Annotated in this window: 54 protein-coding genes and 1 tRNA gene (2 of these 55 cut by a window edge); 35 read left to right on the top strand and 20 right to left on the bottom strand. The window is 67.1% G+C overall.

From position 1 onward, the window contains the following. The 14 genes from MLG87_RS02595 to MLG87_RS02530 form a co-directional block, all read left to right on the top strand. Positions 1-334, top strand: the 3' portion of a protein-coding gene (locus tag MLG87_RS02595) for an LSm family protein (RefSeq protein ID WP_243293658.1). Its footprint begins 149 nt before the window's first position; 334 of the gene's 483 nt are visible here — the last part of the coding sequence; the start codon falls outside the window, past its left edge; its stop codon occupies positions 332-334. A 27-nt stretch (positions 335-361) separates the two neighbouring features. Continuing rightward, a complete protein-coding gene (locus MLG87_RS02590) occupies positions 362-1,510 on the top strand; it encodes a PdxA family dehydrogenase (RefSeq protein ID WP_243293657.1) in 1,149 nt (382 codons plus the stop codon). Then, complete coding sequence (locus MLG87_RS02585; RefSeq protein WP_243293656.1) at positions 1,507-2,211, top strand: aminotransferase class IV; 705 nt, start codon at positions 1,507-1,509, stop codon at positions 2,209-2,211. The genes MLG87_RS02590 and MLG87_RS02585 overlap by 4 nt, the downstream gene beginning before the upstream one ends. A gap of 8 nt (positions 2,212-2,219) precedes the next feature. Next, positions 2,220-4,196: a PAS domain-containing protein gene (locus MLG87_RS02580; protein WP_243293655.1), complete on the top strand. Its 1,977-nt coding sequence runs from the start codon at positions 2,220-2,222 to the stop codon at positions 4,194-4,196. Between the two features lie 37 nt (positions 4,197-4,233). After that, on the top strand, positions 4,234-5,619 hold the full coding sequence (glmU, locus tag MLG87_RS02575; protein WP_243293654.1) for a bifunctional UDP-N-acetylglucosamine diphosphorylase/glucosamine-1-phosphate N-acetyltransferase GlmU: 1,386 nt from the start codon (positions 4,234-4,236) through the stop codon (positions 5,617-5,619). A gap of 34 nt (positions 5,620-5,653) precedes the next feature. Further along, the gene (locus MLG87_RS02570; protein WP_243286216.1) at positions 5,654-6,430 is read left to right on the top strand and encodes an MlaE family ABC transporter permease; all 777 of its coding nucleotides are present in this window, start codon (positions 5,654-5,656) and stop codon (positions 6,428-6,430) included. Between the two features lie 4 nt (positions 6,431-6,434). Continuing rightward, the gene (locus MLG87_RS02565) at positions 6,435-7,226 is read left to right on the top strand and encodes an ABC transporter ATP-binding protein (protein ID WP_243293653.1); all 792 of its coding nucleotides are present in this window, start codon (positions 6,435-6,437) and stop codon (positions 7,224-7,226) included. Beyond that, positions 7,223-8,689 (top strand): MlaD family protein, encoded by a 1,467-nt coding sequence (locus MLG87_RS02560; protein ID WP_243293652.1) that lies wholly within the window; start codon positions 7,223-7,225, stop codon positions 8,687-8,689. Before MLG87_RS02565 ends, MLG87_RS02560 begins: the two co-directional genes overlap by 4 nt. Beyond that, a complete protein-coding gene (locus MLG87_RS02555) occupies positions 8,686-9,474 on the top strand; it encodes a DUF116 domain-containing protein (protein WP_243293651.1) in 789 nt (262 codons plus the stop codon). The genes MLG87_RS02560 and MLG87_RS02555 overlap by 4 nt, the downstream gene beginning before the upstream one ends. Further along, positions 9,471-10,373, top strand: a complete 903-nt coding sequence (locus MLG87_RS02550) for a UbiA family prenyltransferase (protein WP_243293650.1) — start codon at positions 9,471-9,473, stop codon at positions 10,371-10,373. Before MLG87_RS02555 ends, MLG87_RS02550 begins: the two co-directional genes overlap by 4 nt. Positions 10,374-10,454: 81 nt before the next feature. Beyond that, on the top strand, positions 10,455-11,291 hold the full coding sequence (locus MLG87_RS02545; protein WP_243293649.1) for a serine hydrolase: 837 nt from the start codon (positions 10,455-10,457) through the stop codon (positions 11,289-11,291). 4 nt (positions 11,292-11,295) lie between these two features. Beyond that, positions 11,296-11,961 carry a purine nucleoside phosphorylase YfiH/LACC1 family protein gene (locus tag MLG87_RS02540; protein ID WP_243293648.1) on the top strand — a complete coding sequence of 222 codons (666 nt, stop codon included), beginning with the start codon at positions 11,296-11,298 and terminating at the stop codon, positions 11,959-11,961. A gap of 53 nt (positions 11,962-12,014) precedes the next feature. After that, a complete protein-coding gene (locus tag MLG87_RS02535; protein WP_243293647.1) occupies positions 12,015-12,374 on the top strand; it encodes a SpoVG family protein in 360 nt (119 codons plus the stop codon). Between the two features lie 64 nt (positions 12,375-12,438). After that, positions 12,439-12,513 (top strand) — tRNA-Gln (locus MLG87_RS02530). Positions 12,514-12,669: 156 nt separating this feature from the next. Here the strand turns inward: MLG87_RS02530 and MLG87_RS02525 are convergent. The 3 genes from MLG87_RS02525 to MLG87_RS02515 form a co-directional block, all read right to left on the bottom strand. Next, positions 12,670-13,191 carry a hypothetical protein gene (locus tag MLG87_RS02525; RefSeq protein WP_243293646.1) on the bottom strand — a complete coding sequence of 174 codons (522 nt, stop codon included), beginning with the start codon at positions 13,189-13,191 and terminating at the stop codon, positions 12,670-12,672. Positions 13,192-13,453: 262 nt separating this feature from the next. Further along, the gene (locus MLG87_RS02520) at positions 13,454-14,497 is read right to left on the bottom strand and encodes a RelA/SpoT domain-containing protein (RefSeq protein WP_243293645.1); all 1,044 of its coding nucleotides are present in this window, start codon (positions 14,495-14,497) and stop codon (positions 13,454-13,456) included. A gap of 239 nt (positions 14,498-14,736) precedes the next feature. Continuing rightward, complete coding sequence (locus tag MLG87_RS02515; RefSeq protein WP_243293644.1) at positions 14,737-16,638, bottom strand: serine/threonine-protein kinase; 1,902 nt, start codon at positions 16,636-16,638, stop codon at positions 14,737-14,739. A gap of 125 nt (positions 16,639-16,763) precedes the next feature. Here MLG87_RS02515 and MLG87_RS02510 point away from each other — a divergent pair, with 125 nt between their 5' ends. The 5 genes from MLG87_RS02510 to MLG87_RS02480 all read left to right on the top strand — a co-directional run bounded on the left by MLG87_RS02510 (position 16,764) and on the right by MLG87_RS02480 (position 21,067). Further along, entirely contained in the window at positions 16,764-18,290 is a 1,527-nt protein-coding gene (locus MLG87_RS02510) for a cellulose synthase family protein (RefSeq protein ID WP_243293643.1), read from the top strand. A 96-nt stretch (positions 18,291-18,386) separates the two neighbouring features. Continuing rightward, positions 18,387-19,238 (top strand): PHP domain-containing protein, encoded by an 852-nt coding sequence (locus tag MLG87_RS02505; RefSeq protein WP_243293642.1) that lies wholly within the window; start codon positions 18,387-18,389, stop codon positions 19,236-19,238. Between the two features lie 31 nt (positions 19,239-19,269). Next, on the top strand, positions 19,270-19,668 hold the full coding sequence (locus tag MLG87_RS02500) for a response regulator (protein WP_243286229.1): 399 nt from the start codon (positions 19,270-19,272) through the stop codon (positions 19,666-19,668). Next, positions 19,668-20,501, top strand: coding sequence for a tRNA pseudouridine synthase A (locus MLG87_RS16010; protein ID WP_279341045.1), 834 nt, complete (start codon positions 19,668-19,670; stop codon positions 20,499-20,501). Before MLG87_RS02500 ends, MLG87_RS16010 begins: the two co-directional genes overlap by 1 nt. Before the next feature lie 8 nt (positions 20,502-20,509). Continuing rightward, complete coding sequence (locus MLG87_RS02480) at positions 20,510-21,067, top strand: HD domain-containing protein (protein WP_243293641.1); 558 nt, start codon at positions 20,510-20,512, stop codon at positions 21,065-21,067. A 3-nt stretch (positions 21,068-21,070) separates the two neighbouring features. Here the strand turns inward: MLG87_RS02480 and MLG87_RS02475 are convergent, their stop codons facing one another. The 6 genes from MLG87_RS02475 to sucC all read right to left on the bottom strand — a co-directional run bounded on the left by MLG87_RS02475 (position 21,071) and on the right by sucC (position 26,449). Continuing rightward, on the bottom strand, positions 21,071-22,297 hold the full coding sequence (locus MLG87_RS02475) for a CapA family protein (protein ID WP_243293640.1): 1,227 nt from the start codon (positions 22,295-22,297) through the stop codon (positions 21,071-21,073). Beyond that, positions 22,297-23,175: a radical SAM protein gene (locus MLG87_RS02470; protein ID WP_243293639.1), complete on the bottom strand. Its 879-nt coding sequence runs from the start codon at positions 23,173-23,175 to the stop codon at positions 22,297-22,299. The genes MLG87_RS02475 and MLG87_RS02470 overlap by 1 nt, the downstream gene beginning before the upstream one ends. A gap of 18 nt (positions 23,176-23,193) precedes the next feature. Then, positions 23,194-23,610: an acyl-CoA thioesterase gene (locus MLG87_RS02465; protein WP_243286234.1), complete on the bottom strand. Its 417-nt coding sequence runs from the start codon at positions 23,608-23,610 to the stop codon at positions 23,194-23,196. Positions 23,611-23,637: 27 nt separating this feature from the next. Continuing rightward, a complete protein-coding gene (locus tag MLG87_RS02460) occupies positions 23,638-24,294 on the bottom strand; it encodes a PepSY-associated TM helix domain-containing protein (protein WP_243293638.1) in 657 nt (218 codons plus the stop codon). 81 nt (positions 24,295-24,375) lie between these two features. Beyond that, positions 24,376-25,248 carry a succinate--CoA ligase subunit alpha gene (gene sucD, locus MLG87_RS02455; protein ID WP_243286236.1) on the bottom strand — a complete coding sequence of 291 codons (873 nt, stop codon included), beginning with the start codon at positions 25,246-25,248 and terminating at the stop codon, positions 24,376-24,378. Positions 25,249-25,291: 43 nt separating this feature from the next. Further along, on the bottom strand, positions 25,292-26,449 hold the full coding sequence (sucC, locus tag MLG87_RS02450) for an ADP-forming succinate--CoA ligase subunit beta (protein WP_243293637.1): 1,158 nt from the start codon (positions 26,447-26,449) through the stop codon (positions 25,292-25,294). A gap of 100 nt (positions 26,450-26,549) precedes the next feature. Between sucC and MLG87_RS02445 the strand changes: the two genes are divergently transcribed. Both MLG87_RS02445 and MLG87_RS02440 read left to right on the top strand, forming a co-directional pair. Continuing rightward, a complete protein-coding gene (locus tag MLG87_RS02445; RefSeq protein ID WP_243293636.1) occupies positions 26,550-28,031 on the top strand; it encodes a type IV pilus twitching motility protein PilT in 1,482 nt (493 codons plus the stop codon). Positions 28,032-28,226: 195 nt separating this feature from the next. Continuing rightward, positions 28,227-29,582, top strand: a complete 1,356-nt coding sequence (locus MLG87_RS02440) for a TPR end-of-group domain-containing protein (protein ID WP_243293635.1) — start codon at positions 28,227-28,229, stop codon at positions 29,580-29,582. A 10-nt stretch (positions 29,583-29,592) separates the two neighbouring features. Here MLG87_RS02440 and MLG87_RS02435 read toward each other — a convergent pair whose 3' ends face one another. The 5 genes from MLG87_RS02435 to udk all read right to left on the bottom strand — a co-directional run bounded on the left by MLG87_RS02435 (position 29,593) and on the right by udk (position 32,822). Further along, a complete protein-coding gene (locus MLG87_RS02435; protein ID WP_243293634.1) occupies positions 29,593-30,588 on the bottom strand; it encodes a polyprenyl synthetase family protein in 996 nt (331 codons plus the stop codon). 10 nt (positions 30,589-30,598) lie between these two features. After that, complete coding sequence (locus MLG87_RS02430) at positions 30,599-31,096, bottom strand: YajQ family cyclic di-GMP-binding protein (protein WP_243293633.1); 498 nt, start codon at positions 31,094-31,096, stop codon at positions 30,599-30,601. Between the two features lie 133 nt (positions 31,097-31,229). Next, the gene (locus MLG87_RS02425) at positions 31,230-31,859 is read right to left on the bottom strand and encodes an NUDIX hydrolase (RefSeq protein WP_243293632.1); all 630 of its coding nucleotides are present in this window, start codon (positions 31,857-31,859) and stop codon (positions 31,230-31,232) included. Beyond that, positions 31,859-32,176: a rhodanese-like domain-containing protein gene (locus tag MLG87_RS02420; protein WP_243293631.1), complete on the bottom strand. Its 318-nt coding sequence runs from the start codon at positions 32,174-32,176 to the stop codon at positions 31,859-31,861. Before MLG87_RS02420 ends, MLG87_RS02425 begins: the two co-directional genes overlap by 1 nt. After that, positions 32,169-32,822 (bottom strand): uridine kinase, encoded by a 654-nt coding sequence (gene udk, locus MLG87_RS02415; RefSeq protein ID WP_243293630.1) that lies wholly within the window; start codon positions 32,820-32,822, stop codon positions 32,169-32,171. The genes MLG87_RS02420 and udk overlap by 8 nt, the downstream gene beginning before the upstream one ends. A gap of 55 nt (positions 32,823-32,877) precedes the next feature. Between udk and MLG87_RS02410 the strand changes: the two genes are divergently transcribed. After that, positions 32,878-33,501: a type II secretion system protein GspG gene (locus tag MLG87_RS02410; RefSeq protein WP_243293629.1), complete on the top strand. Its 624-nt coding sequence runs from the start codon at positions 32,878-32,880 to the stop codon at positions 33,499-33,501. Positions 33,502-33,598: 97 nt separating this feature from the next. Here MLG87_RS02410 and tdh read toward each other — a convergent pair whose 3' ends face one another. Beyond that, a complete protein-coding gene (gene tdh / locus MLG87_RS02405; RefSeq protein WP_243293628.1) occupies positions 33,599-34,630 on the bottom strand; it encodes an L-threonine 3-dehydrogenase in 1,032 nt (343 codons plus the stop codon). Between the two features lie 273 nt (positions 34,631-34,903). On the opposite strand from tdh, the gene asnB reads away from it, so the two are divergent. Genes asnB through MLG87_RS02390 form a run of 3 tightly spaced genes read left to right on the top strand, consistent with a single transcriptional unit; the run spans position 34,904 to position 37,310 of the window. Beyond that, entirely contained in the window at positions 34,904-36,643 is a 1,740-nt protein-coding gene (gene asnB, locus MLG87_RS02400; protein ID WP_243293627.1) for an asparagine synthase B, read from the top strand. Next, complete coding sequence (locus MLG87_RS02395; protein WP_243293626.1) at positions 36,643-37,014, top strand: PilZ domain-containing protein; 372 nt, start codon at positions 36,643-36,645, stop codon at positions 37,012-37,014. The genes asnB and MLG87_RS02395 overlap by 1 nt, the downstream gene beginning before the upstream one ends. 50 nt (positions 37,015-37,064) lie before the next feature. Next, on the top strand, positions 37,065-37,310 hold the full coding sequence (locus MLG87_RS02390; protein ID WP_243293625.1) for a hypothetical protein: 246 nt from the start codon (positions 37,065-37,067) through the stop codon (positions 37,308-37,310). Position 37,311: 1 nt separating this feature from the next. Here the strand turns inward: MLG87_RS02390 and MLG87_RS02385 are convergent, their stop codons facing one another. Next, positions 37,312-38,505: a glycine C-acetyltransferase gene (locus MLG87_RS02385; protein ID WP_243293624.1), complete on the bottom strand. Its 1,194-nt coding sequence runs from the start codon at positions 38,503-38,505 to the stop codon at positions 37,312-37,314. A 100-nt stretch (positions 38,506-38,605) separates the two neighbouring features. Here MLG87_RS02385 and MLG87_RS02380 point away from each other — a divergent pair, with 100 nt between their 5' ends. Then, positions 38,606-39,151, top strand: coding sequence for a DEAD/DEAH box helicase family protein (locus MLG87_RS02380; protein ID WP_243293623.1), 546 nt, complete (start codon positions 38,606-38,608; stop codon positions 39,149-39,151). Positions 39,152-39,220: 69 nt separating this feature from the next. Then, complete coding sequence (locus MLG87_RS02375) at positions 39,221-40,561, top strand: MFS transporter (protein ID WP_243293622.1); 1,341 nt, start codon at positions 39,221-39,223, stop codon at positions 40,559-40,561. 93 nt (positions 40,562-40,654) lie between these two features. Here the strand turns inward: MLG87_RS02375 and MLG87_RS02370 are convergent, their stop codons facing one another. Then, the gene (locus tag MLG87_RS02370; RefSeq protein WP_243293621.1) at positions 40,655-41,647 is read right to left on the bottom strand and encodes a hypothetical protein; all 993 of its coding nucleotides are present in this window, start codon (positions 41,645-41,647) and stop codon (positions 40,655-40,657) included. A 68-nt stretch (positions 41,648-41,715) separates the two neighbouring features. On the opposite strand from MLG87_RS02370, the gene dnaG reads away from it, so the two are divergent. Both dnaG and rpoD read left to right on the top strand, forming a co-directional pair. After that, on the top strand, positions 41,716-43,455 hold the full coding sequence (gene dnaG, locus MLG87_RS02365; RefSeq protein ID WP_279341043.1) for a DNA primase: 1,740 nt from the start codon (positions 41,716-41,718) through the stop codon (positions 43,453-43,455). A 147-nt stretch (positions 43,456-43,602) separates the two neighbouring features. Next, positions 43,603-45,324, top strand: a complete 1,722-nt coding sequence (rpoD, locus tag MLG87_RS16260) for an RNA polymerase sigma factor RpoD (RefSeq protein WP_341848567.1) — start codon at positions 43,603-43,605, stop codon at positions 45,322-45,324. Positions 45,325-45,401: 77 nt separating this feature from the next. Here rpoD and MLG87_RS02350 read toward each other — a convergent pair whose 3' ends face one another. Next, complete coding sequence (locus MLG87_RS02350) at positions 45,402-45,875, bottom strand: hypothetical protein (protein WP_243293620.1); 474 nt, start codon at positions 45,873-45,875, stop codon at positions 45,402-45,404. Between the two features lie 67 nt (positions 45,876-45,942). After that, positions 45,943-46,641, bottom strand: coding sequence for a peroxiredoxin-like family protein (locus MLG87_RS02345; protein WP_243293619.1), 699 nt, complete (start codon positions 46,639-46,641; stop codon positions 45,943-45,945). A gap of 44 nt (positions 46,642-46,685) precedes the next feature. Here MLG87_RS02345 and MLG87_RS02340 point away from each other — a divergent pair, with 44 nt between their 5' ends. The 5 genes from MLG87_RS02340 to MLG87_RS02320 are packed head-to-tail and all read left to right on the top strand — an operon-like array spanning position 46,686 to position 54,359. Next, entirely contained in the window at positions 46,686-47,291 is a 606-nt protein-coding gene (locus tag MLG87_RS02340) for a TetR/AcrR family transcriptional regulator (protein WP_243293618.1), read from the top strand. A 56-nt stretch (positions 47,292-47,347) separates the two neighbouring features. Next, complete coding sequence (locus MLG87_RS02335; RefSeq protein WP_243293617.1) at positions 47,348-48,967, top strand: MFS transporter; 1,620 nt, start codon at positions 47,348-47,350, stop codon at positions 48,965-48,967. A 53-nt stretch (positions 48,968-49,020) separates the two neighbouring features. Next, positions 49,021-49,995, top strand: a complete 975-nt coding sequence (locus MLG87_RS02330) for a serine/threonine protein kinase (RefSeq protein WP_243293616.1) — start codon at positions 49,021-49,023, stop codon at positions 49,993-49,995. Continuing rightward, positions 49,995-54,092 carry a translocation/assembly module TamB domain-containing protein gene (locus tag MLG87_RS02325; protein ID WP_243293615.1) on the top strand — a complete coding sequence of 1,366 codons (4,098 nt, stop codon included), beginning with the start codon at positions 49,995-49,997 and terminating at the stop codon, positions 54,090-54,092. The genes MLG87_RS02330 and MLG87_RS02325 overlap by 1 nt, the downstream gene beginning before the upstream one ends. A 45-nt stretch (positions 54,093-54,137) precedes the next feature. Continuing rightward, a complete protein-coding gene (locus MLG87_RS02320) occupies positions 54,138-54,359 on the top strand; it encodes a MoaD/ThiS family protein (RefSeq protein ID WP_243293614.1) in 222 nt (73 codons plus the stop codon). Here MLG87_RS02320 and dnaX read toward each other — a convergent pair whose 3' ends face one another. Continuing rightward, positions 54,360-55,970, bottom strand: a complete 1,611-nt coding sequence (dnaX, locus tag MLG87_RS02315) for a DNA polymerase III subunit gamma/tau (RefSeq protein ID WP_243293613.1) — start codon at positions 55,968-55,970, stop codon at positions 54,360-54,362. A 134-nt stretch (positions 55,971-56,104) separates the two neighbouring features. On the opposite strand from dnaX, the gene gltB reads away from it, so the two are divergent. Continuing rightward, a protein-coding gene (gene gltB / locus MLG87_RS02310) for a glutamate synthase large subunit (protein ID WP_243293612.1) crosses the window boundary here: on the top strand, positions 56,105-56,702 show its 5' portion. Its footprint extends 3,800 nt past the window's final position; only the first 598 of its 4,398 coding nucleotides appear in the window; it begins with the start codon at positions 56,105-56,107; its stop codon lies beyond the right edge, outside the window.

Below are 56,702 nucleotides of genomic sequence, written 5' to 3'. Positions count from 1 at the left end.
GGCCACCGCACCCCAGGGGCTGGGGAGTCCCCGGCGCAGGATCGCGCCACCCGAACAGACCAACGCCGAGAGCTTCTACTACCTCAAGCAGATGCAGTCCAAGACGCCGATGGTGATCGTGCTCCAGGACGACGAGAAGGTGCGTGGCGTCATCGAGTGGTACGACAAGCACTGCCTGAAGATCAATCGGGTGAAAGAACCCAATGTCCTGGTGCCCAAGCACAACATCAAGTACATCTACAAGCAGGAGGAGGAACCCCGGATCCGCCGCAGCCGCCCTGCCAAGAAGGAGGAGTCGCTGAACGCGGAGGTGGAGATCCCCGCCTACGACTGAGGATGGGAGCGCCCGACCGGGACCACCATGAGCCGCCCACCGCACATCGCCATCACCTTGGGGGATCCCTGCGGCATCGGACCCGAGCTGCTGTTGAGATCGCTGCCGACCCTGCGCTCCTGGGGGGACGTGACGGTGGTGGGCTCCCGTGCCGGCGTGGACCTGCTCCAGGGCACCGAGGGCAGGCGCGCCTTCTGGCAGTGGACGGACGCCCCCGCCCCCGCTCCGGAAGGTTTTCTGGGAACGGCCTGCGGCCTCGAGGTGGGCGATCCGAGCGGGTCGGCCACCGCCCTCTGGCTGGATCCCACCCCTGAGATCCGCGCGGATCGCCTGAAGCTGGGCCGCGGCTCTGCCGCCTCAGGCCGGGCCACCGTGGAAGCCATCCGGTGGGCTGCGGGCATGGCCCTGTCCGGCCGTGTGGATGCCCTGACAACCCTGCCCATGGCCAAGTCCGCGGCGCACCTCGCCGGATACCCCATCCCCGGCCACACGGAGTTCCTGCAGACGTTGGCTGGCGCGCCCATCGTCCGCATGGCCTTCGTCAGCCCCCGCCTGTCCGTCGTGCTGCACACGGTTCACCAGAGTCTGCGCTCCGTGGTGGAGGATCTGGACGCGGAAACCGTGGCCGAGACCCTGGCCTTCTCGGCAAGCCAGTTCATCCGCCTCACGGGGAATCCGGACCTCCGTGTGGCCCTCTGCGCTCTCAACCCGCATGCAGGAGAGGCTGGCGCTTTCGGAGATGAGGAAGGCCTGCTGGCTGAAGCCCGCGACCGGGCCGAGGCCGCCTTCCGCAAGGCGGGTCCCGCGGGGCCCTTCGCCGACCTGCCGTCCCCGTTCCCGAGGGATCCGAAAGCCGCCTCGACGCCTCGGTTCTCGGGCCCCCTGCCCTCGGACAGCCTGTTCCACCGCGCCGTGTCGGGCGAGTTCGACCTCGTGGTGGCGCTGTACCACGATCAGGGGCTCATCCCCATCAAGCTGCTGGAGCCCGCCCGGGCCGTGAATCTCACCTTGGGATTGCCCTACATCCGGACGAGCCCCGACCACGGCACCGCCTTCGACAAGGCGGGCAAGTGGATGGCGGATCCCAGGAATTTCCTCGAGGCCGCCGCGCTGGGCGTACGGCTCGCCGGGCGGGCCCGCCAGGAACCCTGGGCCGCCCAGGTGGTCGCTTCTTGAGCCCGGCCCTGCGAGCCGAATTCGGGCCGGGCGCCACGCTGTCCGGCGTGGATGTCCATGCCGGCGCGGTCCCCCGCACCGCCCTACCCGTGCGCCACGGATCACCCCAGCACCTGGACGCCCATATGGACCGCCTGCAGGCCGGGGCTGGCGCCCTGGGCCGATCCCCCGTGTGGCTGGACGATGCCGCCGGGGAGCTCCGCCGGTGGCTGGAGCGCCATGCCGCTCCGGAGGCGGCCCTGCGGCTGGAACTCCACCTGGACCTCAACCTCCTGGATGCACGGCTGGAGCCTCTTCCCCAGGCCACCGCGCCGTACCGACTCGCGCCCATGCCGCATCCCATGGGGGATCTGCGGCCTGATCCGCTGGCGCTCCACAAGGGGCTCTCCGGCCCCTGGCGGCCCCAGGTGCTTTCCGAAGCCTGGCGACGGGGCGCGGAGGATGCGCTGCTGCTGTGGCCGGACGGCACCCTGGCTGAAAGCGCCATCGCCACCGTCGCCTTGGAGCGTGAGGAATTCCTGATCCTGCCGCCGATCGAAGGTCGCGTGGCCAGCGTGGCGGAGCGCATGGACCTCCCCCGCTGGACGGAGGAGCGGGGCTGGCGCGTGCAGCGCGCTCCCATCACCCTCGATGATTGCGCTGGAGGGCAGCTCTGGTGCCTGAACGCCCTCCGCGGTCTCTGGCCCGCCACGCTCCTCTGATGCACACCATGGATTTCGCGGACCTGATTTCCGCCCTCCTGCTGCCCCTTCCGCCCTGGCTCGGGTTCTGGATCTTCCGCCGCAGGGGACGCGTGGGGCTCAGCTACGGCTACTTCCTGGGCGGGATCCTCGCGGTGCTGGCCCAGCCTTGGGCCTACCTCACCGGCCTACCCCTGCCGGCGGCCCAGCTCGGCGCCGCCCTGTTCGGATTCACCCTTTTCCTTCAGGCCCAACGGGAGGGTGTCCAAGGGGTGAGGCGCCTGGCCGTGGGGGTCGGCGGAGCGAGCCTCTTCCTCGCCCTGTTCCTCGCCAGGCTCCACCTGCCTTGGCAGGAGGTCGTGAGGTTCTGGATCGGCGCGGCCTTCGAAGCCCTGCTCTGGCTGGTCCTTTCGGACCTGGCCTACCGGTGGACACACGGTCGCCAACTGGAGCTGCGGATGCCCCTGGTGGGGGCCGCCACCCTGGGCGCAGGCGCGCTGGCCCAGCTCCTGCTGCCGCCGGGCGCGCCGCGGTTCTCCTGGCCATCGGCCCTCCTCGCGGGGCTGCTTCTTGGCCTGGTCGCCCTCCAGCAGCTGCAGTGGCTGCGGGAGCAGGGAGCCTGGGTGGAGGGACGGGGCCAGGGACTCCGCATGGCCCTGGCCCTGATCGAGAAATCGGGCCCTGCGGAACTCCCCGGGTTGGCCCTGGGGCTCGATCCCCGCCAGCCCATGTGGCTGGTGGACGACCAGGGCCGCGTCCTCGAATCCAATGGCCCGTTCAGCCAGTTGGTGGGGCTGCCCCGCGATCAGCTGCGCGGCTACGTCATGGACGCGCTCTTCCAGGGAGGCGACCAGCCCGTCTGGCAGGCCATCCGGGACCAGCTCCTCCAATTCGGGAGCGCCTCCGTGGTGGCCACCCAGGTCAGCGAGGACGGGACCTTCAGTGAAGTCCTGCTGGAAGCCACAGCCTTCGATCGCGGCATGGGCCTCGTGTGGATCGCCCATTCCGCCGCCGGGGCATTGACCCTGCAGTCTGGCGGGGCGCTCCGCGCCAGCGGCGACGAGGATCGCCGCAGGCTTGGCGCCAATGCCCTCCTGGCCCTCTCCGCAGCCTCGGACCGCCTGCTGGCCGACGCTCCCGACGGGGTTCTCCGCGAAGCCGCCGGGCGGGTGAAGGAGGCCTCCTGCCGCCTGTACCCGCCCCCAGCCGCACGCGGCCAGGTGGAAGGCCGGCCCGCGCTGGAGAACCTGCTTCCCGGCCTGCGGAAGGTCCTGCCACCGGGCCGGAGCCTGGACCTGCGCGCCGCGCCCCTCTCCCTGGCCGTGGCGCCGGAGTCCCTGAAGCGCATCGCGACCCAGCTGCTGCTCCATGCCCGCGACCGCACGGGACGGGAGGACCTGGTCCTGATGCTGGAGGCCGCGGACCTGGGAGGCCACGCCTTCGGCCTGCTCCATGCGGAAACCGCGGGAGAAGCCGGGGGCTGGTCCCGCGAGCTGTTCGGTCTGGGCTGGCTGCGGGAATCCGTGCTGGAGGCCGGGGGGATGCTGGAGCTGGAGCGGGACCATCAGGCGGGAGTCCGCCCGAGGGTGTACCTTCCCGCCGTCACGTCGGTACGCCCGCTGAACGGCCCCATGCTGGCCGGGCGAATGCTCTGGATCGTGGACGGCGACCCACTGGCCCGGAGCGCGCTGGCCGACCTCGTGCACCTTCTGGGAGGGCGATCGGAGAGCTTCGAGGATCTGCCGCACCTCCTGAGGGGAAGCCGAGGGCAGCCGCAGCCCGACGCCCTGATCCTGGAGCGCACCCCGAAGCTTGAGCGCTTCCACCGGGCCCTCCGCGCCTTCCAGAAACAGCCCATCCCCAGTCTGGTGATCGGCATGGGCCAGCCGCTGCCCATGGATCCCGGCTCCCTGGGCCTGCGCCGGATCGCATTCCTGGAGAAGCCATTCGAGTCCGCAGCCTTCGCCAAGTCCGTGCTGGCGCTGCTGAGGGCCCCGACCGAGTGAACCTTGTGGCTGTTGTAGGCTGGAGACTGGAGGCGGTATGTCGACGGTGGCGGTGATCCTGGCAGCGGGGCTTGGAACCCGCATGAAATCACGGTTTCCCAAGGTACTGCATCCGATCCTGGGTGACCCTTCCCTCCTCTGGGCCCTGCGGACGCTGCCGCCCGACCTGGGCGGGGCGATCGTGGTGGTCCACCACGGCAAGGAGCTGGTGCTGGGCGCGCTCGAAGCCTGGCGGAAGGCCGGCCTGCTGCCCTGTCCCGTCACGGCCGTGGACCAGGGTGAACCCCTGGGCACCGGTCACGCCCTGCAGGTCTGCATCCCCGATCTCGACCGGCTCGGCGCCTCCAAGGCGGTCATCCTCTGCGGCGATGTCCCCCTCACGTCTCCTGCCACCGTGACTCGGCTCTGCTCCGCGGAGGCCCTACTGCTGGCCATGGACATGCAGACCCCGGGCTCGTACGGCCGGGTGATCCAGCATCCGGACGGCCGCCTGGCGGCCATGGTGGAAGCCAAGGACGCCACACCCGAGCAGCTGGCGGTGCAACGCGTGAACGGGGGCGCCTATGCCCTCCCCTGGCCCGCCCTGAGGAAGGCCCTCCAGGGTCTGACCAACCACAACGCCCAGAAGGAGTACTACCTCACGGATGCCGTGGCGGCCGTGGCCCGGGAGCTCCCCGTGGCCGTGGAGGTCTGCGATCCCGAGGAGCTGGCGGGCATGAACTCGCGGCAGGATCAGGCCACCCTTCAGGCCGCGGCCCAGCGGCGCATCCAGCGGCACTGGATGGCCGAGGGGGTGACCTTCCTCCATCCCGACAGCACACTGGTCGGCCCGCGGGTGGTCCTTTCGCGCGACGTCCTGTTGGAACCCGGCGTCCGCATGGAGGGAGCGGTGCGCGTCGGCGAGGGCTGCCGCATCGGCCAGGGGACCGTGATCTCGGACTCCGTGCTGGGCGAAGGCGTGGAGGTCCGGCCCTACTGCGTCATCGAGCAAGCCATCGTGGGGGCCGGCGCCAAGGTGGGGCCCTTCGCCCGGCTGCGCGAGGGGACCGACCTGGCTGAGAACGTCCACGTCGGGAATTTCGTGGAGACCAAGAAGGCGAAGCTGCATCGCGGCGCCAAGGCCAACCACCTCGCCTACCTCGGCGATGCGGAGATCGGCGAGGGCACCAACATCGGCGCGGGCGTCATCACCTGCAACTACGATGGCGTGAACAAGCACCGGACCGTCATCGGCGACCGCGTGTTCGTGGGATCAGACACCCAGCTGGTGGCTCCCGTGACCATCGGCGATGGCGCCCTCATCGGAGCGGGCAGCACCATCACCCGCGACGTGCCGGCGGATGCCCTGGCCCTGAGCCGGACGGCCCAGACGGAAAAAGAAGGCGGCGCGTCAAAACTCCGCGCCCGGCAGAAGAAGGGCTGACTCGGGTAAGCTGGTTCTTTGCCCCCGGAGCCCCATGGTTCTGACCTTCATCGACAAGACCGGTGCCAGCGTCCTCAGCGCGCTCGATACCGCCGGGGACTTCGCCACGCTGGCGGGACGGACCTTCGTGGCCATCTTCAAGCGGCCTTTCGACGGCAAGAACCTGCTGAACCAGTTCCAGGCCGTGGGTGTCCACTCCCTGCCGGTCGTGATCCTCACGAGTGTCGCGGTGAGCATGGTGTTCGCGGTGCAGCTGGCCTTCGGCTTCCGCCAGTTCCAGGCCGAGGGCTTGGCCGCGCAGGTGGAGGGCCTGGCCATCGTCCGCGAGCTCGGCCCGGTGATCACGGGCCTCATGCTCTCGGGCCGCATCGGCTCGGCCATGGCCGCGGAGCTGGGCACCATGCAGGTGACCGAGCAGATCGACGCGCTGGAGTGCCTGGCGACGGATCCCATCCACTACCTCTTCGTCCCGCGGTTCCTGGCCTCCATCGTGGTGGTCCCCCTCCTGACGGTGATCTCCATCTACGTCGGCTTCTGGGGCGGCTACATGATCCTGGTCGGCGTGGAAGGCCAGAGCGCCTTCGTCTACAGCCATGAGTTCTACAAGCTGCTGGCCTTCCGGGACCTTCGCATCGCGCTCTACAAGGCCCTGGTGTTCGGCATGATCATCGCCCTCGTGGGCTGCTGGAAGGGCTACCGCACGCAAGGCGGCGCCGAAGGGGTGGGCAACGCTCCCACCAGCAGCGTGGTGACCAGCTCGCTGTGGATCCTGATCTCCGACTTTTTCCTTACCAAGCTCCTGCTGGTGTGACGGCATGGCCCTGATCGATGTCGTCAACCTGTCCAAGGCTTTCGGTCCGAAGGTCGTGCTGTCCAATGTGAACCTGCAGGTGCAGGAGGGCGAAAGCCTGGTGGTGCTGGGCGGTTCGGGCACCGGCAAGACGGTACTGCTGCGCAACATCATGGGCCTGCTCACGCCGGATTCGGGCCATGTGGCCATCGAGGGCAAGATCATCGCCCAGCTCAAGCGGGAAGAGCTCTTCAAGGTCCGCCAGAGCATCGGCATGTGCTTCCAGATGGCCGCGCTCTTCGATTCCATGACCGTCTTCGAGAACGTGGCCTTCGGCCTCCGCCGGCACCTCAGCATCAGCGAGGAGGAGGTCCGGTCCCGCGTGGATGAATGCCTCTCCATGGTGGGCATGAAGGGCACCGACAAGCTGAAGCCCGCGGAGCTCTCCGGCGGCATGAAGCGGCGCGTGGGCTTCGCCAGGGCCATCGCCCTCAAGCCCAAGATCCTCCTCTTCGACGAGCCGACCACGGGGCTGGATCCCGTGATGACCGACGTCATCGGCCGCGTGATCCTCGACCTCAAGCACGAGCTGGGCGTCACCACCATCACCATCACCCACGACCTCAAGTCCGCCTTCGAGATCGCCGACCGCATCGCCCTGCTCTTCCGGGGCGAATGCATCGCCTGCGAGCCGCCGGAAGCCTTCAAGGCGAACCCGCATCCCGTCATCCAGCAGTTCCTGCGGGGGGACGCGGACGGCCCGTTCCTTCAAGACCCGCCCCCGCCCAAGCGCAAATCCCAGGAGGCCCATCCATGAAGCCCGAAACCAAGGTCGGCCTCTTCTTCACGGGCGCCATCGTTCTTCTGGCGGTGCTGGTCTTCCGCTCCGAGAAGCTGGAGATCGGCGGCAAGAAGAACCAGTCCGAGCGGTTCACCTACTTCGACTCGGTGGCGGGCCTGAATGTCCAGAGCGCCGTGCGCATCGCCGGCGTGAAGGTGGGCGATGTCCGCACCATCGCCCTCGAGAACGGCAAGGCGCGCGTGGTGGTGGGCCTGGACCCTTCCGTGCCGGTCTATGCGGACGCCTTCGTGTCGCTGGGCTCCATCGGCATCCTGGGCGAGAAGTTCATCGATCTGGACGCGGGCCACAGCGCCAAGGGCCCCTTTCCCCAGGACCAGCCCCTGCCCAGCAAGGCGGGCGTCAGCCTCGACAACCTCATGGAGACCCTCTCCGAGATCGGCAAGAACGTGAAGGGCGTCACCCAGGCCCTGAACGAATCCATCGGCGGCGAGCAGGGCCGGGAGAAGATCGACGAGATCGTGGACAACATCCGCGTGCTGACCGCCGAGTTCCGGTCCATGGCGCAGGAGAACCACAGCGCCATCAACAACACCATGGGCAATGTCGAAGCCATCACCGCCGACCTGCGGGACAAGCTGCCCAAGCTGGCCCAGCAGTTCGAGACCGTGGGCAAGAACCTCAACGCCATCCTCGAGGAGAACCGGCCGGAACTGAAGGGCGTGATGACGGATGTCCGCAAGCTGGCCCAGAGCTTCCAGGGCACGGCGGACAACCTGAAGGTCCTCACCGACCGCATCAACAACGGCCAGGGCACCATCGGCAAGCTTCTGAACGACGACACCACCATCAAGAAGATCAACGAGGCCGTCGACAACGTGAACGGCCTGCTGGGCGGATTCAACAAGATGGAGTTCCGCCTCGACATGGACGCGGCCCAGTGGGACAAGCGCAACGACAGCCGCGTGGCCCTCGGCCTCGAGATCGCGCCCAAGCCGGACTACTGGTACGCGCTGGGCTTCGCCTCCACGCCTGACGGGAAGCTGAGTGAAAGCACCCGCACCGTGACTCAGCTCGACCCCGTCACGGGTCTGCCCGTCACCGTCCTCGAGAAGACCAGGTCCGTCACGACGGACCAGAGCTTCACCGTGTCCGCCCAGTTCGCCAAGCGCCTGGGCGCGGCCGTCTTCTCCGCCGGCATCGTGGAGGGCAAGGGTGGCGGCGGCATCGAGCTCCGCACCCTGGACAACGATCGCCTGCGGCTCGGCGTCCTGGCCTACGACTTCACCAAGCGCCCAGAGAAGCCGAATCCACGCTACCGCTTCACCACCAGCTACCAGTTCTGGAAGGGCGCCTACGTCCAGGCCGGCGTCCAGGACATCGGCAACAAGGATCTCCGCACGGTCTTCTTCGGCGGCGGCCTCCGCTGGAAGGATGACGATCTCAAGAAGATCATCGGCCTGGCCGGAGCCTCCAAGTGAAGGAAGCCCGCGCCCTGCCCCAGCCCGGCACCCTGCCGGACGAACGGGGCGCGCTCTTCCTCTGGATCCGGCGGGGCCTGCCCACGGCCGTCTCGGTCGTGGCGTTCGCGGTGGCGGCCCTCCATTCGGCCGGCCGCGGATGGTGGCTGCTGGCGGGTGTGGCCGCCCTCGCCGCGGCCTGGCCCAGTTTCCTCCGGGGCGAAGCCCTCCTCCGGAACGGGGCGGCGATCCGCCGGCAGGACAGCATCTGGGCCCACGCCTTCAGGCCCATCGCCCGCTGGTTCGGGCAGGAGGATGCCTGGATCCTCTCCTACTGCGGCTACAACAACCAGCAGGTCCGCGAGGCCTTCAGCGCGCACCGGGCCAGGCGGGCCCTCATCCTCCTTCCCCACTGCATCCAGATGGCCCGCTGCAAGGCCGGCATCCTCGATGATCTCGAGGCCTGCTACGACTGCGGCCTGTGCCCGGTGGGCGACTACATGAACCTGGTGCTGACGAACCGCTGGGAGGGCCGCATCACCAACCGCAGCCACAAGGCCTACCGCGAGGCGCGGGAATACCGGCCTGATCTGGTGGTGGCCGTGAGCTGCACGGACCGGCTGCTCAAAGGCCTCACGAAAATGCCCGAGATCCCCTGCTATGTGATCTCCCTGTCCCTGCCCCATGGCATGTGCGTGGACACGGACTTCAGCGTGCCCCACCTGCTGGCGGCCATGGAGACCCTGGTGGAGCCCCGGCGTCCCTCGGGCGAAGTCCAGGCCCTGCGGCGCGAAGGCATCGCGTGACGGCAGGAGCCCGCGGCTTCCCCATCCGGGCCTTCTTCCAGCGCCTCCTGGGCCCCAGGGCCATGGCCTATGTGCTGCACCTGCGGCCCCTGGAGTGGCCCATCATGACGGCCCACTTCCTGTTGGGCACCCTGCTGGCCACTGGCTGGGCCCTGAAAGCCGCGCCCACCCTGCTGGGATGGCTCGTCTTCGTCGCCCTGCTCAACGGCGGCACCCTGGCCATCAACAGCGCCTTCGACCAGGACGAAGGCGACATCGGCTACCTGAAGGCGCCGCCGAAGCCCCCCGAGCACCTCCTGGCCTTCTCGTCCGCCCTGCTGGCTGCCTCCGCCCTCCTGGGCTTCCTCCTGCCGCGGCCCTTCGCCCTGATCAACCTCGCCTGCGTGGTCATGAGCGTCCTGTATTCCGTGCCCCCGATCCGCCTGAAGGCCCGGGCCGGCTGGGACCTGCTCATCAACTGCATCGGATTCGGCCTGTTCACGCCCCTGGCGGGCTGGGCCATCACGGGGCGGCCCTTCGATGCGGCCATCCTATGGGCCTCCTGGGGTTTCGCCTTCCTCTTCGCCACCCTCTACCCCATGACCCAGATCTACCAGGTGGCGGAGGACACCCGCCGGGGCGACCGCACCCTGGTGATCCGGGTGGGCGTGGGGCGAAGCCTCGCCCTGGCCCTGGTCGCCGCCCTGGTGGCTCACCTGCTCTTCGGCGCCGCGGTCATGGCCCTGGGACGTCACCTCTGGCCCCTCGGGATCTCCCTGGCCGCCTGGCTGGCCGTGCTCCTGCCCTGGCTGGCCGGCTGGCGCGCCTGGAGCGACCACCGGCACGAAACTGGCATGTACTGGGGCCTGGGTGCCTGGGCGGTGACCGACCTCAGCCTTTTGATCCTGCTCTGGCCCTGACCATTTTCACTGAAGGAATCGACCATTCGATCCAGTAGACTAGGAACGAGTGACGACAATCGTTATCTTCATGGAGCAGGCATGGGATTCAAACGGGGAATCCAGAGGCTGGGAATCTTGTGCTTCGTGGGCCTCACCGCCCTGCAAGCGGCCTCCCGCCCCCAGACCAAGCTGTCGCTCAAGTCGGCCTCGGCGCTGGTGCTGGACCAGACCACCGGCCAGGCCCTGATCGAGAAGCAGGCCGGGGCCATCCAGCCCATCGCCTCGCTCACCAAGCTCATGACGGCCATGGTCCTGCTGGACGCCCGGCTGGATCCCCAGGAGATGCTCACCATCACCCGGGATGACATGGACATGCTGCGCCACAGCAAGTCACGCCTGCCCGTGGGCACCCACCTGCCCCGGGAGCAGGCCCTGCTCCTGGCCCTGTTGGCCTCCGAGAACCGCGCCGCCCACGCCCTCGGCCGCACCTTCCCCGGCGGCCTCTCCGCCTTCGTCGAGGCCATGAACGCCAAGGCCAAGACCCTTGGCCTTGAGGCCGCCCGCTTCGAGGATCCGACAGGCCTCTCCGCCGGCAATGTGGCGACCGCCCACGATCTGGCCCGCATCATGGAAGCGGCCTACCGCTATCCCGAAATCCGCGACTTCACCACCCGACCCGAAACTACCATCCAGTCGGGCCGCCGCAGCATCCAGTTCCCGAACACCAACGCCCTGGTGCGCAGCCCCCGCTGGACCATCGGCCTCTCCAAGACCGGCTACATCGAGGAGGCCGGCCGCTGCCTGGTCATGCAGGCCATGCTGGCCAACCGCCCGGTGCTCATCGTTCTGCTGGATTCCTGGGGCAAGTACTCGCGGCTGGGTGACGCCAACCGCATCAAGTCGTGGCTGGAAGCCAGGCTCGGCTCCAAGGGCTGAGGCCTTGCTCGTCCCATCCGTCCAGCCTCCCTTCCCGTTGAGCTGGGGATTCTCCACCCGCCTCGATCCCCCGGAGGCCCTGCCCTCCCGGCGCCTGAACCAGGTGCATCGCTGCGGCATCGTGGAAGCCGCGGATGCGGTCGTCGAGGGCGATGGCCTCTGGACCACCACGCCCGGTGTCCGCATCGGAGTGCGCGTGGCCGACTGCGTGCCCGTGCTGCTGGCGGGGCCGTTGGCGGACGGAACGCCGTGGGCGGCCGCCCTGCACGCGGGCTGGCGGGGCGCCACGGGCCATGGAGACCCCGGACCCGGCGGCGGCATCCTGCGCCGCGGCACGGCACGCTACCGCGCCCTGGGAGGGCACCCGGCCGACCTCGTCTGGGCCTTCGGTCCGGCCATCCTGGCCTGCCACTTCGAAGTGGGCGACGAAGTCGTCGAAGCCGCCCGGCAGGACACCGCCTGGCACGAGGCCCTGCGCAGCGAAGGCCCTCCCGGCAAGGCCCACCTCGACCTGCACGGGTTCCTGCGCGCCCAGGCCCTGGATCTCGGATTGGACCCCGCGAAGGAGGGCAGCGTGGCCCTCTGCACCGTGTGCCGCCCCGACCTGCTCTATTCCTACCGCCGCGGCGAGACCACCGGCCGCCAGTGGGGCTGGGTCGAGATCGGCTAACCTGGAGATCGGCTCCGCCCCTGAGGACGGAGGCCGAGGACCCGGGGACCGCCATGCTCAACATCACCGACATCCGCATCACCAAGGTGGAAGGCGACGACAAGCTGCGGGCCTTCGCGGCCCTGGTCATCGACGACTGTTTCCTGGTGGGCGACCTGCGGGTGGTGGAAGGCGAGGACGGCTACTTCGTGGCCATGCCCAGCCGCCGCAAGCGGGACGGCAGCTTCAAGGACATCGCCTATCCCCTGAACAACCCCCTCCGCGAGCAGATCGAGGAGAAGGTGCTGCTGGCCTATGAGACCGCCACCGGTCACCGCGCCCTCAGCCGCCTCGAGCGCGGCGAAGCCGCCCAGGTGCGCCCCGACCTTCTGAGCGTCGAGGAATTCGGCTTTACCCCCAAGACCAGCTCCTGAGGCCGCGCTCCGGACCTGAGGGCTTGGGCGGGACGCGAACCCGCGCTATGCTTGCCTTTCCGCCTGGGGAGTAGCCAAGTGGTAAGGCAGCAGGTTTTGATCCTGCGTACCGAGGGTTCGAATCCTTCCTCCCCAACCAATGCTGTCCGGGGGTCCCGCGCTTCGCGCATACCCCCGGGCCCCCGCGTGAAAGCCCGGCAGAGCCGGGCTTTCACTTGCACCCCTGCCGAGGTCGCAGCCAGCCCTGCGGCCTCCACGTCACCCGCAGGGTGACGTGGAGGGAATCCTTCCTCCCCTAGGCCGCGTCGTGGGGCCCGACCGGAGGGTGGAAGGACCGTGAATCGGTCCAGGCTTTGATGAGATGGGGCTTGGCGTGCTGGTACCAGTAGCGGATCAGGTCGATCCGCCGGCGGTCGGATTCACCGGCCAGGAAGGCCCCGTCGGCCATGGCGAAGGAGGCATCGACGCCCGGGCCCAGGACATGGAAGCGGGAAGCCCCGCGTTCATCCAGCCCGATCGCGATCCGCAGGCCGCTCACGGCGCCCGCGGTGCCCTGTCCGGCCAACAGCAATGGTTCCGCCCCGTCGAAGAACACGCACACGCCGCTGTTCAGCACGGTGGCGAGGTGCTCCTCGAACGCCTCGAAGCTGGAGAGCTCCTGCAGCCGATCCAACCGGAGAACCTGGCGGGCATCGTGTGCCGCGGCTCCGGCCAGAGGGACCTGCCACCCCGCCCGCTTCGGCCTGAGCCATGGGGCGTAGGTCGCCACGCGCGCGGGCGCCGGATGCGGCTGAAGGTCGCTGGAAAGGAATGGCATACGGGATGAGCTCCTCGCGGGACCCACCCATGAAACCGGACCTGAGGTCGGCCAGCAGCAGAAACCGCCGAACGGTCGTTTCTGGGGGCCGAATGGTTGAATCGGCGTCGATCATGACAAACGGCCAGATGATGCTACGGCAACGAAGGAAGGCAACCGGACCCGTCTGCACCGAGTCGGCGAACGGGTCCAGGGGAGCGAAATGCTGAGAGAATGCGTGGGGCCGAGTTGATCGAATGGCTAGGTCGCACTAGTGGGCATGTCATTTCGAAGCAATTGATGAAACTCTAGTAATTAAGTTTAAAAATTCGTGCGTATCAAGAAAGTAATTTGGATAGGCACGCTTTAGTGAAGTGATAGAATCTGCAGCCACCAAGACAACTTGAGTCTTTGAGCCTTCAATGGCCTTTTTCTCTTCAGTAAGATAATCTTCCGTTGCCTCTTGAAGGCGTTCTTTTGAGTAAGGACGATAGAAAACTGTCTTGTTCTTTGGATCTAAGACCAAGAGATAATAACTGCCCTTTAATTTGGTATTACTCAATGTGTTTACGGCTGAGCTGAATGTAGTAAGTTGGTCAAAGACGGATAACTCAATCGCACGTTTCGCTGTCAGTTTATAGGTATCGATTGCTGACAATTGCTCGTAGCCTGGTACTGGATTACAACCTTCCAGGTGAGCGAAGGCGGAACCCGCCAGAGAGAAAAACGAAAGCCATTCTTCTGGACCCTCGCTCGATTTTAAAGAATGATCAATAAAGGTGCCGAGAGTCTCCACAGCTGTGGCCCAAGCATGCTGGACTTTAGTCCTAATTTGAAGTTCTAATCGTAAGCCATTATAGTCAATAATATCATTTTTATAGTATCTATAAATCAAATGTACACTCCTGTACCCTGAAATTTTAGGTGAATTAATATAATCTTTTTCGCCAGATAATTTATGCAGAAAATTTGTTTGCTTATAATTGTCATATAAAGCTCGAACTTGCTTGAGTGTTTTTACGACTGCCCTAAGGCCACCAATATCCTGCATTCTCAACAAATCCATTCCTGATTCTCGTTCTAGTTTTGCGACAATGGATGGGGTTCGTTTGAGACGACGAGCAACGAGCGCTGAAGAATCGATGGATTTCAACTTCTGCCTAAGCGTTGCCTGAAATGTATTGATGGGATAATAATGCGCGGCTCGAAAATTACTCAACACAGTTAATGCCCACCAAAGGTCCTCACGCCTTGATGAAGGATCCCTTAGAATATTTCCAGCCCTTGTGATCTCACCCTTTGAAAATTCTAGTTTTGCATATGCCATTTGAGCACCTAGAAGTAGCAGATGATGAGTTTTATCTAAATTATGATAATTGGTTAAATAAATATTGGAGAAATAATTTTATTTATAGATAAATATAAATGTAGAGGAGCGGAAAACAGGAAAGACTGTATTCAGTAATCTCTATGACCCAAATTGGGTGTGGATGATTGGAGCTAGAAAATAGCAATAGCAATTGAAAGAATCCGAAAAGACGCGCGACCCACCTTCCGGACCTCATCTCACAACGGGAACCTCAACCCCTTATCTCCCCGCACCTCCACGGTCTCGCTCTTGGTGCCTTTGGGGCCTCGGACGGTGACGGTGTGGCGGCCTTCGGCGAGCTTGACGCCGCTGCCGTCGCTTTCGATGCCGGTGTCCTGACCGTCCACAAGGACTTTGCCGGTGCCGGGGAAGGTCTCGACGGTGAGGGTCGCGAGGGCGGGCAGGTTCAGGGGCAGGGTCTGGCCGGCGGTGACGCTGAGGTTCCGGCTGTCCTTGAAGTAGTGCCGGGCGCTGGTCAGTTCCACCTTGTGGGCACCGGGAGGCAGGGGCAGCTTGGCACCGGGGGCGAGATCGCCCATGTCCTTGCCATCCACCTTCACGCGCACACCGAAGGCGCCCGCCAGCTTGAGGGTTCCGGGGGCATTGGGGTCCAGGGCCGGCTCCTGGCGTGTGTCGGCGGTGGTGGCCTCCTTCAATTCGAAGGCACGGCCGGCCGGGACCTCGCCGGGGGCGAAGTCCGAGGCGAAGCCCAGCTGCTCCTTGGTGAGAGTCAGGCGGTGGGGCTGGCCCTGGTTCCAGCGCACCTTGAGGGGCGTCACGCCCTCCTGGGCCTTCTCATCCAGCACCACCGTGGCCCCGGGCGGCACGGAATCGATGACCTCCTCGGTGATGATGGGCTCCAGGGGGAAGACCGGCGGGGCCTCGCCGGGCTTGAAGGCATAGGTCAGGGGCCGGAAGCCCTTGAGCTCGATCCGCAGGGTGTCGCCCGCCTGGAGGGGCTGGTTCATGGGCGTGGCGCCCACAGCCAGGTCGTTCACGAAGACCTTGGCGCCCGTGGGCTGGGAATTGATCTGGAGGCGGGCGGCCTTCGGGCCCCGGAACAGGAACCAGCCACCCACGGCCAGGATGGCCACGGCGGCCGCGGCGATCCAGATCCGGCCGGTACCGCGGGGCTCGGGACGGGCCACCACCATGGTCTCGTCGTAGGCGGTGGAGCGGATCGCGGGTATGGGCGCCTCGCCGTTCATCTTGAGGATGCCCAGGAGCTCGCGGCGGTCCTCCTTGGCGATGTCCGTCACGGCGTCCAGCAGGTCGCGCACGAAGGCCGTGCAGGTGGGGTGGCGGTCCTCGGGGCGCTTGGACAGCACCTTGTCGAAGACCCGGTGCCACCCGTCGGGCAGGACGCCCAGCACCGGCGGCTGAACCTCCGCGGGCGGCTCGTTGACGATGCGGTAGAGGATGGTGTTGATGGAGGTGCCGGGGAACGGGGACTGGCCGCTCATCAGCTCGAAGACCAGCACGCCGAAGCTGAAGATGTCCGAGCGGCTGTCCACCTTGCCTTCGCGGATCTGCTCAGGGCTGGCGTAGCTGGGCGTGCCGAGGAAGGTGCCCGTCTGGGTGAGGCTGGCGTCCTCGCGCTTGGCGATGCCGAAGTCCATGAGCTTGGTGCGACCGTCCTCGCCCACCATGACGTTCCCGGGTTTCACGTCCCGGTGGACGATGGCCTTGGCATGGGCGTGGTCCAGCGCTTCGGCGATGCCCGCGGCGATGCGGAGCTTCTCCTTGTTCGGCAGCGGGCCGCCCTCCTTCATCAGCCCGTCCAGGGGCTTGCCGGGCACGTACTCCATGGCCAGGAAGGGCCCGTAGCCCTCCTCTTCGCCCACGTCGTAGATGGCCACGATGCCGGGGTGGTTCAGCAGGCCGGACACCTCGGCCTCGCGCTGGAAGCGCATCAGGTGCTCGTGCTGGTCGGCTTCGGTCCGCACCGCATCCAGCTTCATGAGCTTGATGGCCACCTTCCGTTTGATGCGGGGATCCTCGGCGAGCACCACGCTGCCCATGGCCCCGGAACCCAGGAGGCGGAGCACCTGATAGCGACCGATGGTCCTGGGGAGGTTCAAGTTGTCGAGGTCGGCCATGCCAGCATCCTATCGGACGGATCGGAAATGGAGTGGTAGATTGTCATGTTTTTCGTGGTTTTTCCGACTCTCCATGGCACAATTACGGCAGGCCCGCGACCCCCGGGCCCCTGGAGGCCCATTCCGTGCTGGAAGTCGTCAAGACCATCGTGCTCGGCACCTACTTCACCCTGCTCACCATCCTCAGCATCTACGGCGCGCACCGCCTCTGGATGCTGCTGCTCTACTACCGCCACAAGAAGGACGTGCCGCAGCCCGTGGGCGACGCGACCTACCTGCCGGTGGTCACCGTGCAGCTGGCGGTGTTCAACGAGATGAACGTCATCGAGCGCCTCATGGACCACGTCGTGAAGATGGACTGGCCCAAGGAGAAGCTCGAGATCCAGGTGCTGGACGACTCCACGGACGAGACCGTCAAGGTGGCCAGCGCCGTGGTGGACCGCTACAAGGCCCTGGGCTTCGACATCCACTACCTGCACCGCACGGACCGCACGGGCTTCAAGGCCGGCGCCCTCTCGGAAGGCCTCAAGGTCGCCAAGGGCGAGCTGGTGGCCATGTTCGACGCGGACTTCCTGCCCACGGAGGACTTCCTCCGCAAGGCCGTGCCCCACTTCGCCGACGGGAAGGTGGCCTTCGTCCAGGGCTGCTGGGCCCACCTGAACCGCGAGTTCTCCCTCCTGACCCAGGTGCAGGCCATCCTGCTCGACGGCCACTTCGTCTTCGAGCACACGGCCCGCCACCGGTCCCATGCCTTCTTCAACTTCAGCGGCACCGCCGGCATGTGGCGCGTGTCCGCCATCGCCGACGCCGGCGGCTGGGAGCACGACACCATCACCGAGGACGCGGATCTGTCCTACCGCGCCCAGCTCAAGGGCTGGAAGGGCGTCTACCTCAAGGATCTCGTCGTCCCCGCCGAGCTGCCCGTGGAGGTCAACGCCTTCAAGAGCCAGCAGCACCGCTGGGCCAAGGGCAACGCCCAGGTCATCCGCAAGCTCATGAAGACCATCTGGAAGTCCGACGAGAGCCTGCACACCAAGCTGGAGTGCTGGTTCCACCTGACCGCCAACTGCAACTACATCCTGATGGTGATCCTCAGCATCATCATGGTGCCGAGCATGATCTTCCGGGCCGGGACCCCCATGCATGTCCTGCTGCTCACGGACGGCCCCTTCTTCCTGCTGAACGCGGTGAGCGTGGGCCTCTATTTCGGCCTCTCCCAGAAAGAGCTGACCGACAACACCGGCTGGAAGACCCGCCTCAAGTACATCCCCGGCCTCATGGGCCTGGGCATCGGCCTCGCCCTGAACCAGGCCAAGGCCGTGATGGAAGGATTCTTCACGGACGACAAGGAGTTCAAGCGCACCCCCAAGTACGGCGTGGACGCCAACGGCAAGTCCGTCACCAAGCGGGCCTACAAGGTGCCCAAGAGCCTGCTGACCTTCCTGGAACTGGGCTTCGCGGTCTACTACTTCGCCGCCCTCTTCGTGGCCATCTACATCCGCAAGTGGGCTTCGGTGCCCTTCCTCTGGCTCTTCTTCAGCGGCTTTGCCTACATGAGCATCCTGTCCCTGGCCGACGTGAAGCTGTTCCGCCGCCTGGCCATGGATGAGCCTGTGGACGAGGCCCAGAGCGCCTCGAACTTCGTCCAGTAGCGCAAGCTTTCGAGCTGGGGCCCTGCCCCGCCCCGGGTCCTCGTTCCGGTCCGTGCCGGAGGCGTCCCCGGGGCGAGCCCATCCACCAGGTACCCATTGATCGACCTCCACTGCCATACCCTCCACTCGGACGGCACTGATACGCCGGAGCGCCTGGCGCTGCTTGGCGAGGAGGCCGGGCTGAGGGCCCTCTGCCTCACGGACCACGACACCCTGGGCGGCATCCCGGAGTTCCTGGCCATGCAGCCGAAGGTGAAGGTGCGCCTCCTGGTGGGCACTGAGCTGAGCTGCCGCTTCCTGGGCCGTTCCCTGCACGTGCTGGGCCTCCTGGTGGATCCCGCCGACGCCCGGTTCCAGGGCCGCCTGGATGAGCTGCGGCTGCGCCGGGATGACCGCAATCGCCGCATGCTCGCCCGCCTGGCCGAGCTGGGCTGCCCCATCACCTACGAAGATGTCCGGGCCCAGGCCGAGACCCCCCTCATCTCCCGGGTCCATTTCGCCAAGGCCCTCGCGGCCCGGGGCTTCGTCAAGCGGGCGCCAGAGGCCTTCGAACGCCTCATCGGGGACGACTGCCCGGGCTTCGTACCCCGGGAAGAACTGAGCCCCGCGGAGGCGGCGCGCTGGATCCGGGAGGCCGGCGGCGTGCCCGTCGTGGCACACCCCGGCCGGTTCGCCGGCGGTTCCTTCCGCTGGGACGAGGCCATGAAGGACCTCCAGCGCGAGGGCATGGAGGGCCTGGAGGGCTACTACGGCGAATACCGGGCGGCGGAACAGAAGCACTTCGTGGCCTTGGCGGCGCGCCTGGGCATGGTGGTCACCGGCGGCAGCGACTACCACGGCGCCAACAAACCGGGCCTGCGCCTGGGCGCGGGCCGGGGCGGGCTCAAGGTGCCGGACAGCCTTCTGGACGACCTGGAAAGACAGCAAAAAGAGGGAACTTACCACTGATTGCCGATAGGCTGGTGCAAACGAGGCAGCCATGGCAGAGCGAATCCTCCTGGTGGAGGACGATCCGATCAACATCAAGTTCATCCAGACCGTGCTGATCAAGAAGGGCGGTTACGAGGTGCTGGTGTCGGAAGAGGTTGACGAGATCCTCCGGCTCGCCCGGGAGGCCGACCTGAAGGCCATCATCATGGACGTGAGCCTCTCCCGCTCGAGCTACCAGGGCCAGAAGGTGGACGGAATTTTCATCACCAAGCTGCTCAAGGGGGACGAGGCCACCCGCCGGATCCCCGTGCTGCTGGCCACCGCCCACGCCATGTTCGGAGACCGGGAAAAGTACCTGGAGCTGACGGGCGCGGAAGGCTACATCTCGAAGCCGATCCACGATCCCGCGGCCCTCATCGAGGCGGTGAAATCCGTCGCCGGAGCCTGATGGTGGCCGCGAAACCCGTTCCCTACACCGCATTCCGCCTGCTGGTGGAATACGATGGCAGCCGCTTCCACGGCTGGCAGAAGCAAGGCCCCAAGCAGGTGCGCGAAGGCGTCCGCACCGTGGCGGGCAGCCTGGAACACGCGATCCACGAGGCGGGCCTGCGGCTGGTCTACCTGGGCGGCGCCGGCCGCACGGATGCCGGCGTGCACGCCCTGGGCCAGGTCGCCCACCTGCACCTGGAGACCAAGGGCGCGCCGCGACCCGGCGAGCTGCGCAGGATCTTCGACGCCACCCTGCCCCAGGACATCGCCATCCGCGACGTCCGGTCCTGCGCGCCGCGCTTCCACGCCAGGTTCGACGCGGTCGACCGCACCTACCTCTACCAGATCAGCCGGCGGCGGAGCGCCTTCGGCAAGCCCTGGATCTGGTGGGTGAAGCGCAGCCTGGACCTGGACCGGCTGCGGAAGACCTGGACCGCCTTCGAGGGCGACCAGGACCTGGGCTCCTTCGCGGACCTGGATGCCGAGGAGGATGGGCTGAGCCGGATCCTCCGCTGCGAGGTCGCCGAATCCGGATCCCTCGTGCTGCTGCGGGTCCGCGCCACCCACTTCTTCCGCCGCCAGGTGCGGCGCATGGTCGGCGCCTCTGTGGCCTGCGCCCTGGGCGAAGAGGAACCCCGTCGGGTGCTGGAGGACCTCCATGCGCCCACCGAGGCGGCGAATCTGTACTGGGCGGCCAAGGCGGCTCCGGCCTCGGGGCTGTTCCTGGAGTCCGTGCGCTATCCCGGGGATCCCGAACCCGCGCCGCTCAGCCCGGCCATCCCCATCTACTGAGGCCTGCGATGCTCACCCGCGATGAAGCCTGGACCCTGCTCTGCCAATGGACGCCCTCCGAGAAGCTGCGGACCCATGCCCGGGCCGTGGAGCTGGTGATGCGCGACCTCGCGGAGAAGCTGGGAGAGGACGCCGGGCGCTTCGGCCTGGCGGGCCTGCTGCACGACGCGGACTACGACAGCTGGCCGGAGGAGCACCCCAAGCGCATCGTCGCCTGGCTCCGCGAGCGGGGCGAGACGGAGCTGGCCCACGCCATCAGCGCCCACTACACCCGCTGGAACGTCCCCTACGACCACCTGCTGGACAAGGCCCTGCTGGCCTCGGACGAGATCACGGGTTTCGTCATGGCCTGCGCCCTGGTGCGCCCCACCCGCACCGAGGGCCTGGAGCCGAAGAGCGTGAAGAAGAAGCTCAAGGACAAGGCCTTCGCCGCGGGCGTGGACCGCTTCGAGGTGGCCGAGGGCTTCCGCATGCTCCTGGAGGCCGTGGGAGGCACCGAGGAAGAGCACCTGGCCCGCATCATCGCTGTGCTGCACGAGAACCGGGCTGAACTGGGCCTGGCATAGCACCTAGCGGACGAACGCCTCGCCCAAGGTCTCGGTGATCCGCCGGCGCCGGAGGATGAGCGTCCGGAGGTATTCCTGCTTCTCCAGCAGCTCAGCCCGGCGGGCCTGGGCCTCCGGGCCCTCCTGAGGCGTCGAGAGGGCCTCCACCTCGGCCCGTGCCCGGGCCTCGGCCGCAGCCACGCGGATGACGCGGATCTCCCGCTTCGCGGCAGGGGCTCCCCAGTTGTTCTCGGTCCACAGAGGCTCGAAGGAGGCCTCCGACAGGGCCACATGCGTCCGCCCATCCAGGTCCCGGCGCTGCTCGAAGATGGCCTGGAGCGCCGCGCCGTCGCGGCTATCGCCCCCCGCCACGGGGAACAGGTCGGCCCGGTACATGCGGTCCTGGTTGCTGATGAAGTTGCCCAGGGAATAGGCCACCAGGGCCTTGCGACCGCCCGCCTCCAGGATTTCCGCGGGCTGCAGGACGTGGGGGTGGTGGCCCAGCACCAGGTCGCAGCCAGCTTCCACCAGCCGCCTGGCGATGTCCCGCTGGCGTTTGGTGGGCTGGCGCTGGTACTCGTTGCCCCAGTGGACGCTCACCACCACCAGGTCGGCGCGTGAGCGCGCCTCCCGCACGGCGGCCACGGCAGGTTCCAGGTCCAGGGGGCGCACCCAGGGTTCCGTGGCCTTGCGGTCGAGGTTCACATTGAAGATGTCCGTGAACCCCAGGAAGGCCACCTTCAGCCCCTGCCGTTCCACGATCTGGAGCGCCTCCGCCCTGGGCCGGTCCTCCCCGCTGCCCACCGCGAGCAGCTGCTCGGCCCGCAGGCGGTCCAGGGTCTCGCGAACGCCCTTCGCCCCCTGGTCGAAGGCATGGTTGTTGGCCGTGGAGAGCACGGTGAACCCGCTCGCCCGAAGGGCGCCCGGCAGGGCCGCCGGGGCATTGAACTGGAAGGGCACCCCAGGGCGGCCGGTGGTGGGCGCCACGGGCGTCTCCAGGTTGCCGAAGGCCAGGTCCGCGCCACGGAAGAGGGGCACGAGGTCCGCCCAGAGCGCCGGAAAGCCCTGCGGCGCATGCTCTGCCGAAGCCTTGACATCCTGGTGCATGAGGATGTCCCCCACGGCCACGAGGCGGAGGCGCGGCGGAGGTGGCGGTGGCGGTGGCGGGGCCGTGCGGCGGGAGCGGCAGCCCAGCAGGGTGCCCAGCCCCGCCGCCAGGATCGCGGCGGCGAATGGCCATCGGGGGCGCATCAGTCCCAGGCCTCCGGCCCGTAGTAGACCTCGATCGGCAGGCTGGGCAGCCGGGCGCCCACCTGCGCCGCGAGCTCGTCCATCCCCTGGCGGGACAGGGGGCGGGCCTCGGCTTCCGGCGTGGGCCGGGCCACCGTGTAGAGCTGGATGGCTCGGAGCCGGCCGCCCTGGGCCAGGATGGCCTCCAGCCGGTCGCAGTAGGCCGCCACCTCGGCGGCGGAGGGCCCCTGCCCCTTCCAGCTGAGGAAGAGGGTCTGGATGAGGATGGGCCAGCGCCGGGCCGTGGCCAGGAGGTTGTCGAGGATCTTCTGGAAGGGCACCTGGCTGCGGCAGATCTCGCGGTAGAAGGCCTCGGTGCCTGCATCGAGCTTGGCCCAGATCTCGCCCTGGTTCGCCATGAGCGTCTCCAGGCCCTTCACCACCTCCGGGGCCTGCAGGCGGCTCGAATCCGTGATGAGCACGAGCTTCACCAGGTCGAGGCCGCGCTGTTTCTTGAGAGTGGCGACCCTCGTCACCACCTCGGCGAACTCGCGGGCCGTGGTGGGCTCGCCGTCGCCGCTGAAGGCGATGTCGTTGAGTCGCCGCTGCTCCGGGCGGGCCGAATCGAAGGGTGGAATGTCATAGATCTCGCCGCTGGTGGCCAGGTCCAGCAGCAGGCCCAGCTCCTTGTCCAGCAGGTCCAGGTCCAGATCTTTCCGTTTGGCGGGCGTGAGCCGGTCCACCTCGCAGTAGACGCAATCGAAGTTGCAGACCTTGTCCGGGTTCAGGTTCACGCCCAGGCTCACCCCGCGGCTCCGCCGTGAAATCACGGGATAGCAATAGTCGAAATCCCGCCAGACGCGGCGGTGATCCAGATGGGCCTTGATGAGATCCGTCATGCCACCAGGATACGCCCTTCAGGCCTGGCCGCTCCGGGCCCGGTGGGCCTCCGCGGCGGCCTGGACCGCCTCGGGTTTCCACAGGATGGGCTCGGGATGCTGCCCTTCGTCCACGGCCACCATGACGAATTCGCCGCTGGTGACGGCCCGCCGGGCATCAGACACGGGCTGGTAGACCTGCACCTCGATCTGGAGCGTCATGCTGGTGCGCCCCTGCCGGGCGACCGCCACGTAGAACTCGATGATCTCCCCGGCTCGCACGGGGCTGTGGAAGACCAGCTCGGAGACCTTGAGGGTGAGGAACCGGCGGTTCCGGGACATGAGCGAGGCGGTGATCCCCGCCACCTTGTCCATGCGGGACATCATGTCGCCGCCGAACAGCGTGGCGTTGAGGCCGATGTCCTGGTCCAGGACCATCTCTCTGGATATCAGCATGAGCCCTCCGCCCCCAGCATAGCGGCGCTACCAGGCTCTGGAGGCGACGAGGATGGCCGTGGCCAGACCACCCAGGGCCAGGAAGGCGGACAGGAGGCGCGGACCCGCCAGCCGGGTCCAGAGCAGCGTCCCGCTCAGGGCAAGGAAGACCAGGGCTCCCGCGAAGCAGTCCGTGAGCAGGATCCAGCCGGTCTGCCCGGCCTCGGCCTTGTGCAGGCGCTGGAGGGTCTCGACGACGTTCGCATCGCTCCGCTCCACCTCCACCGTCCGGTTGCCCGGCAGGTAGATGGCGCGGGAGAAATGGGCGTGGCCTCCCACTTGAATCAGCCACTGGGCGGAGGCTTTCACATCCTGGCCGCCGAACCGCGCGGGTCTGGGAGGCAGCACCCGCGACCGGATGCGGCTCATGGGAACCCCGAACCGGGTGGCCAGGATGCCCGCCAGATCCTCGATCGTCGCCGGCGGCTGGTCCAGCTCCAGCTGCACCTTGTGGGCCTCCACCTGCCCCGCCTCGATCTTCATGACGGCGCGGTGATTCTGGAGGAACCCCGTCAATCCAAAGAGCAGGCCGAAGGCCGCTCCGCTCAGGCCCACCCAGGCATGGAAGCGCCGGAGGTTGCGCAGGAACCCGCCCCGGCGGGATTCGGATCGGGAACCAGAATTTGCCGTCATGACAGTCATCATGCGGCCTCCGCCCCTGCCCCGTGAAGGCGCAAAACGAAGGCGGCCCCGAGGGGCCGCCTTGTTCCGGTCAGGATCGAAGGGCTACTTCAGCCGCTCAGCCAGGGCCTTGCCCATGTCGGCGGGGCTCTGCACCACGGTGATGCCCGCGGCGGTCAGGGCCTTCATCTTCTCGGCGGCGGTGCCCTTGCCCCCGGAGATGATGGCGCCGGCGTGGCCCATGCGGCGCCCCGGAGGGGCCGTCTGGCCGGCGATGAAGGCCACCACGGGCTTTTTCATATTGGCCTTCACCCAGGCGGCGGCGTCTTCTTCGGCGCTGCCGCCGATCTCGCCGATCATGATGACGGCGTGGGTGTCGGGGTCGTTGTTGAACATCTCCAGCGCGTCGATGTGGCTGGTGCCGCTGACCGGGTCGCCGCCGATGCCGATGCAGGTGCTCTGGCCGATGCCCAGGGCGGTGAGCTGGCCCACGGCCTCATAGGTGAGGGTGCCGGAGCGGCTGACGACGCCCACGTTGCCCTGCTTGTGGATGCGGCCGGGCATGATGCCGATCTTGGCCAGGCCGGGGCTGATGATCCCGGGGCAGTTGGGGCCGATGAGGCGGCTCTTGGGGTAGTTGGGGAGCACCCGCTTGACCTTGACCATGTCGAGGACGGGGATGCCCTCGGTGATGCAGACGACCAGCTCGATGCCCGCGTCGAGGGCTTCGAGGATGGCGTCCGCCGCGGCCACGGGGGGCACGAAGATCATGGTGGCGTTGGCGCCGGTCTTGGCCACGGCGTCCTTGACGGTGTTGAAGACGGGGAAGCCCTCGATCTCCGTGCCGCCCTTGCCGGGGGTCACGCCGCCGACCACGTTCGTGCCGTAGTCGCGGCAGCCCTTGGCATGGAAGAGGCCTTCGCGGCCCGTGATGCCCTGGACGATGAGTTTGGTGTGGTTGCCCACGAGAACAGCCATGTCATACCTCTCGAAAATGTGATTCCGGGTTCCGTGGATGGACCTACTTGATGGAGGCGACCACCTTCTCGGCGGCATCCTTCAGGTCGGCTCCGACGATGAGGTTCAGGCCGCTTTCCGCCAGGATCTTCTTGCCTTCCTCGACGTTGGTGCCCTCGAGGCGCACAACCACCGGCACCTTGATGCCGATCTCCTTCGCGGCGTTCACGATGCCGGAGGCCACGATGTCGCAGCGCATGATGCCGCCGAAGATGTTCACCAGCACGGCCTTCACGGACTTGTCCTGGAGGATGATGCGGAAGGCGTTCTTCACCGCGTCCTCGGTGGCGCTGCCGCCCACATCCAGGAAGTTGGCCGGGGAGCTGCCGCAGTACTTGATGATGTCCATGGTGGCCATGGCCAGGCCCGCGCCGTTCACCATGCAGCCGATGCTGCCGTCCAGCTTGATGAAGTTCAGGTTGTACTTGCTGGCTTCGACTTCCTCTTCGGCCTCTTCGTTGAGGTCGCGGTAAGCCAGCACGTCCGGATGCCGGACGAGGCCGTTGTCATCGAAGCCGATCTTGGCGTCGAGCGCGGTCACATCGCCCTGCTTGGTGACGACCAGCGGGTTGATCTCCACCATGGAGCAGTCCTTCTCCACGAAGAGCCGGTAGAGGTTCTGGAGGAAGACCACGCCCTTCTTGAAGGCGTCACCCTCGAGACCGAGGGCGAAGGCCACCTGGCGGGCCTGGAAGCCGCTGAGGCCCAGGGCCGGGTCGATGGCGACCTTGACGATCTTCTCGGGGGTCTTCTCGGCGACCTCCTCGATCTCCACGCCGCCTTCGGTGGAGGCCAGGATGGTGACCCGGCTGGTGACGCGGTCCACGAGGAAGCTCAGGTAGAGCTCGCGCTCGATGTCGATGGGCTTGGAGATGAACACCGTGCGGACCTTGCGGCCCTCGGCGCCGGTCTGCTTGGTGACGAGCTGCATGCCGATCATGGCCTTGAACAGCTCCGCAGCCTTGTCGGGATCCGTCGCGAACTTCACGCCACCGCCCTTGCCACGGCCGCCGGCGTGGATCTGCGCCTTGACGACGCTGGCTCCGCCGAACTCCTTGGTGATCATGCGGGCCTCTTCGGCGTCCTGGGCGACCTTCCCGTCGGGCGTGGCCACCTTGTACTGCCGCAGCAGCTCTTTGGCTTGGTATTCGTGGATATTCATGCTCACTCCCGAAAAGGTCGCCTTCCAGTCTACCGCCCGGGCCGGCGCCGCCGAACCCTGAAGGCTGTGACTCGTGGCATCCTTTAAGCAGGAGCTGTCCATGCCCCAGATCGACCGGCTGCTGTCCCACGTCATCGCTCGCGGAGGCCGCCGCCTCCACTTGGTGGCTGACCAGAAACCCCGCCTCGAGCTCAAGACCGGCGAGGCCATGGACCTCCTGCCCAACCCCCTCCCCGCGCTGATGGTGGAGGTGTTGGCCGGTGAAGTGGTCCCTGGAGACCTCAAAGCCTCCTGGCAGATGGAAGGAAAGGCCCAGTTCCAGCACGAACTGGACGGCCAGACCTTCGGAATCCGGCTGGATCGGGAAGGTGGGATCCCCGTCCTCATCGCGGAATGGCAGGGGCCGGTGCCTCCCCATCCGGCCGCTCCCCCACCCGCTCCGGCGGTCTCGCCCCTGCGGTCCGAGCGGAGTCAGGGCCATCCTCTGGCGGAGCGTCTGTTCTCGGCGCTTCTCTCGAAGCAGGGCTCCGACCTCCACTGCACGTCCATGGAACCCCCCCTGGTCCGTGTCCATGGGGACATGAAGGAAATGGAGGGTTTCGATCGTCTGGAACCCGCCACCCTGCTGGAGATGATGGAGGCCCTGGCCACCCCGGCGGCCTGGCATCACTTCCAGGAACACCACGACGCCGACTTCGCGTACGCCTACGAGGCGGGCGGCTGCCGCCTGCGTGTGAACTACTTCATGGATCGCGTCGGCCCCGGCCTGGTCTGCCGCGTGATTCCGAACCAGCTCCCCGACCCCGACAAGCTGGGCCTCCCCGATCCCATCCGGCGCCTCTGCGACCTCTCCAAGGGCCTGGTGCTGGTGACCGGTCCCACGGGCAGCGGCAAGTCCACCACCCTGGCGGCCATCATCGACCTGGCCAACCAGAAGCGCCACGATCACATCCTCACCATCGAGGACCCCATCGAGTTCGTGCATCCCCGCAAGGGCTGCCTGGTGAACCAGCGCGAGGTGGGGACCCATACGGACGGGTTCAAGAACGGCCTCCGCGCCGCCCTGCGCGAGGACCCCGACATCATCCTCGTGGGCGAGATGCGCGACCTGGAAACCATCGCCATCGCCCTGGAGACCGCCATCACGGGCCACCTGGTCTTCGGCACCCTGCACACCAGCAGCGCCATCGGCACCATCGACCGCATCGTGGACCAGTTCCCCGCCGACCGGCAGCAGCAGATCCGCGTGATGCTGGCGGACGCGCTCAAGTGCGTGGTGAGCCAAACCCTGCTCAAGAAGATCGGCGGCGGCCGCATCGCCGCCCTGGAGACCCTCTTCATCAGCCCCGCCATCGCCAACCTCATCCGCGAAGGCAAGAACTTCCAGATCCCCAGCGCCATGCAGACGGGCCGGAGCTACGGCCAGAGGCTCATGAACGATGCTCTGGTCGAGTTCATCAAGGACAAGAAGGTGGAGCCCATGGAGGCCTACCTCAAATGCCCCGACAAGGAGAGCTTCATCGCGGCCTGCAAGCGGGCCGGGATCCCGTTCGATCTGCGGCTGGGAGAAGTCGAGAGCTAGAGCCCTCCCCTTGCGCAACTGAACCCGCATCCCATGCTGGATACCACCTGCGGGTGAGGGCGCGTGTGTCCATCCACCCCGGCCTCCGGTTTTCGATCCCGCCGATGGAGACACGCCAGAAGTCTCCTTTATTCATATTGATGTACCCAGCAAGCCTGGGCCCGCACGCCATGACATCTGTCCTGGAGGTGGAACATGACCCTGCACCTGGGCAAGTCCCCCCGGTCATATGGATCGGCCGCCGCGAAGGGATCCCTGCTCCATCCGAAAGCGCGAAGAGGGTTGGCGGTGGTCGCGGTCCTGCCCTTCCTGAATCCGCGACCTGACGGCGTCGACGACCACCTCGGCGAAGGCACCGCCGATGAGGTGCTTCAGGGCCTCAACCGGATCGAGGGCCTCCAGGTCCTGTCCAGGACGACCTCCTTCCGGTATGGAGACTCACCCTTCTCGCCCGCGGAGGTCGGCCGGCGGCTGCACGCCACCGCCATCCTGGCCGGCTCGCTCATGCAGGAAGGGACCCTCCTGACCCTGAATACGACCCTGGTGGATGTGAAATCGGGCAAGGTGGCCTGGGCCAAGCCCTATGTCTTCAGCCGCCAGGAGCTCTTCGTCACCCTCGACGATGTCATCCGGTGCGTGGCCTCGGCCCTGCATGTGCCCGCCCCTGGGCATGCCAGGCACGCGGTGGGACTGGACGCCTATGACTACTACCTGAGGGGCCGCCAGTACTATTTCCGCTTCAGCCGTCAGGGCATGGGTTTCGCTGCCCAGATGTTCCGGCATTCCCTGGACCTGGACCCGGCCTTCCCCTCCGCCTGGGCTGGCCTGGCCAACTGCGCGGCCTACAGCTACATCTACCTGGATCGCGCCGAGACGCAGAGGGAGCTGGCAGAGTCATGCAGCCGGAAGGCCCTGGAGCTGGACCCCGGCCTGGCTGAGGCCCACGCATCCCGGGGGGTGGCACTCTCCGCGGCCGGGCTTGCCGACGAGGCGGAGGAAGCCTTCGAGACCGCCCTCCGGCTGGACCCCAACCTCTACGAGGCTGCCTATTTCTACGCGCGCCACTGTTTCGCCACCGGCAAGCCGGAGCGGGCCATCGAGTTCTTCGAGTGGGCGGCGGCCCTCCGCCCGGAGGACTTCCAGGCGATTCTGCTCGTGGCGCAGGTCTACCACAGCCTGGGCCTGGAGGATGAGGCCGAACGCGCCCGCAGGGCTGGCCTCTCCCTGGTGGAGGAGCGCCTGGAGCGGGTGCCCGACGATGTGCGGGCCCGCTACCTGGGGGCCAACGCCCTGGTGGCGCTGGGGGATCGGGAGAAAGGCCTGGCCTGGGCCCGGATGGCCCGGAGCCTGGACCCCGACGATCCCATGCTCCTCTACAACCTGGGCTGCATCCACGCCCTGGCTCACGCCCCGGAGGAAAGTCTGGACTGCCTCGAACGCGCGGTGGCCGGGGGGCTGACCCAGAAGGGCTGGTTCCTCCACGACGGCGACCTGGATTCCGTGCGGTCGCACCCGCGGTTCCAGGACCTGATGGTCCGCCTCGGAGATTGAGCGGGAATCCTCACATGCTCCGCGACAGCAGGGCCTCGGGGATCTCCCGCAGCAGGCCCCCGGTGGCGTCGTCCCCCTTCACGGCCGACACCTGGACGACGGCGTTCCGGGAGGCCTTGAGCGCCAGCTCCCTCGTTTCGGAGAGCGCGTCATGCCGCGTGATGAGATCCCGGAGCCGGGCCTCTTCGTCGGGCGGGATGGGCACTTCCTCGCCCCGATCCCAGATGGTCCGGACCAGGGACCGGGCCTCGTCGGGGGCCTTCTCCAGCAGGGTGAGCATGGGCAGCGTGAGCTTGCCCTCGCGCAGGTCGCTGAAGGCCGGCTTGCCCAGCTGCTCGCTGGTGGCGGTGTAATCCAGGAGGTCGTCCACCAGCTGGAAGGCCCGACCCACTTCCAGGCCGTATTGGCGCATGGCGACGCATTCCTCCGGGCTCCGGCCCGTGAGGACGGCGCCCGTCTCCGTGCAGCCGCTGAACAGCAAGGCAGTCTTCCGCTCCTGGATGTCGAAGTAGTCCTTGCGGCTGGTATCGAGCTTGAAGAGCACATCGTTCTGGATCAGCTCACCCTCGATCATGCGGGTGGTGACCTCCGCGAAGATCTCCATCATCCGCCAGCTGCGGCCCGCGATGGCCTCGCTCATGGCCACCAGGTAGAGCAGGTCGCCGAAGAGCACCGTCAGCGTGTTCCCCCAGAGGCGGTTGAGGGTGGGCATGCCCCGCCGGAGCTGGGCGTGGTCGATGACGTCGTCATGCACCAGGGTGGCTGTGTGGATCAGCTCGAAGACGGCGCCGAAGCGCACGTCCTCGTCGTTGGGTACGCCGCAGAACCGGGATGACAGCATCACCAGGGCTGGCCGCAGGCGCTTCCCCTGCCCGCCCCGGACGTGGTCGGCCAGCTTCTGGACCACCTCCACGTCGCTCTGTAGGATGCGCTGGAGCTCCGCCTCCACACCCGCCAGCTTGGGGGCGATGGGGAGGAAGTAGCGGGAGAGGTCGAGTCGGCTCAACGAAGAACTCCTAGCCCCGGTAGTTGGTGAACTGCAGGTCCAGTCCCTGGTCGTCCTTCTTGAAGAGGGCGATGACTTCCTGCAGGTCGTCCCGGCTCTTCCCGCTCACCCGGAGCTGGTCGCCCTGGATGCTGGCCTGGACCTTGATCTTCGAGTCCTTCAGCGCCTTGATGAGCCCCTTGGCCTTCTCCACGGGAATGCCCTGCTGGATGGTGACCTCTTGGCGGACGCTGCCTTTCGCGGCGGGCTCGATCTTGCCGTAGGTCATGCTGCGGATGCTCACACCCCGCTTGTGAAGCTTGGTCTGGAGCACGTCGATGACGGCCTTGAGCTTCACCTCGTCATCGCTGCTGAGCACCAGCACCTTGTCATCCTTCAGCTCGATCTTCGACACCGAGCCCTTGAAGTCGTAGCGCTGGCCGATCTCCTTCATGGCCTGGGACACCGCGTTCTTCACCTCGTCCAGGTCCACCTTGCACACCACATCAAAAGAGCATTCGCTGGCCATGGGCACACCTCATAGGGATACACCTTTCAGACTAGCGCCTCGGCCGAACCCAGGAAAAGGCGGAGACCCGATTAACAGGATGAAAAACCGGATTAACAGGATGAGTGAGGCGCTGTACTTCGTTTGAACCCTGTTAATCCTGTCCGTGCTTTTCAGCCGAGGCCTCCAGCGCCCCGAGCAGCGCAGGCCAGCCTTCCCAGAGGGTCAGGAGCTGGAAGGCCGCCAATACCAAGGCGTGGTGGATCTCCCCATGGGCCATGCGGGCGCGCCACTCCGGCCAGGCGCAGGCCCAGACCTGCAGCTCCTCGGCGGGATCCAGCGCCAGGGCTCCCTCCGGGTCGCAGTCCAGAGCCAGGAAGGTGTGGCAGCGATTGTTCTGGGTGGCCGGGTTCGGAGTGCACGAGCCCAGGGATACCCAGTGGTCCGATCGGAATCCCGTCTCTTCCCGCAGCTCCCGCCGGGCCGCCGACTCCGGGGCCTCCCCCGCATCGCAGCCCCCGCCCGGGATCTCCAGCGTCGGGGCATCTATGCCGTGCCGGAACTGCTCCACCACCAGCAGGTCGCCCTCCCGCGTGAAAGCCACCACGTTCACCCAGTCCGGGCCCTGCAGGCGGTAGAACGCGTGCTGCCGCCCCGTGTGGGGACTGCGCCGCTGGGCCACGATCTGCCGGAAGAGCCGGGAATCCTGACGCACGCTCTCCGACTCCTGGGTCCAGGCCGCGTTGGGATCGAACCCCTCCGGGTGACGGTGCAGCAGCCGCATCAGTACCTCGGGACGGAAGGATCCATGAGGCTGTAGGCGTCGATGCCTCCCGCCAGGTGCGCGATGTCCGTGAAGCCCGCTCCATGCAGGAACCGGAGCGCGTGGAGGCTGCGGGCGCCGTGGTGGCAGTAGGCGGCCACGGGTCGGGACGGATCCAGCTCGCCCACGCGGTCCGCCAGTTCGCCAAGCGGGATGAGGGTGGCGCCCCGAAGGTGGGCCAGGTCGTATTCCCACCGCTCGCGCACGTCCAGGCGCTGCACGGCCTCGGGAAGGTCGCGGTAGGTCTCGGGGGAAAGGTGGATGCCGTGCTCAAACACGATGATGGTCTCCCTGGTCCAGCACGCGGCTGAAGATGTGGTGGGTGATGACGTCCAGCGCCGTGCGGTTCTCCACCCCCGTCGGGACGATGAGGTCCGCCCAGCGCTTGCTCGGTTCCACGAACTCCAGGTGCATGGGGCGCACGCTCTGTTCGTACTGGTCCATGACGCTCTCGAGGCTGCGGCCCCGCTCCTTCGTGTCCCGCCGGATGCGGCGGAGGATGCGGATGTCGGCGTCCGTGTCCACGAACACCTTCATGTCGAGCTGGTCGCGCAGTTCCGGCAGGGCGAAGAGCAGCAGGCCTTCCAGGATGACCACCTGCCCCGGCGGAAGCGGATCACCCCAGCCGGTCCGGTCGGAGATGGTGAAGTCATAGGTCGGCTTGCGGATGCTCTCCCCTCGGCGCAAGGCGGCCAGGTGCGCGGCCATGAGCTCCAGGTCGAAGGCATGGGGGTGGTCCCAGTTCACGGGCAGGCCGTCGAAGCGGGATTTCACCAGTTCCAGCGGAGCGTAGTAGGCGTCCATATCCAGCAGGAGGGTAACTACCGACCGGCGCTTCAACCGCTTCACCAGCTCCGCGGCCACGGACGTCTTCCCGCTGCCCGAGCCTCCCACGATGCCCACCAGCATCGGCCTGTCGATCATGTGCCCCCCATATCCTTCCATCCTACCGTCCCGCGCCTCTGCTAAGGTTCATGCCATGAACCGCGCGCGTTTCGTCCCTGCCCTGGCCCTTCTCGCCCTGCTTGCCGGATGCAGCTCCGAGGACCCCAGACTCCCCGGGAACCTCTACGAAGAAGCCCGGAAGCTGAATCTGGAAGGCCGGAGCCTCGAAGCCCGGGCCATGATGAAGCAGCTGGTGGATCGCTACCCGGATTCGGACGCCGCCCACCAGGCCACCAAGGACCTCTTCCTCATCGAGGCCTTCGTGAGCCGCGACCTGGCCGACCGCCAGAAGCAGGTCCGCGCCGCCCTCAAGCGCATCACAGATGCCCTGATCCGCTACAAGGCCAAGACCGGCGAGTATCCCGAGACCCTGCAGGGCCTCGTGCCTGAATACCTCGACCAGGTTCCCGAGGCCCCCTGGGGCCATCCGTTCCTCTACCGGCCCTATGTCGCCCGGCCCATCGAGGACGTCCAGGTGAAGCGGGGTCCTGCGCGGCAGAAGTTCAACACCAAGCTGGACGGCTACTACCTGGCCTGCCTCGGCACCGACGGCCTGCCTGGCGGCGAGGGGCTTGCGGGCGACATCCTCATCAAGGACGGCGCCCCCTGGACCGACGGCCCCTACCCGCCCATCCCCCAGCCTCAGCCGGTGCGCTGAGGTTCCAACCAAACGTCTTTGCTTGCTGCGCACTGAGTGCGCAGCAAGCAAAATGCGGCCGAATGGCCGCATTTTGCAGGTGCCTCGGGACGAAGAGCTACTTCACACCCCAATCCAGGATCACCTTGCCGCTCTGCCCGCTCCGCATGGCGTCGAAGCCCTTCTGGAAGTCATCAATGCTGAAGCGGTGGGTGATGACGGGGGTGATGTCCAGGCCGCTTTGCACCATGGCGGCCATCTTGTACCAGGTCTCGAACATTTCGCGGCCGTAGATCCCCTTCAGAATCAGCCCCTTGAAGATCACCTGACTCCAGTCGATCGCGCAGTCGCCGGGGAGGATGCCCAGGAGGGCCACCCGGCCGCCGTGATGCATGGCTTCCAGCAGGGACTCGAAGGCATTGCGATTGCCGCTCATCTCCAGGCCCACATCGAAGCCCTCAGTCATGCCCAGTTCCTTCATGACCGTCGGCAGGCCCTTCTTCATAGGGTTCACGGCCACAGTGGCGCCCATCTTCCGGGCCAGGTCGAGGCGGTACTCGTTCACGTCGGTGATGACCACGTGCCGGGCGCCCACGTGTTTCGCGATGGCCACGGCCATGATGCCGATGGGTCCCGCGCCGGTGATCAGCACATCCTCGCCCACCATGTCGAAGCTGAGGGCCGTGTGCGCGGCGTTGCCGTAGGGATCGAAGATGGAGGCCACCTCGTCCGGCACGTTGTCCGGCACCTTGAACACGTTGAAGGCCGGGATGGAGAGGTACTCAGCGAAAGATCCCGTGCGGTTCACGCCCACGCCCACCGTGTTCCGGCAGAGGTGACGCTTGCCGGCCCGGCAGTTCCGGCAGTGCCCGCAGGTAATGTGCCCTTCGCCGCTCACGCGGTCGCCGGGCTTGTAGCCCTCGACCTCCGCGCCCACCTTCTCGATGACGCCGTAGTACTCGTGGCCCACCACCATGGGCACGGGAATGGTCTTCTGGGCCCAATCGTCCCAGTTGTAGATGTGCACGTCGGTGCCGCAGATGGCGCTCTTGTGGACCCTGATGAGCACATCGTTCGGGCCCATCTCCGGCATGGGCACCTCGCCCATCCAGATGCCTTCCTCCCGCTTGGTCTTCAACAGGGCTTTCATGGCGCCTCCAACCGCACCATTATCATCATCAACGGCAAGGCCGGCCACCTCCGCATCCGTGCTTGACGGTTCGTGAAACCTCCCGATATGGTTCTTTCAGGCGGCCCATGACCTTCCCCTCTCTGCGGACCAACCGCAACTTCAATAATCCGCTCCCTCGCGCGAATCGCGCGTGGGCCGGAGAGGGTCTCACCTAGACACCTGAATTCCCGGACCACCCCCGATTCGCGACAGCGGATCGGGGGTTTTTCTTTATCCCCCCTCGGAGCTCCCATGTGCGGCATCCTCACCATCCTCGACATCGATCCCTCGCGCTCGAACGCGGCGGAGCTCCGGCGCCAGGCCCTGGCCATGGCCCGGAAGATCCGCCATCGGGGCCCGGACTGGAGCGGCATCTACAGCGATGACCGGGCCATCCTGGTCCACGAGCGCCTCTCCATCGTGGACGTGGAGCACGGCGCCCAGCCCCTCATCGACACCCTCCAGGGCACCGTCCTGGCTGTCAACGGCGAGATCTACAACCACAAGGAGCTGAGGCGGGGCCTGCGGGAGACCCACGACTTCCAGACCCTCTCGGACTGCGAGGTGATCCTCTACCTGTACGACGAGCTGTCGCCCAGGGACTTCCTCAACCGCATGAACGGGATCTTCGCGTTCGTGCTCTACGACTCCAAGCGGGAGACCTACCTCATCGCCCGGGATCCCATCGGGGTCATCCCCCTCTACCTGGGCTGGGACCGGGAGGAGCGACTCTACGTGGCCTCGGAGATGAAGGCCCTCGTGAGCCACTGCGAGCGGATCCGCGAGGTTCCCCCGGGCCACTACTACCTGGCCCATGAGGCGGACAAGGGCTTCCAGCGCTACTACGAGCCGGACTGGGCCCAGCCCGGCTATGTTCCCCAGGAGCCCTACGAGCCGGCGAAACTCCGCGGAGCCCTGGAGGCCGCGGTGCGGCGGCAGCTCATGTGCGACGTGCCCTACGGCGTCCTGATCTCCGGGGGCGTGGATTCCTCATTGGTGGCGGCCATCGCCGCCCAGTACCGGGACGGCCGCGTGGAAGAGGGGGGCACCACGCCCGCCTGGTGGCCCCGGATCCACAGCTTCGCCGTGGGCCTGAAGGGCGCGCCGGACCTGGCTCCCGCCCGCCTGGTGGCGGATCACATCGGCGCCATCCACCACGAGATCCACTTCACGGTCCAGGAAGGGCTGGATGCCCTCTCGGACGTCATCCACCACCTGGAGACCTTCGATATCACCACGATCCGAGCCTCGACGCCCATGTACCTCATGATGCGGAAGATCCGGGCCATGGGCATCAAGATGGTGCTCTCCGGAGAAGGCGCCGACGAGATCTTCGGCGGCTACCTCTACTTCCACAAGGCGCCGGACGGTCCGGAGCTCCATGCGGAGACCGTCCGCAAGCTCCAGAAGCTGCACCTCTACGACTGCGCCCGGGCGAACAAGTCCAGCGCGGCCTGGGGCGTGGAAGCTCGCGTGCCCTTCCTCGACCGGGAGTTCCTGGACGTGGCGATGCGCCTGGACCCAGCTGTGAAGCTGCCCCGGAACGCGCCCCGACCCAGGCCCATCGAGAAGTACCCGCTGCGCCAGGCCTTCGACGGCCTCATCCCGGACGAGGTGCTCTGGCGGCAGAAGGAGCAGTTCTCGGATGGCGTGGGCTACGGGTGGATCGACAGCCTCAAGGCCACGGCCGAGCGCGAGATCAGCAACGCCATGATGCGCGGCGCCGCGGAGCGCTTCCCGGTCAAGACCCCGGAGACCAAGGAAGCCTACTTCTACCGCCAGATCTTCGAGCACCACTTCCCCAGCGCCACGGCCGTGAACTGCGTGCCCTTCGAGCGCAGCGTGGCCTGCAGCACGGAAACCGCCCTGCGGTGGGACGCTTCCTTCGCCAACCAGGCCGACCCCTCCGGGCGAGCCGTGACCGATGTCCACCTTCAGGGCCATGGCTCCGCGCTATCATCACCGGGCCAGCCGAACCCGGAAGCCCATTGATGAGCGCGACTCCCGACCAGCGACAATACCCCCGCGTTCCCATCGCCTACCGCGTGAAGGTGGTGACCCCCGAACGCATCATCGCGTTCCCGTCGGCCATCAACATCAGCATGGGCGGCATCCTGATCGGTGGTCCGGATCGGCTGCCCGTGGGCACGGCCTGCGGCGTGGCCATCCTGCTCGAAGAGGCGGAGGCTGGCAGGCGGGTGGTGACCCGGGGAACCGTGGTCCGCTCCGATCCCAATGGGATGGCCATCCAGTTCTCGCGGGAGCTCGAGCCGAATGGCGTCGACGCGCTGAGGGCCCTGATCCGGTCCGTCTCCCCTGAGGCGGACCAGGCTTTCGAGGCCCGGAACCATATCGACGGATAGCCGTTTCTTCACGAGCCACCGCCTATCCGAACCGATCGCCCGGAGCCCCCATGTCGACACCCGAAGCCGCGCTGGCGCGCCTGCTGGAGTACATCAAGCCAGGGTCCGACGCCAGGGGAACCGGGGGTGAGACCTGGGAGCCCCCCGTTTTCGAACACTACGAGGACATCCGAGAGTGGCTGAAAGAGTCCGTCCTGAGCGCCACGATGTACGAACGCTACCCAGACGGCCGCTGGACCATCCAGCTCCTGCTGAAGGAGCAGGGGCCGGGGATCTACCGGTACATCGTGCTGTAGGTCAGGCGATCACCTTCAGTTCGCGCCCCACCTTGGTGAAGGCCGCGATGGCGTGGTCCAGATCGGCCTTCGTATGAGCCGCGCTCATCTGGGTGCGGATGCGGGCCTGGCCCTTGGGCACCACGGGGAAGAAGAAGCCGATGACGTAGACGCCCTCGTCCAGCAGGCGCTTGGCGAACTCCTGGGCCAGGGGCGCGTCGTAGAGCATAACCGGCACGATGGGGTGCTCGCCCGGAAGCAGCTTGAATCCGGCCTTCTCCATGCCGGCGCGGAAGTAGCGGGCGTTCTCGTGGACCTGCTTGATGAGGCCCTGGCTGTTCTTGAGCAGGTCCAGCACCTTCAGGGTGGCGGCCACGATGGCGGGAGCCACGGAGTTGGAGAACAGGTAGGGACGGGCCTTCTGCCGCAGCCAGTCGATGGCCACCTGCTTGCCGGCGATGTAGCCGCCGGAAGCGCCGCCCAGGGCCTTGCCGAAGGTGCCGGTCATGAAGTCCACGCGGCCCATAACACCGCAGTGCTCGTGGGTGCCGCGTCCATTGGCGCCCATGAAGCCCACGGCATGGCTGTCGTCGACCATGACCATGGCGCCGTATTTTTCCGCCAGATCGCAGATCTCCGCGAGCTTGGCGATGTAGCCGTCCATGCTGAAGACCCCATCCGTCACCACCAGCTTGAAGCGCGCCCCGGCGGCGTCCGCAGCCTTGAGCTGGACCTCCAGGTCGGCCATGTCGGAGTTGGCGTAGCGGAAGCGCTGGGCCTTGCAGAGGCGGATGCCGTCGATGATGGATGCGTGGTTCAGCGCGTCGCTGATGATGGCGTCCTCCTCGCCCAGCAGCCCCTCGAAGATGGCGCCGTTGGCGTCGAAGCAGCTGGAATAGAGCTGGGTGTCCTCGAAGCCGAGGAAGGCAGCCAGCTTCTGCTCCAGCTCCCGGTGGATGTCCTGGGTGCCGCAGATGAAGCGCACCGAGGCCATGCCGAAGCCGTGGCCGTCCATCACGGCCTTCCCGGCCGCGATCACTTCGGGATGGTTCGCCAGGCCGAGGTAGTTGTTGGCGCAGAGGCAGACCACATCCTTGCCGTTCGCCTTCATTTGGGGCTGCTGGGGCGAGGTGATGACGCGCTCGGTCTTGTAGAGCCCGGCCTCCTTCAGCTGCTCGATCTCACGGGTCAGATGGGCCAGGTAGGCAGGGTTCACGGCGGTCTCCTCAGCATTCAGAGCCCCATAGGATACTGCGAGGTTGCGTGACGGGCGCCCGGTTGTGTCACCATCCTTGCGAACTGGAAAGGATCCCTCCATGCGCCCTGCCCTGCTCCTGCCCGTCCTCCTCCTGACGCTGGCCTGCAGCTCCAGGCTGGAGCGGGCGAAGGCCGAAGACCTGATCCGCAAGGGCTACCCCGTGGTGGTGCCCGTCACCGTGCCCGAGAAGGCTTCCGCCGAGAAGGGCAGCCCCGAGCACCTGCGCCTGGTGACCTTGAAGGAGACCCTGGACAAGAGCGGCTGGTTCGACAGTTCCGTCCAGGCCGAGGGCGGACGGGAGACCTTCACCTTCCGCCTGAAACCGTCCGCTCCGAAGGACATCAAGGCTGCGCCCAAGGGCTTTTCCATGCCCGCGGCCGAGGCGGTCTTCGTGCGCGCGGTCCGCATGGAGCCCACTCGAGAGGGCGCCCGGGTGACCTACGAGATTCGCCTGGACAAGCCCACCGCCCAGTTCCCGATCTTCCAGTCCCTGCACCCGGACGCCCCGATCGGCCAGACGAAGCAGCGCCACGCCACCTTCGAACGGCGCCGGGGTGGCTGGGAGCTGACGGGAACCGACGAGGCCTTCCGAAAGGCAGAGTGATCCCCGTTACATCCTCGTGGCTTGGGTCCTGGGGAGCCCTCCACTACCCTTGAAGGCATCGAGGTTCCCTTGGATCACAGTCCCGCCTTCCGCTTCCGCCGGTTCCTGAACTGGTTCCCCCTGGGACTGACCTACGCGGCCATGTACATGGGCCGCTACAACTTCAACATCGTGAAGAACGACATCGGCGCCTGGTACCACCTGGACAAGGCGCAGATGGGCCTCATCGCCTCGGCCGGTTTCTGGACCTATGGCCTGGCCGTGGCCTTCAACGGGCCGCTGGCCGACCGCATCGGCGGACGCAAGGCCATCCTGGTCGGCGCCATCGGCGCGGCCCTCCTAAACCTGATGATCGGGTTCATGTTCCTGAACAACCATGTCACGCAGATCCTGCTGAGTATGAGCCTGCTCTGGAGCCTGAACATGTACTTCCAGAGCTTCGGCGCCCTCTCCGTGGTCAAGGTGAACAGCACCTGGTTCCACGTGAGCGAGCGCGGGGTCTTCGGCGGCATCTTCGGCATCATGATCAGCTCGGGCTACTTCCTGGCGACGACCATCGGCGCCTGGCTGCTGGCCAGCTTCCGCAGCTGGACGGTCATCTGGTTCGTGCCCGCCGCTGCGATGGCCTTCATGTTCTGCGTGGACTGGTTCCTCGTCAGGAACCGCCCCAGCCATGCCGGCCACGCGGACTTCGACACCGGCGACGGCTCCAATGCGGCCTCCGCCGACGAGACACCTCTGCCCCTCGGGGACCTCATGCGGAAGGTCTTCCACAACCCCATCGTCGTCTCCCTCATCTTCGCGGAGTTCTGCACGGGCTTCGTGCGCCAGGGCGTGATGCTCTACTTCACGGAATACCTGCAGGAGGTCTACCACCTCGGGAAAAAGGACCACCTCTTCTGGTGGACGGGCATCGCCTTCATGGGTGGCGGCATCCTGGGCGGCCTGCTGTGCGGCTGGATGAGCGACAAGCTGTTCCAGTCGCGCCGCCCGCCGGTGGCCTTCCTCTTCTACCTGGTGCAGGTGGTGATGCTGGGGCTTCTGGGCATGGCCCTGGGTCAGGGCACCTGGGGCGGCCAGGTCTGGGCGGTGCTGCTGCTGGGCCTCACGGCCATGTTCATCTTCGGCGTCCACGGCATGCTCAGCGGCACGGCCAGCATGGACTTCGGCGGGCGCAAGGCCGCCGCCTCGGTGGCCGGCGCCCTGGACGGCATCCAGTACATCGGCTCGGGCCTCACGGGCTTCGGCCTCGGCTGGATCCTCAAGACCTACGGCTGGGACGGCGTCGCCGCCGCCGGCCACCAGCCCGGCCACGCCTGGGTGTGGGTCGGCTCCATCATCCCCTTCAGTCTCATCGGCGCCTTCATCATGACCCGCATCTGGAATGCCAAAGCAGGCGCGGCGCACTGATCAAGAATCACCACGAAGACCACGAACCAGAACATAAAGTTCCGGTCTTTCTTCGTGGTCTTCCCGTCTTCGTTGTGAATGTCATTCCTTTAATCAGTCCTGCTTCGCCAGCTGGTCGAACGCCGCCTTCAAACCGCTGTGGATAGCCTGCACCTCGGCGGGCTTCCAGAGCTTCTGATCCTCGCGGATGAAGGTGGTCAGGTCGTTCCGGTTGTCGAAGCGGGCCACGGGCAGGTGGTAGACCTTGGTCTCGTAGCGGTCCCCGGCGGGGACGATGCGCTCCACGCGGATGGTGCCGGGCCGGTCGCTCTGCTCCATGAGCCAGGCCATGTCGTCCGTGCCGTACTGCCCCAGCATGACCTCCATGGGGACGCTGTGGTGGAGGATGCTGCCCTGACCGTTCGGCCGGCCGCGCTCGATATTCTTGCGGCGGCTCTCGGCAGGATCCACCCAGACGTAGAGCACGGCGGCCTTCTCGAGGATGGCGGGATCCAGGGTCTGGAAGGCGGTCTCGTAGCCGTGGGGCGGACACAGGGGGAAGGCAGAACCATGGGCCCCGCCCCGGGCGGCCTCGATCACCAGGGTGCGGCCAGCCTTGTCCTGGGCGTTCTGACGGTTGAGGGCGTCCAGCTCCGCGCGACACTCAGCCTCCAGGGCCTCGGCCATGCGGACCCGGATGCGGTGGGGGAGATCGCCCAGGTACTCGGGCAGGCCCACCTTGGTGTGGGCGGCGTCCAGACGGTCGAAGAGCTGCTGGGCCGCACTGGCCGCTTCGATCTGGCGGCTGGCCATGAGGTTCGCGTGGTCCTCGTTCAGCAGCTCGATGAGGACGGCCCAGGTCCAGTTGTCCCGGAAGGGGCGGTTGGGCCCGTGGTAGTAGGCGTAGCCCAGGCCATTCGCCTTCAGTTCGTCGTCGATCCGGTGCATCAGGTGGACGTAAGGGTAGTCGTCCAGTTGCAGGGTGGGGCCCATGTGGAAGTCGTTCTGGCACTGGTCCGGCGTCAGGCTGGCCAAGTAGCGGCGCACCTCCGACTTGCCTGAGGCTGGCAGGCTGAAGAGGAGGATCGTGTCGAGGAGCTGGCTCATGGGATTCACCGTACGAATCCTCAAGCATGCCACGCCATTTTCCGCCGTGCTCGTGATATGCCTGGTACATGCGTGACCGCGAGATCGTCGAGCGCGTCCGGGACGCGACGGACCTGCTGGCCCTGGTGGGCCAGGCGGTGAAGCTGCGCAAGCAGGGCTCGGCTTTCGTGGGCCTCTGCCCCTTCCACGCCGAGCGCAGCCCCAGCTTCCAGGTGGTGCCGAACCGCGGCTTCTACCACTGCTTCGGCTGCGGCAAGCACGGCGACGCCTTCGCCTGGCTCATGGAGCGCGAGGGCATGACCTTCCCCGAGGCCCTGGAGCAGCTGGCCCGGGCGGCCGGCATCGACCTGCCCCAGCGCCGGGAGCGCCCGGCCGCCGAGGTGGACCTGGAAACCCGGCTTCGAGCCGCCCTGGAAGCCGCCCAAGCCTTCTACGAGCGGCAGCTGGAGCACCACGAGGCGGCCCGGGTCTACCTGCGCCAGCGGGGCTACGAAGGCCCCTTCGTGGCGGAGGCCGGCTTCGGGATGGCGCCGGACGGCTGGGACCCCCTGGTGACCCACTTGCGCGGCCTGAACTTCTCCGGCGAGCTGCTGGAGCAGGCGGGCCTGGCCAGCCGCAGTGAGCGCGGCACCCAGATCGACTTCCTCCGCAACCGACTGACCATCCCCATCCACGATGCGCGGGGCCGGCTGGTGGCCTTCGGCGGGCGGATCATGGGGGAGGGCCAGCCCAAGTACCTCAACACCCGAGACACGGCCCTCTTCCACAAGGGCGAGACCCTCTTCGGCTTCCATCGGGCCAAGGGCGCCATGAAGGAAGGGGCCCTGGTGGTGGAGGGCTACTTCGACGTGCTGCAGCTCCACCAGCACGGCATCCACCAGGCCGTGGCGCCTCTGGGCACGGCCCTCACCGAAGAGCACCTCAAGGCCCTGGGCCGCTTCACCCGGCGGGTCATCCTCTGCTTCGATGGCGACGCCGCCGGCCGCCGGGCCATGGAGAAGAGCCTCCGCTTGGCCCTGCCCCTGGGCTTCGAGGTGCGCCTGCTCGAGCTGCCTCAGGGCGAGGACCCCGACACCTGGTGCCTCAAGCTGGGTGGCGAGGCTTTCCAGGACCTGCTGCGGACCGTGCCGGACTGGACGGCCTTCATGATCGACCGGGCCATGGAGGGCAAGGACCTGCGCCGCATCTCTGATCGCATGGGGGCCTTCAAGGACCTGCTGGACTTCCTGCCCTACCTGCCCCGCACCACCGAAAGCCGCGACCTCTTCGCCAGCCTGGCCCATCAGCTCCAGGTCCCCCTCCAGGAGCTGGACCGGGCGGTGCGTGGCCGGCAGGCTTCGGCGGGAGAAACGGAGCAGGCCCCCGCTGGCGCCGCCCCCCTGCCCGTGATGGATGACCTGATCCGCAGCCTGCTGCTCCTCAGCACCGCCGGCCACTGGCGCCGGGTGCAGGAGCTGCCACTCGCCTGGTGGGAAGGGCTGGACGGGGCTCCCCTGCTCCAGGCCCTGCTGGATGTCGATGGGGATCCGGCCCGCCTTCCCGAGGGGGCGTTGGCGGCGGTCCGACACCTGGAAGCCCAGGCCAGCCGGCAGGACGAGGCCGGTCGAGACGCCGATGCGCTCTTCACCAGGCTGGAGACCCGGTATGTCGACCGGGAGCTCCAGGCCAACAACCGCCTGCTGCAGGATCCACGCACCCTCGTGGATGCCGCCCTCACCAACCGGATCATGACCCGCCAGAACGAGCTGCTGGCCCGCCAGAAGGACCTCTCACGCCGCCGGCGGGGGCCGGCGGGGGGACAGGCCTGAAGATCCGGGCCTTGCCTGAACGTACAGATCTCCTATACTGAAAAGTTCCGGACTCGGCCCGGTACATTGGCCGTGTTCTGTTTTCCCCTCGGCCCCGGGTTCCCCCGCCCCACTGGCCCGATGCATGCAGCGCTCTTTGAGGTCCGAATGGTTCCGACGCCGCCACGCGATGCCTACTACGCCCTGACCAAAGCCCTGATCTCCATCGGAAGGAAAAACGGATTCCTGCTGGTCGACCAGCTCAATGACTTCCTCCCCGATACCGCTTCCAGCCCCGCCGACCTGGAACAGGTCATGGGTCTGTTCGCCCGTTTGGGCGTCGGCATCGGCGCCACGGAGGAGGAGGCCCAGGCCGCCCGCGAGGCCATCGAGCCCGAGTTCGTCATGGTCGAGGGCGGCAAGGGCGACAAGGACCTCGAGATCGAGATCGACAGCCCCGACAGCGACAAGTTCAACGATCCGGTCCGCATGTACCTCAAGGAGATGGGCACGGTGCCCCTCCTCAAGCGCGAGGACGAGGTCGAGATCGCCAAGCGCATCGAAGTGGGCGTCCGCAGCGTCATGCGCGCCCTCTCCCGCAGCCGCCTGGCCGCCAGCCTGCTGATCGACATCGGCAAGATGCTGAAGGAGAACCCCGGCAAGATCCGCGAGGTGGTGGGCCTTTCCGACGAGGTGGATGACGACGAGGATGCCGAGAGCACCTCCGCCACCCAGCACGTGCACCACCAGTTCGAGAAGCTGCTGGTCTACGACCAGGCCCTCCAGGACCTGCTGGAAGTGAAGCTCCAGGTGGACGCCGGGACCAAGACCCTGCCCAAGAAGCGCAAGCTCGACCGCGAGATCCTCCAGGCCCGCGGTCTCCTGTCCCGCCAGATCCGCAAGCTGGGACTCAACAGCCTGGCCGTCACGCGGCTCATCGACAAGATCACCCACCAGCACAGCCAGGTGATGGCCGGCGAGCGGAAATGCCGCGAGCTGCGGGACCGCCTCAAGAACCCTGCCTTCGCCAAGCTCAAGGACCGCTACAAGGACGAGCTGGCCCACATCGAGAAGACGCTGGAGGACTTCTTCGCCAAGTACGAGACCACCAGCGACAATTTCCACAAGGACTTCAACGGGCTCAAGGCCGCCGAGAGCATCAGCCGCGCCGCCAAGGCTGAGCTCATCGAGGCCAACCTGCGCCTCGTGGTCAGCATCGCCAAGCGGTACACCAACCGCGGCCTGCAGTTCCTGGACCTCATCCAGGAAGGCAACATCGGCCTCATGAAGGCCGTGGACAAGTTCGAGTACAGTCGCGGCTTCAAGTTCTCGACCTACGCCACCTGGTGGATCCGGCAGGCCATCACCCGCGCCATCGCGGACCAGGCCCGCACCATCCGCATCCCGGTCCACATGATCGAGACCATCAACAAGCTGATCCGCACCCAGCGCGAGCTGGTGCAGAAGCTGGGCCGCGAACCCTCCAGCGAGGAGATCGCCCACGCCATGGACATGCCCGTGGGCAAGGTCCGCAAGGTGATGAAGATCGCGCAGGAGCCCATCTCCCTCGAGACCCCCATCGGCGAGGAGGAAGACTCCCATCTGGGCGACTTCATCGAGGACAAGACCGTGGTCTCCCCCGTGGAGCAGGTCGTGCAGCAGCGCCTCAAGGAGACCGTCCGCAACGTGCTCAACACCCTCAGCGAGCGCGAGGAGCGCGTGCTGCGCATGCGCTTCGGCGTGGGCGACGACGGCTCGGAGCACACGCTGGAGGAAGTCGGCAGCGAGTTCGCCGTGACCCGCGAGCGCATCCGGCAGATCGAATCCAAGGCCCTGCGGAAAATTCGCCATCCGCGCTATTCCAAGACGCTCAAGGCGTTCCTGGGATAAGCCACTCCCACGCGAAGAAGGGCCCCTCCCGGGGCCCTTCTTCTTTCATGCCTATCCTTGATCCGATTGACCGACTTTCATCGCGAGCCCCAGGCGCGGACGTCCTCCCTCCACTTTTGGACGAGGCAGATCAGGGCCACCCCTGTCATAAGCGCGGGAATCACCTGCAGCACCCCTGTAACTTCGAAAAAGAGATCGTTCGGAAGCTCATAGGCCGGTGGGGGGAATAACCTCCGCATCAGGTCGGCCGAGGCGCCTGACATGTAAAGCGCGTCCTTCACGCAATGGTTGTAGCCGCCCTCGAATAACCCGATGGCGACGACAGGAACGATCAGGGCCGTGCCCACGAAGATCCAGAAAGCGAGGCTGGAGGTCGCCCATCCCCTCTGTTGCCAAGCTACATGCCGGGCCCCGAATAGGATGGCGATGGTGACGACGCTGACCAGCAGCACATGCATGCGCCAGGGCGTGGCGTAGCGGATGGCGCCATAGGCGTGGTGGATGCTGGTCAACATTAGGACGGCGAAGGCCCACCAGGCGGCGCGGGTCATCAAAACTGGGAGGGTTGGTGTGGTAGGTCGGAACATCGGCAGGGCTCCAAGCGACAAGGCCAGGGTTTCAAGAGGGAGTGGAAGAACGGGAGGCCTCGGAGGAGACGAGTCGGAGGAGTTCATCGACTGACCAGTGATCGTCCGCATGGATGCCGTACTTGCAGGCGATGACCCGTCCGCCGGGCGCGATGAGGAATTCGGCGGGTAGTCCCAATCCGCTTTCACCCCGGTCCGGCGGTCCCGGGCCAAAGACCGCCAACCCGTGGACGATGGCGCCCCAGGCTCGCGGATCCAGAAGGGAACGCGCGGATCGCTCTACGCCGAAGGCCATGTACAGGTGCCTCTCGGGGTCCCCGATGACCGAGAATGGCAGGGCGCCATCGTGCTTGCGGAGGGCCTCAGTCGAGGAATGAAAAACGGCGACTTCGCGGATTCCCGCCACCACCAACTCCTCGTGACGGGCGGCGATAGATCGGAGGTGCAGTTTGCAGATGGGGCAACCGGCAAACCGCCGGAACTGCAGGTGCACCATCCGATCCGGGTCCGGAATCTGGATGGGCCCGCCGTGGATGTCGAGGAGTTCCCGGGGCTCCACCACCGTTCCCACCTTCAATCGCCGAGCCTTCCGAGCTCCGTTCTGCTGCGAGTCCCCCGTTTGCATGAGTGTCTCCGAAGTCAATCGAACACCTTGTTCGAAATTAAACACAGACTCATAATCCACATCTCCGGTGGCAACGGCCAGTACGACGCCCACTGCTGAGTTCAATTCCGATCAACTGACCCCGACTTGTTCGAAAGCGGAGCGGCCTCATGGCTAGGAAACCTGATCGGCGTGTGGAACGGACGCGGCAGCTGCTCCGCACCGCGCTCTTCTCCCTGGTGAAGGAGAAAGGGTTTGAAGGATTGTCGGTGCAGGAAATCATCGACCGCGCGAATGTGGGTCGCGCCACCTTCTACGCCCACTTCGACAACAAGGAGGACCTGCTGGTGAGCGGTTTCGACGACCTGCAGGCCACCCTGAAGGCGAGGCAGCAAGAGGCCTTGGCACGCGGGAAGAACCTGGAAGAGCAGGTGTTCGCCTTCAGCCGCGATCTGTTCGTGCATGCCGGCGAACACCGGGATGTCTACAGGGCGATGGCTGGTCGGCAGAGCGGTGGCGTGATCAGGTACCACCTGCACAAGCTACTGACACATCTGATCCGCGAGGATCTGAAGATCATGCTCCCGCACCCGAATGCCGACAGCGTTCCGCGGGAAGCCCTCGTTCAGCATCTGGCCGGCGGTTCTTTTGGCCTGCTCATGTGGTGGCTGGACAGCAGGAAGCAGCTCCCCGTCGAGGAGGTCGAAGCCCTGTTCCGGAACCTGGCGATGCCCGTGGTGAAAGCCGCGACAGATCTCGCGATCCTTCAGGACTAGGCGCAGCGGCCAAACGCCCCATGACAGCCATCCCCCCGTTCCGTTAGCCTGAACCCGTGACCGACGCCAAGAGCCCCTTCGCCCCGCTTCGAAGCCGCATCTTCTTCGCGATCTGGATCGCGGCCATGGCCTCGAACGTGGGCACCTGGGTGCAGAGCGTCGGCGAGAAATGGCTGATGGGCGAGATCACGCGATCCCCCCTGCTCATGAGCCTCATCGAGACCGGCGCCACCCTGCCCATGCTCGTGCTCTCCATGCCGGGCGGCGCCATCGCCGACATCGTGGACCGTCGCCGGATGCTCCTGGCGACCCAGGCCTGGATGCTGGTGGCCGCGGCCGCCATGGCGGTCCTTTCGGCCCTCCACCTGGTCACGCCCGGCGTGCTCATCGGCATGTCGCTGCTGCTGGGCGTGGGGGCGGCCCTCAATTCGCCTGCCTGGCAGGCCTCGGTGCCCGACCTGGTGCCGAAGGAGCAGATCGCGGCGGGTGTCGCCCTCAACAGCGCCGGGTTCAATGTCAGTCGAGCCGTGGGTCCAGCCCTCGGCGGCCTGGTGGTGGGATGGCTGGGGGCCACCTGGGCCTTCGCCCTCAACGCCGTCTCCTTCGTCGGGGTGCTCCTGGTCCTCAAGGGATGGAAGCGCCAGCCCGTCACCACGGACCTGCCCGCGGAGCAGTTCAGCGCGGCCATGAAGGTGGGCCTGCGTTACGCCTGGCACAGCAAGCCGCTCCAGGTGATCCTCCTGCGCGGCGGCGGGTTCGTGTTCTTCGGCGGCCCGATCTTCTCGCTGCTGCCGACACTGGCCATCCACCGGCTCAACCTCGGCTCCACGGCGTTCGGCCTCCTGCTGGGCTGCACCGGGGCCGGGGCCGTGGGCATCACCCTGGTGCTCCCCGCACTCCGGCGGCGCTTCACCCCCAACACACTGATGGCTCTCGCTACCGCGACCTTCGCGGCGGGACTCCTGGCCCTGGCCTTCCTCAACCACGCCCCCTCCGTCGGGCTGGTGCTCCTGGTGGGCGGAGCCGGTTGGCTGACCGTGCTGAGCACCTGCAACACCGGCGTCCAGCTCTCGGTGCCGTCCTGGGTGCGGGCCCGGGCGCTTGGCGTCTACATCACCGTGTGGGGCGGAGCCATGGCCGGAGGGGCCGCTTTCTGGGGCGCCGTTGGCGAGCGCTGGGGCATCCACGTCGCCTTCGCCTGCTCGGGCCTCGGCATGCTCCTGTTCCTGGTGCTCACGGCCCGCCTGAAGATCCAGGCCCTCCACCAGCCTCTGGACTTGAGCCCGCACCACCTCCAGCCTCATTCCCCCGGCCCCATCGATCCCCACGAGGGCCCCATCCTCACGGTGCTCGAGTACCGGGTCCCCGAGCCGAACAAGACCGCCTTCCGGGAGGCCATGCGCGAGGTCCGCCGCATCCGCAACCGGGACGGCGCCGTGCGATGGTCGCTCTTCCAGGATCTCGTGCCGCCCGATCCGGGCCAGGTGCGGTTCGTGGAGAGCTTCCTCAGCTCCAGCTGGGGCGAACACCTGCGCCAGCATCACCGCGCCACGGTGGAGGACCGGGCGTTCCTGCGCAGGGCCTACAGCCTGTGCGTGGAACCGAAGCCGAGAGTCCGCCACCTCACCGCCGCCTGGGAAGGGCGGGACTCCATCCTGGACCGGATCCTGGAATAGGATTCGCAATCCATTTCGGTCATGCTGGTTCCATCGCTTCGGAGCCCGCGCCCGTGCTTTCCAAGGACCAGACCCTGGGGAAATACCAGATCCTGGACCGCCTCGGCTCGGGCGGTTTCGGAGCCGTCTACCTGGCCATGGACACCTGGGTGAACCGCAAGGTGGCCCTGAAGGTGCCCCACCAGCAGCAGGACGAGATCGTGGACCTGCTGAAGGAGCCGCGCATCATGGCGGGCCTGAAGCATCCGAACATCGTCGAGCTCATCACCGTGGAGCGGAAGAACGGCATCTTCTTCATGGTGCTGGAATACGTCGAAGGCGAGAGCCTCGACCGCATGATCCGGAGGGAACGCACGCTCCCGCCCACGCGGGCTCTGGAGATCGGCCTCGATGTCTGCAGCGCCATCGCCTTCGCCCACGGCCACCAGATCCTGCACCGGGACCTGCGCCCCGCCAACATCCTGGTGAACCGCGAGGGCGTGGCCAAGGTCACCGACTTCGGCACCTCCCGCGTGCTGGAGCTGCAGCACGTGCCCTACGCGCCCACGCGCATCGGCTCACCTCCCTACATGGCGCCCGAGCACTTCCGCGGCCGGGCCGTGTTCCAGTCGGATCTCTGGTCTCTGGGCATCACCCTCTACGAGATGCTCACGGGCACCGTCCCCTTCTACGACGCGGATCCCCTCAAGATCGCCCAGGCCTTCACCAGCCAGCAGATCGTGGCGCCCCACCTGCGCAACCCCGTCGTCCCCAAGGCCTTCTCCGAAGTCGTCATGAAGGCCCTGGCCGTGAACCTCGGTGAGCGCTACCTGTCGGCCCAGGCCTTCCTGGAGGCGCTGCGCCGGCTCCGCGACAGCGTGGCCAGAGAGACCCGGCCCCTGGGCACCGCCGTGCTCTCCACGAACAGCTCCGGCCCCCACCCGACCCTTCGCGCCACCACCCAGGCCCAGCTCTGCCCATACTGCTTCCGCCAGCTGCCCCGCATGGCCAAGAGCTGCCCCAGCTGCCGCGAAAAGATTGAACGCTGATGGTCTGGCATCCCACCAAGGAAGCCGTGCAGCGACTCTGGGGTCGCCGCTGGGTACGGAGGATCTCCTACCTCCTGGTGGCCGGCGCCGCCACCGTGACCATCGTCCCCTGGGTGGCCACCCGGCCCGTGGTGCTGCGTTGGGCCATCTCGAAGCTGGATGGGCTGGTGCGGGAGGAGACCGGACTCTCCCTGGAGGTCGGACAGCTGGAGCTGCATCCGCTCTTCGGATCCGCCTCCATGCGCGACGTGCGGCTGGGTGGGGACCTCTTGACGGTCCAGCGGGTGGAGGTCCAGACGAACCTCACCTCCCTCCTCGCCCCCACGCACCGCATCTTCTCGATCCGGGTGGAGCATCCCCACCTGCGACTGACGGAAGCCGGACTGGCCGCCATCCACCTCAAGGAGCACCCGCCCCGCAAGGGCCCCCTGCCCCAGGTGCGCCTGGACCTGCTCAGCATCACCGGTGGCGAGATCGACATCCCTGAACCGCTCCGGGGCCTGCCGCCCATGCAGTACCGGTTTGAGGTGAAGGCCACGGGGACGGCTCCCAACCAGCTCCGCGTGGACGTGGCGGGTCCGCAGTGGATGGTCAAGGGTCCGAACGGATGGGAGAAGGGGCGCCTGGACCTGAACGGCGAAGTCACCGAACAGTTCGTGGTCCTGAAGGAGGGCTATTTCCGCCTCGGGGAGAGCCAGATCCGGCTGCATGGCCGCTTCGACGCGAAGAAACCCGGCTCCCCAGAGCGCCTGGACGCCCGGGCGACCGGCGTCATGGCCCTGGCCCAGGCGGCCCACTGGGGCGGCATGAAGCGCCCCCCGCTCACCGGCGACCTCGACCTGAATGTCTCAGCGCGCGGAACCTTCTCGGACCTTCGCTGGACCGTGAGCGCCGACGGTGCGGGGTTGCGGCCCTCGGAGGGCGCCTTGGCCCCGGGCAACCTCGATCTTCGCGGCAGCGGAAACCTTGAGGGATTCCAGCTGAGCCACCTCCGCTGGCAGTCCTCCCAGGGCGACCTCTCCCTGGAAGGCGGCTGGTCCCGGAAAAAGCCAGCCAAGGGCACCCTCACGGGACAGGGCCTGGACCTGGAGGTCCTGGGGCGACTCCTCCGGCTGCCGGAGCTCCAGGGACTCCGCGGCAACCTCAAGGCCCAGGCGGAGGGGCCCGCGGATCCGGAAGCGCTCCGCCGGCCGGATCGCTGGCAGGGAACGGTCCAGCTCGGCCTGACCCAGCACGGTCTGGAGGCCGGAAACCTGCACGCCGCCCTCCGGAATGGCCAGGCCACCTTGGATCAGCTCCACCTGGACCTGGAAGCCCTCAAGGTCGATGGCACCGGATGGGCCCAGCTCGGGCCGCGGAGCCTAGCCCGGGTGGAGGCTGAGGGCACGGTGGATGTCGGTGCGGGACAGGTGGCCCAGGCCCTCCGCGCCTGGAAGGTGGTGGACCTCGACATGGAAGGGCAGACCCGGGCCAAGGCCAAGGTCCGCTGGAGCCGCGGCACCGGCCTGGAGCTGGACGGTTCCGGGGAGGTCGCCCATCCGCGCTGGCACGGGGCCCGGGCCGACAGCGTCGAGGCGCAGGTCCAGATCCGGGACACGGAGCTGCGCGTCACGGATATCGACCTGAAAAAGGATGAAGGCCGCGGAGGCGGCGACCTCTGGCTCACCTGGGGCCGCACCGCCCCGGGGCAAAAGCAGATGGACATGTGCTACACAGCCTTCCGCCTCCCCGTGGCCGAAGGGCTCCGGGCGGCGGATGTGAAGGACACCGACGGCCGGGAGCTGCCCATCACGGGGCTCGGCGGGGGGTGGGTCCGTCTCCAGGGACAGTTCGATCACATCACCATGAACGGGTCCGCTCAAGTCGAGTCAGGTGAAGTTTACGGAATCAAAATTCCAGCGGCCTCCTCGGACTTCTCCATGGATATCGACCGCCTCCGGCTGCGACTCGACGATGTGCGCATCGGCGAACGGCTGGACCTGCTGGGCGGACTCAGCGCGGAACCCGAGGGAGCCCTGGCTCTGGCGGGCAAGGCCGACATGGACTTCAAGCGCTGGACCTGGTGGGTGGACCTCGCCGGACGCCTGGATTCGCAGCTCCTGAATCTGCCCGGACCCCGGGTGCAGGCCCAGGTGGAGTCCCGCCTTCTGGGACCCATCACGAGCCCCTTCGGATCCCTGGATCTGCCCGAGGGCCGGGTCACGGTGAGCCGGGGCCGCATGTTCTTCGGCGGCCGCAGCCTGGAGGGGCTTGAGGCCTCCGTGAAGCTGGAGCGGGGCCACCTGGAGGGCCGGCTCGGCATCGAGGGCATGGCCCGTCCCGTGGTGGAGGCCCAGGTTCGACGGGACGGCCTGGACTTGGCGGGCCACTTGGCCCTGACCATCGCGCCGGACAGCGCCCGCACGGACACCCTGGCGCGGAGCCTCACGGAGGATCTGCTGGAGGACCTGAACCTCGAGGCCACCGCCGATGGGCGCTGGGATGGGCGCGCCCTGGCGTGGACGGGCACGCTGAACCGCCTGGCGGCCCAGTTCAACGTCTTCGAACTGCATCAGGCGCAGCCTTCTGCCCTTCATGGCGACGCGGCCGGAGCAGTAGTGGACATCAGCCTGGAGGGCGGCGCGCGGAAGCCGGCGGACGCCTCCCAGGCCCAGGCAGCGGGACTGCGCCTGTCGGGCACCCTGCCCTTCTCCATGGCCACGCCCCTCGGCCTCCGGGTCCAGGGCGGGGCGAACCTGGCCCACCTCAAGACCATCTTCGATCGCGTCATGGAGGTCGATGAGTACAGCCTGCTTTCCGAAGTCCGGATCCAGGGCACGAGCCGCTTCGACCTTCTTGTTCACGGAACCTATGGCGATCCCCTGCTGGATGGCCACCTCGCCCTGGAGAAGGGCCGGCTCAACCTGCGCGGCTACCAGGGGGTGGAGGATCTCCAGGCCGAGGTGATGTTCAAGGACCACACCATCTCCATCCCGGCCGAGAAGCCCCTGCAGGGGACCCTCGCCCATGGCGACCTGAAGGTTTCCGGCGGGGTCACCTGGAAGCTGGGCGGCCTGGACACCTATGCCCTGAAGGCCTCCCTGGCCAATTTCCAGCTCCGCGACGTGCCCGAGGGCCTGGAGATCCAAGGCACCCTGCGCGCCACCCTGGATGGAAACGAGGATGGGGGTGTGCTCAAGGGCCGGCTGCGCGCGGATCGGCTGAACTACCAGACCGAAGTGAAGCTGGCGGACCTCATCCTCCGTAGCGCCCTCAGCGACAGCGGCGGGCTGACGGGCCTGGACCTGGACGACCCCCTGGACCGCATCCGCCTCGACCTGGACCTGGACCTCCGGAATCCCTGGAGCTTCAACACCAACCTCCTGAAGCTCGACGGCCGGACCGAGGGCCCCTTCCAGGTGGTCGGCACCCTGGCGCACCCCATCCCCAAGGGCATCCTGGTCTTCCAGCCCGGCGGCCGGGTCACCAACATCTTCCCCGCCGGCGACATGGTGGTGGACCGGGGCTCGCTGACCTTCTCCGAGCTGCGCCCGCTGGACCCGGTCATCAGCCTCCAGGGCAGCGTGACCTCCATACCCGGCTACACGGTGAACCTGGACATCCACGGCACCCTCAGCAACCTGGCCATCGTGCCCAGCTCCACGCCGAGCCTGCGCCAGGACGAGATCGTGGCCATCCTCATCAACCCGGGCAACGCCGCGAACGTGGGCACCGCCAGCGCCTCATCCGGCGCCACCCAGGGCGCCATCACCTCGGGCCTGGCCAGCGCGGGCTCGGGCCTCATCTCCACCCTGGCCTTCGCGCCCTTCCAGGAGCAGCTGCGCCGCACCCTGGGCCTGGATCGCGTCAACGTGGCCGTGCGCACCACCAGCCTCGGCACCACGGAGACCGAGGTCACCATGGGCAAGAGCATCAACCTGTTCGGCCAGCGCAGCGCCTTCGTGGTCTCCCACAAGAAGAGCGGGAACCTGAGCATCACCTCGGGCCAGGTGGAGTGGCGTTTCGGCAACTTCATCCTCCAACTGGGCGCCAGCAAGGGCGGCGGCGCCGGCCTGACCCCGTCGGGCGAGATCCGGCATTCCTGGAGCCCGAACTAGCTGGAGGCTGACGGCTGGAGGCGCTAGCGTGGAGGTGGAGGCCCCATGATCACGGTGAAGTGCTTCGCCCGGTACCGCGCCCTGCTGGGCTTCAGCGACCTCAGCCTGCCCGCGGCGTCCACCCTGGGCGACCTGTTGGCGGATCCGCGCTTCGCGGCCCTGCCCAAGGACGCCCTCCTGGCCGTGAACCAGAGCTTTGCCGACCGGAACACCGTCCTGGCGGACGGCGACGAGGTGGCCCTCATGCCCCCCGTGTCGGGCGGCTGATCACCCCTCGCGCCGGATCTCCAGCACTTCGCCCCCACTGAGGCGCAGCAGGTCCTGGAAGCCCGGCTCGCGCCGCAGCCGGTCCTCGGGCCGCTCGGGCTGGGCTTCCGCCGGTTCCTCGTCGAAACGGATCTCCAGCTCCCGCAGCCCCGGAAGCACGGCCGCCAGCGCGGCGAGCACATGGGGATTCGCCCGTTCGCGCTCCAGGTCCTGGAGGGTCTGCCGCACGTTGCCGGGAAAGCGGAAGCGCAGCACCGGCGGTTCCCATCGCAGGTCCGTGGCCATCTGCGGGGCGGTACCGAGGGAGCGCAGCCCGGGCAGCCCCCGCAGCGCCTCGCTGCAGGCCGTGCGCAGCTGAGGTGGCGCGGACGGGGCCGAAGACGGGCTCGGGGGCGCGGCGTGAACGCGCGCGGAAGCAGGGACCTGCGGGGAGGCCGGCGTGGGCCTGCGGGGCCCCTCAGGCGCCGGCGCGGCCTGGGGACCCTTGGAAGGGACCGGTGGCGGTCCGGCCGCTGGGATTGAAGAGCGGGCCGGAGCGCCCGACACGAGGGCATCGAGGGGGGCCAGGTGGGGCAGCTGGGCCGCAGTCACCAGGGCCAGCTCCACCACCACCCGCGGCAGGCTGCTGTCGCGCAGGTCCCTTTCTCGGCTCAGCAGCAGCTGGAGCATGCGGGCCCAGCGCAGCAGGTCCTGGGGCCCCCGGGCGGCCCGGGCCTCCTGCTCCAGACGGTCCCGGAAGGCCAGCACCAGCTCGCGCCAGAAGGTGGCCCAGTCCGCACCCTGCTCGTTCAGCTCGCGGCAGGCCTCCACCAGGGCCGCCGTGTCGCCGATGGCCAGGGCGGACATCACGCCCTGCACCAGGTGGGCGCTGACGATGCCCAGTTGCTCGCGGACGGACTCCTCCAGCACCTTCCCGTCCCCGGCGGCGATGACGCGGTCGAGGATGGTGAGCGCATCGCGCATGGAGCCCTGCCCCGCCTCGGCCACCAGCCGCAGGCTGTTCCCCTCGGCCTCGACGCCCTCCTGCTCGCAGACGTGCTTGAGGCGGCCTTCGATGAGCCCCACGGGGATCAGCCGGAAGGGGAAGATCTGGACCCGGCTCTTGATGGTGTCTGGGACGTCCTGCAGCTCCGTCGTGGCCAGCACGAAGATGGCGTGGGGCGGCGGCTCCTCGATGACCTTCAGCAGGGCGTTGAAGGCCTCGGTGCTGAGCATGTGCACTTCGTCGATGATGTAGACCCGGTAGCGGCAGAAGGCGGGACGGGTCTGCACCTGTTCCCGGAGGGCGCGGGCATCGGCTACCGAGGCGCGGCTGGCGGCGTCGATCTCGACGATGTCCAGGTTCTGGTCCGGCTGCTCCGCGGCCCGGCAGGGGTCGCAGAGGCCGCAGGGCGTGGCCGTGGGGCCCTCCACGCAGTTCAGGGCCCGGGCCAGGATGCGGGCCGTGCTCGTCTTGCCCGTGCCGCGCACCCCGGCGAAGAGGTAGGCCTGGTGGATGCGCCCACTCTCCTTCGCCCGCTTGAGGGCGTTGGCCAGCGCCTTCACGCTCCCCTCCTGCCCCACCAGGTCGGAGAGCAGGCGCGGGCGGTACTTGAGGGCGAGGGTGGTCATGGGACGTCCAGTCTCCCACAACGTCCAGGGGACCGTCAGGGGCTATAAGCGCGCCTGATAACTCCATACGGCGTTTCAAAGGCACAGGCGTTCTGATTCTCGTTAGGATGGCTTGATCCCGAAAGGAAAAGACGATGCTTGAGGGATCGCGATCCGAGCACAGCGCATGCGGGGTTGGCTTCATCGCCAGCCGGACCGGCACGGCCAGCCGCGACATCCTGGAGGACGCCCTCCACGCGCTGAAGTGCGTGGAGCATCGCGGCGGCTGCGCGGCGGACCAGGTCAGCAGCGACGGGGCCGGCGTCATGGCCGACATCCCCTTCGAGATGCTGGGCTACCAGCCCGGCGACATCGCCGTGGCCAGCCTCTTCATGCCCCAGGATCCGGATCGCCTGCGCCGGTCCATGGAGATCTTCGAATCCACCCTCGCCTTCTTCGACCTGGATGTCCTGGCCTATCGCGAAGTCCCCGTGGATCCATCCGTCCTCGGCGAGGAGGCCCGGCGCTCCCTGCCCTCCATGCGCCAAGTCGTCCTGCGCCGCCCTGTGCAGTGCCGGACGGACGCCTCCTTCGACAAGCTGCTCTACTCGGCCAAGCAGGTGCTCCGGACCAAGCTGGTGGAGCAGGGCATCCAGAACGAGTTCTTCTTCGCCTCCCTGTCGGCGCGCACCATCGTCTACAAGGCCCTGACCCGGGCCGCGGACCTGGACCGCTTCTACCTCGACCTGCAGG

Source organism: Geothrix mesophila (assembly GCF_022808835.1).
GTDB lineage: Bacteria > Acidobacteriota > Holophagae > Holophagales > Holophagaceae > Geothrix > Geothrix paludis.
This window is presented reverse-complemented; position numbering and strand designations above follow the sequence as displayed.

Coding starts and splice junctions, on each gene's coding strand:
- glmU (WP_243293654.1), top strand. CDS start 4,234: ATGTCGACGGTGGCGGTGATCCTGGCAGCGGGGCTTGGAACCCGCATG.
- MLG87_RS02560 (WP_243293652.1), top strand. CDS start 7,223: ATGAAGCCCGAAACCAAGGTCGGCCTCTTCTTCACGGGCGCCATCGTT.
- asnB (WP_243293627.1), top strand. CDS start 34,904: ATGTGCGGCATCCTCACCATCCTCGACATCGATCCCTCGCGCTCGAAC.
- MLG87_RS02460 (WP_243293638.1), bottom strand. CDS start 24,294: ATGATGACTGTCATGACGGCAAATTCTGGTTCCCGATCCGAATCCCGC.
- dnaG (WP_279341043.1), top strand. CDS start 41,716: ATGCGTGACCGCGAGATCGTCGAGCGCGTCCGGGACGCGACGGACCTG.
- rpoD (WP_341848567.1), top strand. CDS start 43,603: ATGGTTCCGACGCCGCCACGCGATGCCTACTACGCCCTGACCAAAGCC.
- MLG87_RS02470 (WP_243293639.1), bottom strand. CDS start 23,175: ATGACGGATCTCATCAAGGCCCATCTGGATCACCGCCGCGTCTGGCGG.
- MLG87_RS02565 (WP_243293653.1), top strand. CDS start 6,435: ATGGCCCTGATCGATGTCGTCAACCTGTCCAAGGCTTTCGGTCCGAAG.
- MLG87_RS02570 (WP_243286216.1), top strand. CDS start 5,654: ATGGTTCTGACCTTCATCGACAAGACCGGTGCCAGCGTCCTCAGCGCG.
- MLG87_RS02325 (WP_243293615.1), top strand. CDS start 49,995: ATGGTCTGGCATCCCACCAAGGAAGCCGTGCAGCGACTCTGGGGTCGC.
- MLG87_RS02480 (WP_243293641.1), top strand. CDS start 20,510: ATGCTCACCCGCGATGAAGCCTGGACCCTGCTCTGCCAATGGACGCCC.
- MLG87_RS02475 (WP_243293640.1), bottom strand. CDS start 22,297: ATGCGCCCCCGATGGCCATTCGCCGCCGCGATCCTGGCGGCGGGGCTG.
- MLG87_RS02465 (WP_243286234.1), bottom strand. CDS start 23,610: ATGCTGATATCCAGAGAGATGGTCCTGGACCAGGACATCGGCCTCAAC.
- sucC (WP_243293637.1), bottom strand. CDS start 26,449: ATGAATATCCACGAATACCAAGCCAAAGAGCTGCTGCGGCAGTACAAG.
- sucD (WP_243286236.1), bottom strand. CDS start 25,248: ATGGCTGTTCTCGTGGGCAACCACACCAAACTCATCGTCCAGGGCATC.
- MLG87_RS02380 (WP_243293623.1), top strand. CDS start 38,606: ATGCGCCCTGCCCTGCTCCTGCCCGTCCTCCTCCTGACGCTGGCCTGC.
- tdh (WP_243293628.1), bottom strand. CDS start 34,630: ATGAAAGCCCTGTTGAAGACCAAGCGGGAGGAAGGCATCTGGATGGGC.
- MLG87_RS02430 (WP_243293633.1), bottom strand. CDS start 31,096: ATGGCCAGCGAATGCTCTTTTGATGTGGTGTGCAAGGTGGACCTGGAC.
- dnaX (WP_243293613.1), bottom strand. CDS start 55,970: ATGACCACCCTCGCCCTCAAGTACCGCCCGCGCCTGCTCTCCGACCTG.
- MLG87_RS02580 (WP_243293655.1), top strand. CDS start 2,220: ATGGATTTCGCGGACCTGATTTCCGCCCTCCTGCTGCCCCTTCCGCCC.
- MLG87_RS02515 (WP_243293644.1), bottom strand. CDS start 16,638: ATGGCCGACCTCGACAACTTGAACCTCCCCAGGACCATCGGTCGCTAT.
- MLG87_RS02410 (WP_243293629.1), top strand. CDS start 32,878: ATGAACCGCGCGCGTTTCGTCCCTGCCCTGGCCCTTCTCGCCCTGCTT.
- MLG87_RS02590 (WP_243293657.1), top strand. CDS start 362: ATGAGCCGCCCACCGCACATCGCCATCACCTTGGGGGATCCCTGCGGC.
- MLG87_RS02350 (WP_243293620.1), bottom strand. CDS start 45,875: ATGACCCGCGCCGCCTGGTGGGCCTTCGCCGTCCTAATGTTGACCAGC.
- MLG87_RS02445 (WP_243293636.1), top strand. CDS start 26,550: ATGCCCCAGATCGACCGGCTGCTGTCCCACGTCATCGCTCGCGGAGGC.
- MLG87_RS02340 (WP_243293618.1), top strand. CDS start 46,686: ATGGCTAGGAAACCTGATCGGCGTGTGGAACGGACGCGGCAGCTGCTC.
- MLG87_RS02390 (WP_243293625.1), top strand. CDS start 37,065: ATGTCGACACCCGAAGCCGCGCTGGCGCGCCTGCTGGAGTACATCAAG.
- MLG87_RS02525 (WP_243293646.1), bottom strand. CDS start 13,191: ATGCCATTCCTTTCCAGCGACCTTCAGCCGCATCCGGCGCCCGCGCGC.
- MLG87_RS02425 (WP_243293632.1), bottom strand. CDS start 31,859: ATGCGGCTGCTGCACCGTCACCCGGAGGGGTTCGATCCCAACGCGGCC.
- udk (WP_243293630.1), bottom strand. CDS start 32,822: ATGATCGACAGGCCGATGCTGGTGGGCATCGTGGGAGGCTCGGGCAGC.
- MLG87_RS02500 (WP_243286229.1), top strand. CDS start 19,270: ATGGCAGAGCGAATCCTCCTGGTGGAGGACGATCCGATCAACATCAAG.
- MLG87_RS02520 (WP_243293645.1), bottom strand. CDS start 14,497: ATGGCATATGCAAAACTAGAATTTTCAAAGGGTGAGATCACAAGGGCT.
- MLG87_RS02395 (WP_243293626.1), top strand. CDS start 36,643: ATGAGCGCGACTCCCGACCAGCGACAATACCCCCGCGTTCCCATCGCC.
- MLG87_RS02535 (WP_243293647.1), top strand. CDS start 12,015: ATGCTCAACATCACCGACATCCGCATCACCAAGGTGGAAGGCGACGAC.
- MLG87_RS02370 (WP_243293621.1), bottom strand. CDS start 41,647: ATGAGCCAGCTCCTCGACACGATCCTCCTCTTCAGCCTGCCAGCCTCA.
- MLG87_RS02545 (WP_243293649.1), top strand. CDS start 10,455: ATGGGATTCAAACGGGGAATCCAGAGGCTGGGAATCTTGTGCTTCGTG.
- MLG87_RS02440 (WP_243293635.1), top strand. CDS start 28,227: ATGACCCTGCACCTGGGCAAGTCCCCCCGGTCATATGGATCGGCCGCC.
- MLG87_RS02320 (WP_243293614.1), top strand. CDS start 54,138: ATGATCACGGTGAAGTGCTTCGCCCGGTACCGCGCCCTGCTGGGCTTC.
- MLG87_RS16010 (WP_279341045.1), top strand. CDS start 19,668: ATGGTGGCCGCGAAACCCGTTCCCTACACCGCATTCCGCCTGCTGGTG.